This window comes from Pseudomonas sp. HP_01 (assembly GCF_055284355.1).
The window spans coordinates 1-51,833 of the sequence record NZ_JBTOPV010000030.1; the positions used below are offsets into that span (position 1 = coordinate 1).

46 protein-coding genes and 2 pseudogenes are annotated in these 51,833 nt (G+C 59.5%); 30 read left to right on the top strand and 18 right to left on the bottom strand.

Annotation, left to right across the window (positions count from 1 at the left end; genetic code table 11):
- Window positions 1-218 precede the first annotated feature (218 nt).
- Together ACYAR8_RS16550 and ACYAR8_RS16555 are read right to left on the bottom strand one after the other, a co-directional pair.
- The gene (locus ACYAR8_RS16550) at window positions 219-1,439 is read right to left on the bottom strand and encodes a CaiB/BaiF CoA transferase family protein (RefSeq protein ID WP_074892481.1); all 1,221 of its coding nucleotides are present in this window, start codon (window positions 1,437-1,439) and stop codon (window positions 219-221) included.
- Between the two features lie 10 nt (window positions 1,440-1,449).
- On the bottom strand, window positions 1,450-2,631 hold the full coding sequence (locus tag ACYAR8_RS16555; RefSeq protein ID WP_108121312.1) for an acyl-CoA dehydrogenase: 1,182 nt from the start codon (window positions 2,629-2,631) through the stop codon (window positions 1,450-1,452).
- A gap of 172 nt (window positions 2,632-2,803) precedes the next feature.
- Here ACYAR8_RS16555 and ACYAR8_RS16560 point away from each other — a divergent pair, with 172 nt between their 5' ends.
- From ACYAR8_RS16560 to ACYAR8_RS16605, 10 genes are all read left to right on the top strand, one after another.
- Window positions 2,804-3,700, top strand: a complete 897-nt coding sequence (locus ACYAR8_RS16560) for a LysR family transcriptional regulator (RefSeq protein ID WP_463580457.1) — start codon at window positions 2,804-2,806, stop codon at window positions 3,698-3,700.
- 424 nt (window positions 3,701-4,124) lie between these two features.
- Window positions 4,125-5,246, top strand: coding sequence for a Re/Si-specific NAD(P)(+) transhydrogenase subunit alpha (locus ACYAR8_RS16565; protein WP_463580458.1), 1,122 nt, complete (start codon window positions 4,125-4,127; stop codon window positions 5,244-5,246).
- Between the two features lie 11 nt (window positions 5,247-5,257).
- Window positions 5,258-5,578, top strand: coding sequence for an NAD(P) transhydrogenase subunit alpha part 2 (locus ACYAR8_RS16570; protein WP_074892477.1), 321 nt, complete (start codon window positions 5,258-5,260; stop codon window positions 5,576-5,578).
- Window positions 5,578-7,023 (top strand): NAD(P)(+) transhydrogenase (Re/Si-specific) subunit beta, encoded by a 1,446-nt coding sequence (locus tag ACYAR8_RS16575; protein ID WP_108121309.1) that lies wholly within the window; start codon window positions 5,578-5,580, stop codon window positions 7,021-7,023. Before ACYAR8_RS16570 ends, ACYAR8_RS16575 begins: the two co-directional genes overlap by 1 nt.
- 186 nt (window positions 7,024-7,209) lie before the next feature.
- Window positions 7,210-8,703 carry an acetyl-CoA hydrolase/transferase family protein gene (locus ACYAR8_RS16580; protein WP_463580459.1) on the top strand — a complete coding sequence of 498 codons (1,494 nt, stop codon included), beginning with the start codon at window positions 7,210-7,212 and terminating at the stop codon, window positions 8,701-8,703.
- Between the two features lie 319 nt (window positions 8,704-9,022).
- Entirely contained in the window at window positions 9,023-9,238 is a 216-nt protein-coding gene (locus ACYAR8_RS16585; protein WP_074892474.1) for a DUF1127 domain-containing protein, read from the top strand.
- A 360-nt stretch (window positions 9,239-9,598) separates the two neighbouring features.
- The gene (locus ACYAR8_RS16590; RefSeq protein ID WP_463580460.1) at window positions 9,599-9,916 is read left to right on the top strand and encodes a DUF2388 domain-containing protein; all 318 of its coding nucleotides are present in this window, start codon (window positions 9,599-9,601) and stop codon (window positions 9,914-9,916) included.
- A gap of 116 nt (window positions 9,917-10,032) precedes the next feature.
- Window positions 10,033-10,338 carry a DUF2388 domain-containing protein gene (locus tag ACYAR8_RS16595; protein WP_108121307.1) on the top strand — a complete coding sequence of 102 codons (306 nt, stop codon included), beginning with the start codon at window positions 10,033-10,035 and terminating at the stop codon, window positions 10,336-10,338.
- A gap of 37 nt (window positions 10,339-10,375) precedes the next feature.
- Window positions 10,376-10,696, top strand: coding sequence for a DUF2388 domain-containing protein (locus ACYAR8_RS16600; protein WP_037017155.1), 321 nt, complete (start codon window positions 10,376-10,378; stop codon window positions 10,694-10,696).
- On the top strand, window positions 10,693-12,654 hold the full coding sequence (locus ACYAR8_RS16605) for a DUF7844 domain-containing protein (protein ID WP_463580461.1): 1,962 nt from the start codon (window positions 10,693-10,695) through the stop codon (window positions 12,652-12,654). Before ACYAR8_RS16600 ends, ACYAR8_RS16605 begins: the two co-directional genes overlap by 4 nt.
- A 30-nt stretch (window positions 12,655-12,684) precedes the next feature.
- Here the strand turns inward: ACYAR8_RS16605 and ACYAR8_RS16610 are convergent, their stop codons facing one another.
- On the bottom strand, window positions 12,685-13,086 hold the full coding sequence (locus ACYAR8_RS16610) for a GFA family protein (protein ID WP_108121305.1): 402 nt from the start codon (window positions 13,084-13,086) through the stop codon (window positions 12,685-12,687).
- Window positions 13,087-13,408: 322 nt separating this feature from the next.
- Here ACYAR8_RS16610 and ACYAR8_RS16615 point away from each other — a divergent pair, with 322 nt between their 5' ends.
- From ACYAR8_RS16615 to ACYAR8_RS16655, 9 genes are all read left to right on the top strand, one after another.
- Window positions 13,409-14,716: a CitMHS family transporter gene (locus ACYAR8_RS16615; RefSeq protein WP_065987898.1), complete on the top strand. Its 1,308-nt coding sequence runs from the start codon at window positions 13,409-13,411 to the stop codon at window positions 14,714-14,716.
- A 66-nt stretch (window positions 14,717-14,782) separates the two neighbouring features.
- Window positions 14,783-15,550, top strand: a complete 768-nt coding sequence (locus tag ACYAR8_RS16620; protein ID WP_108121304.1) for a TerC family protein — start codon at window positions 14,783-14,785, stop codon at window positions 15,548-15,550.
- Window positions 15,551-15,812: 262 nt separating this feature from the next.
- Complete coding sequence (locus ACYAR8_RS16625; protein ID WP_108121303.1) at window positions 15,813-17,456, top strand: Na/Pi cotransporter family protein; 1,644 nt, start codon at window positions 15,813-15,815, stop codon at window positions 17,454-17,456.
- 67 nt (window positions 17,457-17,523) lie between these two features.
- Window positions 17,524-18,906: a M16 family metallopeptidase gene (locus ACYAR8_RS16630; protein ID WP_074892467.1), complete on the top strand. Its 1,383-nt coding sequence runs from the start codon at window positions 17,524-17,526 to the stop codon at window positions 18,904-18,906.
- A gap of 99 nt (window positions 18,907-19,005) precedes the next feature.
- On the top strand, window positions 19,006-20,181 hold the full coding sequence (locus tag ACYAR8_RS16635) for a DUF5924 family protein (RefSeq protein WP_463580462.1): 1,176 nt from the start codon (window positions 19,006-19,008) through the stop codon (window positions 20,179-20,181).
- Window positions 20,182-20,191: 10 nt separating this feature from the next.
- Window positions 20,192-21,361: an MlaE family ABC transporter permease gene (locus ACYAR8_RS16640; RefSeq protein ID WP_108121300.1), complete on the top strand. Its 1,170-nt coding sequence runs from the start codon at window positions 20,192-20,194 to the stop codon at window positions 21,359-21,361.
- Complete coding sequence (locus ACYAR8_RS16645; RefSeq protein ID WP_463580463.1) at window positions 21,358-22,164, top strand: ABC transporter ATP-binding protein; 807 nt, start codon at window positions 21,358-21,360, stop codon at window positions 22,162-22,164. Before ACYAR8_RS16640 ends, ACYAR8_RS16645 begins: the two co-directional genes overlap by 4 nt.
- Window positions 22,164-23,102 carry an MlaD family protein gene (locus ACYAR8_RS16650; RefSeq protein WP_108121299.1) on the top strand — a complete coding sequence of 313 codons (939 nt, stop codon included), beginning with the start codon at window positions 22,164-22,166 and terminating at the stop codon, window positions 23,100-23,102. The genes ACYAR8_RS16645 and ACYAR8_RS16650 overlap by 1 nt, the downstream gene beginning before the upstream one ends.
- A complete protein-coding gene (locus tag ACYAR8_RS16655) occupies window positions 23,099-23,737 on the top strand; it encodes an ABC-type transport auxiliary lipoprotein family protein (RefSeq protein WP_463580464.1) in 639 nt (212 codons plus the stop codon). Before ACYAR8_RS16650 ends, ACYAR8_RS16655 begins: the two co-directional genes overlap by 4 nt.
- Here ACYAR8_RS16655 and ACYAR8_RS16660 read toward each other — a convergent pair.
- The 6 genes from ACYAR8_RS16660 to ACYAR8_RS16685 all read right to left on the bottom strand — a co-directional run bounded on the left by ACYAR8_RS16660 (window position 23,710) and on the right by ACYAR8_RS16685 (window position 29,208).
- On the bottom strand, window positions 23,710-24,948 hold the full coding sequence (locus tag ACYAR8_RS16660; RefSeq protein ID WP_074892461.1) for a nucleoside recognition domain-containing protein: 1,239 nt from the start codon (window positions 24,946-24,948) through the stop codon (window positions 23,710-23,712). The two genes, ACYAR8_RS16655 and ACYAR8_RS16660, sit on opposite strands and share 28 nt — an antisense overlap.
- A gap of 97 nt (window positions 24,949-25,045) precedes the next feature.
- A complete protein-coding gene (gene gltP / locus ACYAR8_RS16665; protein WP_463580465.1) occupies window positions 25,046-26,377 on the bottom strand; it encodes a glutamate/aspartate:proton symporter GltP in 1,332 nt (443 codons plus the stop codon).
- Window positions 26,378-27,074: 697 nt separating this feature from the next.
- Window positions 27,075-27,542 carry an inhibitor of vertebrate lysozyme family protein gene (locus ACYAR8_RS16670; protein ID WP_463580466.1) on the bottom strand — a complete coding sequence of 156 codons (468 nt, stop codon included), beginning with the start codon at window positions 27,540-27,542 and terminating at the stop codon, window positions 27,075-27,077.
- A gap of 2 nt (window positions 27,543-27,544) precedes the next feature.
- The gene (locus ACYAR8_RS16675) at window positions 27,545-27,709 is read right to left on the bottom strand and encodes a DUF1328 domain-containing protein (protein WP_002555679.1); all 165 of its coding nucleotides are present in this window, start codon (window positions 27,707-27,709) and stop codon (window positions 27,545-27,547) included.
- Window positions 27,710-27,797: 88 nt separating this feature from the next.
- Window positions 27,798-28,082, bottom strand: a complete 285-nt coding sequence (locus ACYAR8_RS16680; protein ID WP_074892458.1) for a hypothetical protein — start codon at window positions 28,080-28,082, stop codon at window positions 27,798-27,800.
- 271 nt (window positions 28,083-28,353) lie between these two features.
- A complete protein-coding gene (locus ACYAR8_RS16685) occupies window positions 28,354-29,208 on the bottom strand; it encodes a BON domain-containing protein (RefSeq protein WP_074892457.1) in 855 nt (284 codons plus the stop codon).
- A gap of 257 nt (window positions 29,209-29,465) precedes the next feature.
- Here ACYAR8_RS16685 and algB point away from each other — a divergent pair, with 257 nt between their 5' ends.
- The 3 genes and pseudogenes from algB to ACYAR8_RS16700 all read left to right on the top strand — a co-directional run.
- Window positions 29,466-30,812: a sigma-54-dependent response regulator transcription factor AlgB gene (algB, locus tag ACYAR8_RS16690; protein ID WP_037017110.1), complete on the top strand. Its 1,347-nt coding sequence runs from the start codon at window positions 29,466-29,468 to the stop codon at window positions 30,810-30,812.
- A 115-nt stretch (window positions 30,813-30,927) separates the two neighbouring features.
- Window positions 30,928-31,242, top strand: a pseudogene (locus ACYAR8_RS16695) (KinB sensor domain-containing domain); the annotation flags it as partial.
- Window positions 31,231-32,610 (top strand): annotated as a pseudogene (locus tag ACYAR8_RS16700) (sensor histidine kinase); the annotation flags it as partial. The pseudogenes ACYAR8_RS16695 and ACYAR8_RS16700, both read left to right, overlap by 12 nt.
- Window positions 32,611-32,625: 15 nt before the next feature.
- Here ACYAR8_RS16700 and ACYAR8_RS16705 read toward each other — a convergent pair.
- The 6 genes from ACYAR8_RS16705 to ACYAR8_RS16730 form a co-directional block, all read right to left on the bottom strand.
- Window positions 32,626-34,245 (bottom strand): EAL domain-containing protein, encoded by a 1,620-nt coding sequence (locus ACYAR8_RS16705; protein WP_074892455.1) that lies wholly within the window; start codon window positions 34,243-34,245, stop codon window positions 32,626-32,628.
- A 92-nt stretch (window positions 34,246-34,337) separates the two neighbouring features.
- Complete coding sequence (locus ACYAR8_RS16710; protein WP_074892454.1) at window positions 34,338-35,114, bottom strand: N-acetylmuramoyl-L-alanine amidase; 777 nt, start codon at window positions 35,112-35,114, stop codon at window positions 34,338-34,340.
- Between the two features lie 98 nt (window positions 35,115-35,212).
- Entirely contained in the window at window positions 35,213-37,333 is a 2,121-nt protein-coding gene (locus ACYAR8_RS16715) for a GGDEF domain-containing protein (RefSeq protein WP_463580467.1), read from the bottom strand.
- Window positions 37,330-38,211, bottom strand: coding sequence for an endonuclease/exonuclease/phosphatase family protein (locus tag ACYAR8_RS16720; protein ID WP_463580468.1), 882 nt, complete (start codon window positions 38,209-38,211; stop codon window positions 37,330-37,332). The genes ACYAR8_RS16715 and ACYAR8_RS16720 overlap by 4 nt, the downstream gene beginning before the upstream one ends.
- 9 nt (window positions 38,212-38,220) lie before the next feature.
- Window positions 38,221-38,862, bottom strand: a complete 642-nt coding sequence (locus ACYAR8_RS16725) for a thiol:disulfide interchange protein DsbA/DsbL (protein WP_108121293.1) — start codon at window positions 38,860-38,862, stop codon at window positions 38,221-38,223.
- A gap of 192 nt (window positions 38,863-39,054) precedes the next feature.
- Window positions 39,055-39,672: a cytochrome c4 gene (locus ACYAR8_RS16730; RefSeq protein WP_108121292.1), complete on the bottom strand. Its 618-nt coding sequence runs from the start codon at window positions 39,670-39,672 to the stop codon at window positions 39,055-39,057.
- A 234-nt stretch (window positions 39,673-39,906) separates the two neighbouring features.
- On the opposite strand from ACYAR8_RS16730, the gene yihA reads away from it, so the two are divergent.
- Window positions 39,907-40,542, top strand: a complete 636-nt coding sequence (gene yihA / locus ACYAR8_RS16735; protein ID WP_065987940.1) for a ribosome biogenesis GTP-binding protein YihA/YsxC — start codon at window positions 39,907-39,909, stop codon at window positions 40,540-40,542.
- 238 nt (window positions 40,543-40,780) lie between these two features.
- Here the strand turns inward: yihA and polA are convergent, their stop codons facing one another.
- Window positions 40,781-43,546: a DNA polymerase I gene (gene polA / locus ACYAR8_RS16740; RefSeq protein WP_463580469.1), complete on the bottom strand. Its 2,766-nt coding sequence runs from the start codon at window positions 43,544-43,546 to the stop codon at window positions 40,781-40,783.
- 74 nt (window positions 43,547-43,620) lie between these two features.
- On the opposite strand from polA, the gene ACYAR8_RS16745 reads away from it, so the two are divergent.
- Window positions 43,621-43,911, top strand: coding sequence for a DUF2782 domain-containing protein (locus tag ACYAR8_RS16745; RefSeq protein WP_074892448.1), 291 nt, complete (start codon window positions 43,621-43,623; stop codon window positions 43,909-43,911).
- Between the two features lie 34 nt (window positions 43,912-43,945).
- Window positions 43,946-44,896, top strand: coding sequence for a homoserine kinase (locus tag ACYAR8_RS16750; protein WP_108121290.1), 951 nt, complete (start codon window positions 43,946-43,948; stop codon window positions 44,894-44,896).
- Here ACYAR8_RS16750 and ACYAR8_RS16755 read toward each other — a convergent pair whose 3' ends face one another.
- Both ACYAR8_RS16755 and ACYAR8_RS16760 read right to left on the bottom strand, forming a co-directional pair.
- Window positions 44,897-45,037: a hypothetical protein gene (locus tag ACYAR8_RS16755; RefSeq protein ID WP_463580470.1), complete on the bottom strand. Its 141-nt coding sequence runs from the start codon at window positions 45,035-45,037 to the stop codon at window positions 44,897-44,899.
- A 29-nt stretch (window positions 45,038-45,066) separates the two neighbouring features.
- On the bottom strand, window positions 45,067-45,996 hold the full coding sequence (locus ACYAR8_RS16760; protein ID WP_074892446.1) for a zinc ABC transporter substrate-binding protein ZnuA: 930 nt from the start codon (window positions 45,994-45,996) through the stop codon (window positions 45,067-45,069).
- A 57-nt stretch (window positions 45,997-46,053) separates the two neighbouring features.
- Here ACYAR8_RS16760 and ACYAR8_RS16765 point away from each other — a divergent pair, with 57 nt between their 5' ends.
- From ACYAR8_RS16765 to ACYAR8_RS16785, 5 genes are all read left to right on the top strand, one after another.
- Window positions 46,054-46,536, top strand: coding sequence for a Fur family transcriptional regulator (locus ACYAR8_RS16765; RefSeq protein ID WP_074892445.1), 483 nt, complete (start codon window positions 46,054-46,056; stop codon window positions 46,534-46,536).
- Complete coding sequence (gene znuC / locus ACYAR8_RS16770; RefSeq protein ID WP_463580471.1) at window positions 46,536-47,336, top strand: zinc ABC transporter ATP-binding protein ZnuC; 801 nt, start codon at window positions 46,536-46,538, stop codon at window positions 47,334-47,336. Before ACYAR8_RS16765 ends, znuC begins: the two co-directional genes overlap by 1 nt.
- Entirely contained in the window at window positions 47,329-48,111 is a 783-nt protein-coding gene (gene znuB, locus ACYAR8_RS16775) for a zinc ABC transporter permease subunit ZnuB (protein ID WP_074892443.1), read from the top strand. The genes znuC and znuB overlap by 8 nt, the downstream gene beginning before the upstream one ends.
- Before the next feature lie 157 nt (window positions 48,112-48,268).
- Window positions 48,269-48,982, top strand: coding sequence for a PA5502 family lipoprotein (locus tag ACYAR8_RS16780; protein ID WP_463580472.1), 714 nt, complete (start codon window positions 48,269-48,271; stop codon window positions 48,980-48,982).
- Between the two features lie 388 nt (window positions 48,983-49,370).
- On the top strand, window positions 49,371-51,833 hold a 2,463-nt coding region (locus ACYAR8_RS16785), incomplete at its 3' end, for a DUF6531 domain-containing protein (RefSeq protein ID WP_463580473.1).

A 51,833-nucleotide genomic window follows, 5' to 3' on the forward strand; every position in this document is an offset into this window, starting at 1 on the left:
CGAAGCATTCCTCGCTGCTTACTTCGTCCAACTCTTTGATTATCAAGGAGTTTTCCGTTTCGTCTGCGCCGGAAGTGGGGCGAATTATAGACAGATCCAGAGGGGCGTCAACACCTAATTTGAACTTTTAGCGAAAAAGCTAAAACTCCAATGAAATCCTATACTTCCCTTCTGTTTATATAGAGACCATGCGATCACACCCGCGAGAGAATAAGCCTCTAAAGAACACCCGCTTCACGCAGCGTCATTACGTCAGCGTCTGATAAGCCCAATACGCCGGTGAGAACCTCCAACGTATGCTCTCCCAACAACGGCGGCGCACGCCGATATTCAACAGGCGTCGCTGATAAACGGATAGGGCTGGCGACTTGAGGAACCGTTCCGCCCAACGCATGCGGCAAGTCCACCTGCAAGCCGCGGAACTGCACCTGCGGATCTGCGAACACCTGGGCGACATCGTTAATAGGCCCACACGGAACGCCCGCAACCTCCAATGCCGTGACCCACTCGGCAGTTGTCTTGAAGACGGTGGCCTGCCGAATCAGCGGGATCAACTCGGCACGATGCGCCACGCGCTGCTTGTTAGTCGCAAACCGCGGATCGCTGGCCCACTGCGGTTGCCCGGCCACTTCCGCAAATTTCCGGAATTGGTTGTCGTTGCCTACCGTGAGAATGAAATCGCCATCGGCAGTAGGGAAATCCTGGTAGGGCACGATATTCGGGTGAGCATTACCCAATCTCCTTGGCGAGACGCCTGTCGTCAGGTAATTCATTGCCTGATTCGCCAAGCAGGCGACCTGTACATCCAGCAAGGCCATATCGATATGCTGTCCGGGCCCTCCCTGGTCCCGGTGCGCCAGAGCAGCGAGAATCGCAGAAGTCGAATACAGCCCTGTCAGAATATCCGTCAGGGCCACGCCTACCTTGACCGGGCCGGCACCATCTTCCCCCTCGGGACGACCGGTAAGACTCATGAGTCCACCGAGCCCCTGAATCATAAAGTCGTAACCTGCTCGCTTGGCGTATGGCCCCGTCTGACCGAACCCGGTGATCGAGCAATAGATGAGCCTTGGGTTTTCCAACTGCAGCGATTCGTAGTCCAGGCCGTAGGCCTTCAGCCCGCCAACCTTAAAGTTCTCGATGACGATATCGGACCGAGCCGCCAGCTCGCGAACCAACCTCTGCCCTTCAGGCTGAGTGAAATCTATGGTGACTGACTGCTTGTTGCGGTTGGCCGAAAGGTAGTACGCAGCTTCGGACGTATTTTCTCCGCGCGGATCCTTCAGAAAGGGGGGGCCCCATGCGCGTGTGTCGTCGCCATTGCCGGGGCGCTCGATCTTAATCACCTCCGCACCCAGGTCAGCCAGAATTTGCCCCGCCCAAGGCCCGGCAAGAACCCGAGACAAGTCCAGCACACGCAGATGAGATAACGCGCCCATGGCAGGCTCCTTAGTAGAAGGCCTGAATGCCGGTCTGCGCGCGACCCAGGATGAGCGCATGGACGTCATGAGTACCTTCATAGGTATTCACCACTTCCAGGTTGACCAGATGCCTGGCGATACCGAACTCATCAGAAATACCGTTACCGCCCAGCATGTCACGCGCCATACGCGCGATGTCCAGGGACTTGCCGCAGGAGTTGCGTTTCATGATGGAGGTGATTTCGACCGCAGCAGTACCCTCGTCTTTCATTCGGCCAAGACGCAGGCAGCCTTGGAGCGCCAACGTGATCTCGGTCTGCATATCAGCGAGCTTTTTCTGGATCAACTGATTGGCTGCGAGCGGACGGCCGAACTGTTGACGGTCCAGCGTGTATTGACGCGCGGTGTGCCAGCAAAACTCGGCGGCCCCCAAGGCGCCCCAGGAGATGCCATAGCGTGCGGAGTTCAGGCACGTGAAAGGCCCTTTTAGACCTCGGACGTCCGGGAAGATGTTCTCTTCCGGCACAAACACGTTGTCCATCACGATCTCGCCTGTGATCGAGGCGCGAAGGCCGACCTTGCCGTGAATCGCCGGAGCAGTCAGGCCTTGCCAGCCTTTTTCCAGCACAAAGCCACGGATGTCCCCAGCGTCATCCTTGGCCCAGACAACGAACACGTCAGCGATCGGGCTGTTAGTGATCCACATTTTGCTGCCGGTGAGACGATAGCCGCCTTCGACGCTCCGCGCACGGGTGATCATCGCGCCCGGATCCGAACCATGATTGGGTTCGGTCAGGCCGAAGCAACCAATCCATTCTCCGGACGCGAGCTTTGGCAGGTACTTCTGTTTTTGCGCTTCGGTGCCGAATTCGTTGATAGGCACCATGACCAGGGAGGACTGCACGCTCATCATCGAGCGATAACCGGAATCGACGCGCTCGACTTCGCGAGCGATCAAGCCGTAACACACATAGTTCAGACCGCTACCGCCGTACTGCTCCGGGATCGTGGCACCGAGTAGACCTATCTCACCCATCTCGCGAAAGATCGCCGGGTCTGTCTTTTCATGCCGGAAGGCTTCAAGCACGCGCGGCGCCAGCTTGTCGTTGGCGAACTGCTCGGCGCTGTCGCGGACCATGCGCTCTTCTTCGGTGAGTTGCTGGTCCAGCAACAGGGGGTCGATCCAACTGAAACTTGCCTTGCCGCTCATGATTCTCTCCTCACCAAATGCGCTTCCGGACCTGCCGGTAAAGTAATGAAGCGAGCCTAGGCGTGAAGCCTTAACGGAGCAAACGACGATTTCGCATCATCTTGTGCTAATTTCTCACTCCGAAATCCGCTAGGCAGCACTCGGCCCACCCTTCTAAGTGAGGCAAAGGTACATGCGTCGTAAAATCCCAAGCACCGCTGCGCTGATAAGCTTCGAGGCAGCCGCGCGACACGAGAGCTTCACCAAGGCGGCCGAGGAGCTTTCCCTGACCCAGAGCGCGATCTGCCGTCAGATCGCGAGCCTGGAAGAGTTCTTGAATGTCAGCCTATTCCGACGCTCGCGACGGGGTTTGAAGCTTACTGAAGCGGGCCTTTCCTACAGCCGGCGCATCGCCACCCAACTCGATGCCGTTGAGCGCGACACGCTGTCAGTGATGGGTCATCAGGGCGTCAATGTGATCGAACTTGCGGTGGTGCCTACATTCGGCACGCAATGGCTACTTCCGCGCCTTAAAGATTTTCAGAAGAAACACCCTGACGTCACTATTAACCTGACCAACCGCACGCGCCCCTTTCTGTTCGCGGATACCGAATTCGACGCAGCGATCTACTTTGGCGATGCTGATTGGTCCGGTACCGAATCCCACAAACTAATGGGCGAAAACCCGATGCCTGTCTGCAGCCCCGCATTGCTCGGGGAACGGCATAGCATCAGCGCTCAAGACCTGGCCGAGATGCCGCTGCTTCAACAGACCACTCGGCCCTACGCCTGGCGGCAGTGGTTCAACTCGCTGGACATGGGCGTGGCACGCGACATGACGGGGCCGCGTTACGAGCTATTCTCCATGCTTGCGCAGGCCGCCATGCACGACATGGGTGTGGCGCTGATCCCGCCATTTCTTATTCAGCGTGAATTGGCCGAAAAACGACTGGTGATTGCCAATCCGCACCAGCTTTCAAGCGCTAAGGCGTATTACTTGATGATTCCGGAGCGTAAAACGGAATCGGCCTCCCTGAAAGCGTTTCGCGACTGGCTTATCCAGCAGGCCGGGACCTATTCGTTGCCTTGAGAGCCCTTCACAACCCCCATACTTTTCTGTAGTCCGCTTACTTTAAAACCTACAGATATCTTGATTTGTCGCATTTATGACACACCCAACTTATTTGGTCTAAACACCCAATAGTCATACAAATAGCGCCCTACAGCCTGATTTCGGCTGGTACTCGTACCTCATCGATTGAGAAGCGCCCAGCGCCTTAAATTCATTAAATGCCATACAGATCAATACGTTGTGCTAATTAGTGCGTCAATCGGTCACAGGATGACTTGTAGTACATTTTTCGTTCAGTTACAGAAACCCTTGAAGGCCTCTGGCATCCCCTGCAAAATGCCGCGCCCGGCTGCTTTAACGGGCGTAGTGATCGCAATTCCAGCCCTCGGGCCGTAGCGCGCTGGCCTCATTAAAGACAATAAGATCACGCAGGAGATTTGACGTGCACATTGGAGTCCCCCTCGAAACCCAGCTTGGTGAAACCCGGGTCGCCGCCACTCCCGAGACCATCAAAAAACTCATCGCCCAAGGCCACACAGTGACTGTTCAGAACGGCGCGGGCCTTGCAGCGAGCGTGACCGACAGTGCTTATGAGGCAGCAGGCGCCTTGGTGGGCAGCGCCGCCGATGCATTCGGTGCCGAACTCATTCTCAAGGTCTCCGCTCCCAGCGACGCTGAGCTCCCGCTGATCAAAAGCGGCGCAGTGGTTGTCGGGATGCTCAACCCTTTCAATAACGACATGATCACCAGGCTGGCCGAGCGCGGGATCACCGCCTTTGCCCTCGAAGCGGCGCCACGCACCTCGCGCGCGCAAAGCCTTGACGTACTGTCTTCCCAAGCCAACATTGCCGGCTATAAGTCTGTCCTGTTGGCGGCGCATCACTACCCACGCTTCATGCCCATGCTGATGACAGCGGCCGGTACGGTGAAAGCAGCGCGCGTGCTGATTCTCGGCGCGGGCGTTGCGGGGCTGCAGGCCATCGCCACTGCCAAACGTCTGGGTGCGGTCATTGAGGCTTCCGACGTACGTCCGGCCGTCAAGGAGCAGATCGAATCGCTGGGGGCCAAGTTCGTTGACGTGCCATACGAGACCGACGAGGAGCGCGAGGCTGCCGTGGGCGTCGGCGGTTACGCCCGCCCGATGCCGGCCAGCTGGATGCAGCGTCAGGCAGTGGCCGTGCATGAGCGCGCCAGGCAGGCGGACATCGTCATTACAACGGCGCTGATCCCCGGTCGCAAAGCGCCAGTGCTGTTGAGCGCTGAAACAGTTGCACAGATGAAGCCCGGTTCGGTGGTAATCGATCTGGCTGCAGCGCAGGGCGGCAACTGTCCGCTGACGGTGGCAGACCAAGTGGTGGTCGAGCACGGGGTGACCATCGTCGGCCACACGAACCTGCCTGCCATGGTCGCGGCGGATGCATCTGCTCTTTATGCGCGCAATCTGCTGGACTTCATGAAGCTGCTCTTCAACCAGGAAGGACAGTTCCAGATCAACCTCGAAGACGACATCGTTGCCGCGTGCCTTATGTGCCGCGATGGCCAAGTCATCCGCAAGAACGGCTGAGGATAAAAATAATGGAAGAGTTCATCTCACCCGGTATCTACAACCTGATCATTTTCGTGCTGGCCATTTATGTCGGCTACCACGTGGTCTGGAACGTGACGCCTGCGCTGCACACCCCGTTGATGGCGGTCACCAACGCTATCTCGGCCATCGTCATCGTCGGCGCCATGCTGGCCGCAGCGCTGACAGTAACGCCACTGGGCAAAACCATGGGCACGCTGGCGGTCGCGCTGGCCGCCGTTAACGTTTTCGGCGGTTTTCTGGTCACCCGGCGCATGCTGGAGATGTTCAAAAAGAAAGCGCCCAAGGTTAAAGACGAGGTAGCCAAGTAATGAGCATGAACCTCGTCACATTGCTGTACCTCGTTTCAGCAATCTGTTTCATCCAGGCGCTAAAGGGCTTGTCTCACCCGACCACATCGCGTCGAGGCAACCTGTTCGGCATGCTCGGCATGGGTCTGGCTGTTCTGACTACGATCGGACTGGTCTTCAAACTGGCCGCGCTGTCTACAGACGGTGCCAGCGCAGGCATTGGTTATATCCTGATCGGTTTGCTGGTCGGCGGCACTGCCGGCTCGATCATGGCCAAGCGCGTCGAAATGACCAAGATGCCGGAACTGGTCGCCTTCATGCACAGCATGATTGGTCTGGCAGCCGTATTCATCGCCATCGCTGCCGTCGTCGAACCACAGTCGCTCGGCATCGTTCACCACTTGGGTGATCCGATTCCAGCGGGCAACCGTCTGGAGTTGTTCCTTGGCGCGGCGATCGGGGCGATCACGTTCTCAGGTTCGGTCATCGCGTTCGGCAAATTGTCCGGCAAATACAAATTCCGCCTGTTCCAGGGCGCACCGGTGCAGTTTGCCGGTCAGCACAAGCTCAATCTGACTCTGGGTCTGGCGACACTGCTGTTCGGTATCACGTTCATGCTGACGGGCAGCCTGTTCGCGTTCAGCGTCATGCTGATCCTGGCGTTCGTGATTGGCGTGCTGCTGATTATTCCGATTGGCGGCGCAGACATGCCGGTCGTGGTGTCGATGCTCAACAGTTATTCGGGCTGGGCGGCGGCGGGTATTGGCTTCTCGCTGAACAACTCGATGCTGATCATCGCCGGCTCCCTGGTCGGCTCTTCCGGCGCGATTCTGTCGTACATCATGTGCAAAGCGATGAACCGCTCGTTCTTCAACGTGATTGGTGGCGGCTTCGGTGGCGCAACGGATGCCGGTACTGCGAGCGGCACCCAAGAAGCCCGCCCGGTCAAATCGGGATCGGCTGACGACGCGACTTTCCTGCTGACCAACGCTGATACCGTGATCATAGTGCCCGGCTACGGGCTGGCGGTCGCTCGAGCGCAACACGCGCTTAAAGAGCTGACCGAAAAGCTGACCCACGCAGGCGTCACGGTGAAGTACGCGATCCACCCGGTGGCCGGTCGGATGCCGGGGCATATGAACGTGCTGCTGGCGGAGGCCGAGGTGCCTTACGATCAGGTGTTCGAGATGGAGGACATCAACTCCGAATTCGGTCAGGCGGACGTCGTCCTGGTGTTAGGCGCCAACGATGTGGTCAATCCGGCGGCCAAGAACGATCCCAAGTCGCCAATTGCCGGCATGCCAATTCTTGAGGCGTACAAGGCCAAGACCATCATCGTCAACAAGCGCTCCATGGCCAGCGGCTATGCAGGCCTGGATAACGAACTGTTCTATCTGGACAAAACCATGATGGTCTTTGGTGACGCCAAAAAGGTCATTGAAGACATGGTCAAAGCGATCGAATAACGGTTGCAACCCGCGATAAAACAACCCTCGGCGCAGGTGATGGCCGAGGGTTTTTTACACCCCGGGTAAAAGTGTTTCTCGCGCAGAGGCGCTAATTAGAGCCTTTATTGCGACCTTGGTAGCGGGACGAACAAACCTCAAATCTCTAGACTTCGCTCACGCATCTTTGTCATGAGATTAAACACCATGCACCGTGAACGAATCCGTCTGCCCTCACTGATGAGCAAGATAATGAGTGCGTCCGACGCCGCTTCCTTGATCAAGGACGGCATGACCGTCGGCATGAGCGGCTTCACCCGCGCCGGGGAAGCCAAAGCCGTGCCCCAGGCGCTGGCCGATCGAGCCAAGACCACACCGTTGAAGATCAGCCTGATGACCGGCGCCAGCCTGGGAAATGATCTGGACAAGCAACTGACGGAAGCTGGCGTGCTCTCCCGCCGCATGCCGTTTCAGGTCGACAGCACCCTGCGCAAGGCCATCAACGACGGCACTGTGATGTTCATCGATCAACACTTGTCGGACACCGTCGAGCAGTTGCGCAATCGCCAGATCAAGGCAGTGGATATCGCCGTGATTGAATGTGTGGCAATCACCGAAGAAGGGCACCTGGTGCTCAGCACGTCAGTCGGCAACTCGGCGAGCTTCGCCATTCTTGCGGAACACGTGATCATCGAGATCAACCTCGCCCAGCCCTTGGAGCTCGAGGGGTTGCATGACATCTATATACCCACTTACCGGCCAACGCGCCTGCCGATCCCGGTGCTCAAGACCGATACCCGAATTGGTAGCCAGGCCGTGAAGATCGATCCGGCCAAGATCGTCGGCATCGTGATCAGCAATCAACCCGACTCGCCGTCGACTGTATTGCCGGCAGACACAGACACTCAGGCCATCGCAGGCCACCTTGTCGAGTTCTTCAAGAATGAAGTGCGACTGAACCGACTCACCAACCAGCTCATGCCGCTGCAGGCGGGGGTAGGCACGATCGCCAATGCCGTCATGACGGGGCTGATCGATTCACCTTTTCACGGCATGACCATGTATTCGGAAGTGCTACAGGACTCGACGTTCGATCTGTTCGAGGCGGGGAAGCTGGATTTTGCTTCGGGCTGTTCCATGACGCTGTCCGAGCGTAAGCATGCCGCGGTCTATGACAACCTTGAGCAGTACAGATCCAGACTGTTATTGCGGCCTCAGGAGATCTCTAACCATCCGGAGGTCGTACGCCGGCTGGGCATCATCGGCATTAACACTGCCCTGGAATTCGACCTGTACGGGAACGTCAATTCCACCCACGTGGGTGGCACGCGGATGATGAACGGGATCGGGGGATCGGGGGATTTCGCGCGTAACGCCCATCTCGCCATTTTCGTGACCAAGTCGATTGCCAAAGCCGGGGCGATCTCGAGTGTTGTGCCCATGGTCAGCCATGTAGATCACACCGAACACGACGTCGACATCCTGGTGACAGAGATCGGATTGGCAGACCTGCGAGGTCTGGCACCCCGCGAACGCGCCCGGGTCATCATCGACAACTGCGTGCACCCGGCGTATCGCGAGGCGCTGAATGACTACTTCCGCCGGGCCTGCGCAATTGGCGGTCACACCCCACATGTTCTGCGGGATGCACTGAGTTGGCACCTCAACCTGGAAGAAACGGGTCGCATGTTGGCGATCTGAAAGCACAGTTTGTCAGTGGCGGCGACCTTTCGTCGTCACAGTTCGAGCGGTGAACGCAAATCCTGCAAAAACTGTACTGCTGTATGGGTGATTTTTCCTGGGCAGCACCGGAAATCCACCCTCTAAGCATCCAAAAAGCACACTTCTGGTGCAGACCCGTACAGTTGCCCCGCTTCCGAACAAAACAGTGGTGTTTAACAGTTAACTGGAGCAGCACAATACAAATGAACTGTGTCTAGAGAGAGAAGGGCAATGAGAGGAATATTGTCACCAATCAAGTCACTCTCTAATCCCGCCACAAGCGGAAGGAAGAAGCATCATGGAACGCACCGTCAGTTCCGAACTGTTCTACGAAGAAACCGCAAAAACCGCACAAGCCTCGTTGCCGCTGCGCATGTTCGCCAATCTGATGCTCTGGCAGCGTCGTCTGTCCAGCCGCCATCAACTGGCTCGTCTGGATGCACGCTTGCTGGCTGACGCCGGTATCAGCGAATCCCAGCGTTACGAAGAGCTGAGCAAGCCGTTCTGGCGCTAATTTAGCGTCTGCTGGTCCAGGCTACGCGCCTCTCACCAGCAACCCGAATTGTTCAAACAAAACCCGTCAGCAGGTCACTGCTGACGGGTTTTGTCGTTTCAGCCGGAAACAAAGCCTGGTAAGCGCTGACCAGTACAGTTTAATAAATCTGTTTAAACACCTATACAGAGCAATAACTCCGGGGCATTTGTAGCAAGTGTGCATCGCAATGTTGCGACCTGCACAAGGCCGGGATGGCTCGCGCGACCGCTTATAAGCTAATCTTCGGCTACCGTGACCACGCACTCGCGAGACAGCTATCGCTGAGCTTCCGATTTAAGCGTCAGTGGTTTTCGAATCCCGTTACTTTGGAGTGCCTATATGTCTCGTGTTCGTCTGTTGAGTGCCGCTTTGCTGATCGTTGCTGCCACCGGAGCCCAGGCTTCCAGTTTCGTCGTTACAACTGACACCATCGTCCGTGCGCTAGATGCTTCTTCCAATGCCACGTCTAAAATCTCCTCCTCCTTCCATGACGACAAGATCGTTCTGGCCGCCCGCGACGACGCAGCAAGCTTCGTTGCCAGCGAAGGCGAGATCCGTGGTGTGAAGCTTCAGGGCGCCCTGCAACACATTCGCGAGGTTGCACCTGGCCTGCAAGCGTCGGACGCGCAACTCGCACAAGCGATTCTTGCCATCTGATTCAGTATCGCGACAGGTTTATCCAGGGCGCGCCTGGGCCTTTGCTCTGGCTCTGGCCCGGGTGTTGCGCTAGCCTTGCGACTCGTATCGCTAAACCTGAACAGCCCTGAATAGCCATGCAATCGTTGTCTCGCCTAGTGCTTGCCGTCACCGCCACCTTGAGTGTTTCCACTCAGGTTCTGGCGTTCGATGTGACCACACAAAGCCTGGTCAAAACCGGATACGCCACCAGCCAGGTGACGACAGGGCCTTTCGATAGCAAGTTGATAATTGCCGCCCAGGATGATGCTGCAGTGTTTGTCGCCAGTGACGGCCAACTGCGAGGAGCACGGCTGGAGTCGGCGATTGAGTACCTGCGTCAATCCCGTCCAAAACTTCATGCAAGCGACCTTGAACTGGCGCAGGCAATCCTCGTCCAATAGTCACTTTTTTGTAACTTCCGTATTTTGGAGACGTTCCATGCGTACCCCGTTGATCGCTGCCGCCCTCGGCCTGCTCTTGCTGACTGACATGGCACAGGCACAAACCCTGAAGGCCACCAGTAACATCGTCGTTCGCGCCCTCGGCCGCAGCATCGATTTCACCTCAGACACCACTTCATCCGTGCGCAACTGGAAACTCGTGCTTGAAGCCCGTGACGATGCCGCCAGTTATGTTGCCAGTAACGGCGATATCCATGGCGCACTGCTCGACGCAGCTTTCATCACATTGCGCGATCGCCTGCCTGAAGCCCGCAACGCCAGTGACCAGGACCTCGCCGAGGCCATCCTCGCACTGTGAAACGCCTCGCTGTCTGGCTGCTGACGTCGGCGCTCTCGCTGATTTGCACGAACGCCTTCGCCGACCTCAGCCTGTCGCTGCATACCGACGGGCTCAGTCCTGCTCAACAAAAGGCCAGCCAGACATTGCTCGACGAAGCCATGGCGCACCTGCCGCCATTGTTTGTCAGCAAGCTTGATAGAAAGGTCGAAGTGCATTGGACCGACGACATGCCGTCCAATGCCTACGGTCGTGCAGACGGTCCGTACCGTCTGGACCTGAATGAGCACCTGCTCGCAGGCCTGACCGATGGCAGCGCCGCAACGACCCGAACCAATCGTCCTCACGGCACCGTGCGCGAGGAAATGCTCGCCACGGTTCTGCATGAGCTGACCCATATCTATGATCACGCGCAGCTCTGGTCCCCTGAAGACCGGAGGCTGATTGTCGCTTGTGCCCGACAGGGCAAGAGCGTGGGCAAAGTAGGCCTGCGTGACAGCTGCCGGGGGCAAACCGACCGACGCTTCACGTTGAGTGATGATCCGCGCCTTCTGGATCTGGCCGGCTGGCCGCAATACGTCGGCCGCCGCGGTGACAGGGAAGAGCGCAACGGCCAGGTCGCGCGCAGTCCGGACATCTACGAAATCAGCAGCCCGCTGGAATTCGTTGCGGTGAACATGGAGTACTTCCTCCTCGATCCCGCTTACGCCTGCCGCCGTCCAGCGCTGTACGACTATTACAAGGCCCGGTTCAACTGGGCGCCAGCGAGGAAGGATCAGTGCCCGACGTCCTATCCTTATCTCAACGCAGGTAACGACTTTGCCCGGGAGCCGCTGGGCAAGCTCGACCCCGAGCGGGTTTACGAAGTCGATTACCTGCTGGCCGAGGCCAACCAGAATCTGGCGAGCCGTTGGGGCCATAGCATGCTGCGGCTGGTGATCTGCAAGCCCGGTCGCCCGCGTGGCCCCGACTGCCGGCTGGACCTGGATCAGCACCTGGTGCTGTCGTACCGCGCCTTTGTCAACGACCTGCAGCTGTCCAGCTGGAGCGGCTTGACCGGCAAATATCCGTCGCGCCTGTTTGTCCTGCCGCTGGGTCAGGTCATCGATGAGTACACCAAGACCGAACTGCGCGGCCTGGCCTCGGTCCCGCTGAAACTGTCCCGTGAGGAGATCAACGGCCTGGTTCAACACGCCGCCGAGATGCACTGGGCATACGACGGGGATTACTGGTTCCTGTCCAATAACTGCGCGGTGGAAAACCTGAAACTACTGCGCAGCGGCACTGACGATCCGCGGCTTGTCGGGCTGGACAGCATCATGCCCAACGGGCTGCTGGAAGTGCTGAAGGGCAGGGGACTGGCAGACACCAGCGTATTGGACGATCCGAAGAAAGCGCTGCGCATGGGCTACCGCTTCGACTCGTACCGAGACCGTTACCAGGCGATGTTCGATGTGCTGCGCAAGACCACCCGTGTCAAGCAAACCACGGTGGAAGACTGGCTGGCACTGACGCCCCAGGAGCGACGCCCTTATTTCGCTCAGGCGGATCTACGCACCAGCGCGGCGATGCTGCTGCTGGAACAGGCCGGGCTGCGTCGTCAGTTATTGCTGGCGCAGGATGAGGTCAAGCAGCGCTACCTCAGTGCCGTGGAGCAAAAGGATAACGGCGTCTCCAGGGCGACAGGCACGCTGCAGGACATTCTGGCCAACAGCGGATTCCTGAGTCGTCCCGCAGAATTGCTCGGCAGCGGCGGCTACGGTCTGCCGCAGGAAGGCGAGTGGAAGCGCCTGGAAGACGAGAGCAGTCAGCGGCAGAAACAACTGCAGCGGCTCAGCGGCGACCTGGACAAAGAGGTGAGGGCGCTGCTCGATCCCGACCGTGCCGCCGAGATCGCTGCGACCGAAGACAACCTCAAGCAGGTCGGCGAGCACCTTCGGGCGTTGCACAAGGCAGCGGGAGGGCTGGAGCTGCCTTGATCATTGCGCGGCTAAACGCTCCGCGATAGTTCAGGCAGTTTCCCCAGGCTCGCTTGGCAGATGCTCGTCGAGGTGCAGCCAGGGCAGGCGGCTGTCGGTCCAGATGTGTCGATCGGCAGGCGTCAGCTCCGGATGATCGAGGGTGGCGATGGTCACATCCATGGTCTCCGGGCTATTGCGGCTGAACAGCGCGACCTGCGCTCCACAGTTATTGCAGAAATACCTTACGCACGTCGCACCCGAATCATAAGTGGTGGGGCTGCCCGCCAGCCATTTGAAAGCATCGACCGGCACGCTGGTCCAGGTCATCACAATGCCGCCTGACGTGCGCCGACAAATCGAACAGTGGCAGTGGGCAACGTCATCAACGGGGCCATCGAGCTGGTAACGCAGATTGCCGCAATGGCATCCGCCATTATGCAATTGACTCATGAGGACTCTCCCGATTGTGTATGGGTCTGACCGCATCCTGAGGTGGATAACTCAAATTCCCGCTCGTCAACTTGAGAAGTGCAACGAAAGCTGGCTGAAAGCTTCCCCGTTTAGCATCACCTTACCGCCGGCGAAAGACCGGTCGGCCAGGACGAACGCGCTTGACGTTCTCCGGCCCGTCTACAACAACAATTAGGTGATTCCCGATGCTTGCATGTGCCCTGCAGTACCCCCTCCGTAATCCCCGACTCCACGCGCCGCTCGTCTTGAGCTGATCGATTCGTCTCGTCTGTTCCCCGCCGCGTAACGCTGGAGTATTGCTATGTTGACCTTCCTCGGCTTCGCCATGGTCGTCGCCTTCATGTACCTGATCATGAGCAAGCGCCTCTCAGCGCTCATTGCCTTGATCATCGTTCCTATCGTGTTTGCCCTGTTCGGTGGCTTCGCCTCGGAAATCGGCCCAATGATGCTTGCGGGCATCACCAAGCTTGCGCCAACGGGCGTGATGCTGATGTTCGCCATTCTTTATTTCGCACTGATGATCGACTCCGGGCTGTTCGACCCGGCCGTGCGCAAGATCCTCAAGCTGGTAAAAGGCGACCCGGTCAAAGTGTCGGTCGGTACGGCAGTACTGGCGCTGGTTGTCTCCCTGGACGGTGACGGCGCCACGACGTATATGATCTGTGTGGCCGCCATGCTGCCGCTGTACAGCCGTCTGGGCATGAGCCCGCGTATCATGGCCGGCTTGATCATTCTGGCCGGCGGCGTGATGAACATGACGCCATGGGGCGGCCCGACCGCGCGTGCGGCGAGCGCCCTGCATGTCGATCCATCCGACATCTTCGTGCCCATGATTCCGGCAATGCTGGCGGGCGTCGTGGCAATTCTGGTGATCGCCTACTTCTACGGCAAACGTGAACGTGCGCGCCTGGGTGAACTGCACCTGCCGGGTGACGAAGTCGATCACAGCGACATCAGCGTTTCGCAGTTTCCTGAAGCCCGTCGTCCCAAACTGATCTGGTTCAACGCCGCCCTGACGCTGGTGCTGATGGTGGCGCTGATCATGGGCCTGCTGCCGCTGCCGGTGCTGTTCATGATCGCATTCAGTATCGCGATGATCGTCAACTACCCGTGCCTGCAAGCGCAGAAAGACCGTGTCGCGGCCCACGCCGGCAGCGTGCTGGCGGTGGTCGGACTGATTTTTGCTGCGGGGATCTTTACCGGTATCCTGTCCGGCACCGGAATGGTCGACGCGATGTCGAAGAGCCTGCTGGCCGTGATCCCGGACGCGATGGGCCCTTACCTGGCCGTGATCACGGCGGTTGTCAGCATGCCGTTCACCTTCTTCATGTCCAACGATGCGTTCTACTACGGCGTGCTGCCGGTATTGGCCGAAGCCGCTTCGCATTACGGCATCAGCCCGGTGGAAATGGCACGTGCCTCGATCGTCGGCCAGCCCGTCCACCTGTTGAGTCCGTTGGTGCCTTCGACGTATCTGCTGGTGGCACTGGCGGGCATCGAGTTCGGTGATCACCAGCGCTTTACGCTTAAATGGGCCGTGCTGGTGTGCGTGTGCATTCTGATCGCTGCACTGCTGATGGGGATTTTCCCGTTCTTCAGCAGTCTATAACGCAACTCAACGCTCCCTCTGGCGCCGCCGCGCCAGCGGGAATACGAACGCTTAAAGGAATACGTAATGGAATGGCTGACCAACCCTGAGATCTGGGTTGCTTTCTTCACGCTGACTGCCCTGGAAATCGTGCTGGGCATCGACAACATCATCATGATCTCGATCCTGGTCAGCCGCATGCCCAAGGCGATGCAGCCGCGCACCCGAATCTTCGGTCTGGCGCTGGCGATGGTGACGCGGATTCTGCTGCTGCTGTCGATCACCTGGGTCATGCGCCTGACCGACGACCTGTTCGTGGTCTGGGGCCAGGGCATTTCCGGACGCGATCTGATCCTGTTCTTCGGTGGTCTGTTTCTGTTGTGGAAGAGCTCTCAAGAGATTTACCACGGCATGGAAGGCGAGGAAGAGACGCTGGACGAGCCGAAAGGCAAGGGCGGCATGTTTCTGTACACCATCCTTCAGATTGCAATCATCGACATCGTATTCTCGCTGGATTCGGTCATCACCGCCGTCGGCATGGTTTCCCACGTACCGGTGATGGTCGCGGCGATCATCGTGGCTGTGCTGATCATGATGCTGTGCGCGGGCGTCATCAGCGACTTCATCGAGAAGCACCCTTCGCTGAAGATGCTGGCGTTGTCGTTCCTGATCGTCGTCGGTACCGTGCTGATTGCCGAGTCGTTCGATGTGCATGTGCCGAAGGGCTACGTTTACTTCGCCATGGCGTTCTCGCTGGCGGTCGAAGCGATCAACATCAAGATGCGCACGTCGATGGCTAAAAAGCGTGCAATGCAGGACCCGGTGAAACTTCGGAAGGACGTGCCCGGTCAATAACGTCCGCCGTACAGACTTCAAAACAACGGGGCTGTAAATGCCCCGTTTTTTTATTGGCAGAGCACAAAGCTGCAGCTTCAAACACCTGATTTATGACAGATTTGTTTCAAGAAATAATCCGCTGTGCCATGCTGGCATTAAGGCCGCAGGCCGACTAAAGCTTTAGTTGAGCGCGCTGTTCGATGCACCTCAAGCGCCTACGCTCGCTACACGCTGGATCTTTTAACTTTGCCCGATGGGCAACCTACAGGGGGCTCTCCGTATGCTGACCCTGCTCGATTTGCTTTCCGCCGTCGCGCTGTTGATCTGGGGCACACACATCGTTCGGACCGGCATTCTGCGTGTCTACGGCTCGCAGCTGCGCCGGGTCATTGGCCAGAACATGTCCAAACGCCCGCTAGCCTTTGTCGCGGGGATACTGGTCACCGCAGTGGTGCAAAGCAGTAACGCCACGGCGATGCTGGTGACGTCCTTCGTCGGCCAGGGCTTGATGGGTCTGACGCCAGCGCTTGCCATCATGCTCGGTGCCGACGTCGGTACTGCGGTGATGTCGCGAATCCTGACGTTCGACCTGTCGTGGCTGTCGCCGCTGCTGATCTTTCTGGGCGTTGTCTTCTTTCTGTCGCGCAAACAAACCCGTGTCGGCCAATTGGGTCGTGTCGGTATCGGTCTGGGCTTGATCATTCTCGCCTTGCAGCTGATCGTCACTGCTGCCGCGCCGATCACTCAGGCGGCCGGGGTGAAGGTGTTGTTCGCGTCACTGACGGGCGATCTGCTGCTCGACGCATTGGTCGGCGCCATGTTCGCGCTGATCTCCTATTCAAGCCTCGCGGCCGTGCTGCTGACGGCGACCCTCGCGGGCGCGGAAATCATCAGCCTGCCGGTGGCGATCGGTCTGGTGATCGGCGCCAACATCGGCAGCGGCCTGTTGGCGTTCCTCAGCACCAGCATGCAAAACGTGGCCGGTCGACAAGTGGCGCTGGGCAGCCTGCTCTACAAACTGATCGGCCTGTTGCTGATCACTCCGGTGCTGACGCCGCTGGTGGCTTGGATGGACACGCTGAATGTCAGCCCCTCGAGCCTGGTCATCAGCTTTCACGTTATTTACAACTCCCTGCGCTGCCTGATCATGCTGCCGACGGTGGGGCCAATGGGGCGCCTGTGCGCGTCAATTCTGCCGCAGCAGGCGGAGATCAACGGCCAGACCAAGCCTCGCCATCTGGACCTGACCGCACTCGCCACGCCGAGCCTGGCGCTGGCCAATGCCGTGCGCGAAACCCTGCGCATGGGCGATCTGATCGACAGCATGCTCAATGCCATGCAAGAGGTGCTGCGAGGCAACCAGACGGCGGTCACTCAGGAAGTGCGCCGACTCAATGATGATGTCGAGGTGCTCTACAACGCCATCAAGTTGTACCTGGCGCAGATGCCACGCGATGACCTCAGCGATCAGGACAATCGCCGCTGGGCGGAGATTATCGAGTTGGCGATCAACCTGGAGCTGGCCAGCGGGCTGATCGAGCGCATGCTGCGCAAGGTCCAGCAGCAGAAGACGTCGCAGCGGCGGTCGTTTTCCGATGTCGGCCTGGAAGAACTCTCCGGGCTGCATGAGCAACTGATGGCGAATCTGCGTCTTGGCCTGTCGGTTTTCCTGAGCGGCGACCCGGAAAGTGCGCGCCAGTTGTTGCGCGAGAAGCGTCGTTTTCGGGCACAGGAGCGGCGCCTGGCCCATGCCCATGTCAGCAGGCTGCAACGTAAGATCGTGCAAAGTATCGAGACCAGTTCCTTGCACCTCGAGTTGATCTCCGACATGAAACGCTTGAACTCGCTGTTCTGCAGCAGCGCCTACGCGGTCCTTGAAACCACCGACACAGGCGCCTTGTCCAGCGAGGGCAATGCGGAATAATCGTGGTGAACGCAGGGGCCGCTGCGAAGTCTGTTACACATACCGGCCCGCAAGGAAGCCCGTTTTTATGCGTTGCCTGCTGTTCTTTTGCTTGGTTCTGACATCCCTTTCTTCCGTGGCCCTTGACCGGTTTCAGGTCGAGGGCTACGTGCTGCCCAACGGTTTGCAATTGCTGCTCAAGCCTGCGGACAAAGGTCACGTGTCTATTCGTCTCGTTGTCGGTATTGGCTTCGATGATTTCAAATGCGAAGACAAAGAGCTGCCGCACCTGCTTGAGCATTTGCTTTTCAGCGGGATCGACAATAGCGGTGAGGGCGGCCTTGAGCAGCAGATGCAGGCGTTGGGCGGCGAGTGGAACGCGTTCACCAGCAACACCGACACCACCTTCGTCATTGAGGCGCCAGCGCAGAATCAACGCAAGGTGCTCGACCTGCTGCTCAATCTACTGACCCATACGCAAATCAATCAGGCGAATCTGGACACCGCCAAGCGCATCGTCGCCCGTGAAGACGGTGGCCATTATTCGCATTTGCAACGCTGGCTGGACAAACGCGACCTGGGCCACGGCGCCAGCAGCCAGCTTGCCGTGGAGCTCGGCCTTAAATGCCCGGAGCGGCCCGAGGTCGATCACCTCACGCTGGAGCAGATCGAGAATATCCACGACAACTGGTACGCCTCCAATAACATGACGCTGATCATCGTGGGCGACCTCGACAAGTTGCTGCCGGCCTACCTGGAGCGCACCTTCGGCCAGTTGAATGCAGTGGATCCGACGGAACATCCGCCCCTTCGTTCGATGACGGAGAAGGCCGATCCCGAGCGCACGCTGATCCGCGGCGCATTGGGTGATGGCGCGAAGCTGCATCTGCTGTTCCCCGAGCCGGATATGGGCGAGCAGCACGATGAGACCTGGGATCTGGTGAAGGCTTATCTGGACTGGGCGCTGTACAGCGAACTGCGTCTGGACAAGGGTTACTCCTACGGACCATGGGCCGATCGCGAAGCGTTTGGGGACACGGGTTTTCTCAGCCTCAACGCTGATCTGAACCGCGAAGACGTCGATTCGGCCACTGCCGCGGTGCGCTCAATGCTCCAGCGGTTGCGCAAGGAGGGCATGGACCCGGCCACCTTTGCGCGGCTGCAACAGGCGTCCGTTGCCAAGCAGGCGTGGGCGGTTCAAGGCAATAGCGCGCTGGCCGACTATTACTGGGGTGCGCTGAATGATTACGACGATGGCCGCTTCCAGGATCCGGCCAAGCGAATCCGTGGCGTGAGCCTGGACTTGGCCAATCAGGCGATGCGTCAACTGCTGGCGCAACCCGGGTATCTTCGCGTCGAGGAGCCACTGCTCAGCTACGATGAGCTGTACGCCGTCGGATGCCTGCTGACGGCGCTGTTGGCGTTGCTGATTATCTGGCGATGGCGGATTTACAAGAAGCGGCCGTTGTAAGCGAGGCGTTAGGCGTTCGAAGATTTCGTCGCGGTGGGCGCAGTCCGATTTTTGTTTTTTTTATACACCCAGACCCATATCTAAGAGCGACGCGCCACGATGCCTGACATTAACGCAATCATTAAGAACCCGCTGGTACAGCGCGCCCTTGAGTTCATCAAGCGCTATCCCGGACTGATTGCGTTCTTCGGTTTCTGCTCAGGCATCGGCAGCTTCATTCTGGTGGATCGCCAAGCCAAGCTGGCGACCTGGATTGCGGTCGTCCTGCTGGTGAGCTGGATCTGGCTGATGGTGGAAAACAGTGCCGTCGCCCTGTTCGCGAAGATGTTTAAACGCGAGATCCCGCAGCCTCTGTTGCGCTACGGCACACAGATGATCCATCAGGAAAGCCTGTTTTTCGTATTGCCGTTCTTCTTCGTCACCACCACGTGGTACAGCGGCCAGCTGGCGTTCACCGGGTTGCTCGGCGCAGCAGGTCTGATTTCGATCATCGACCCTCTGTACTACAAATGGCTGGCGCCGCGCCGCTGGCTGTTCATGGCCCTGCACACCCTGACGCTGTTCGCTGCACTGCTCACGGCGCTGCCAATCATCGTTCACCTGACCACGGCCCAGAGCTACAAGCTGGCGCTGGGCATTGCGATGCTGCTGTCGTTTCCGAGCCTGGCATCGGGCTATCCGATCAACAGCTGGAAGCGCGGCCTCGGCGTGGTGGCCATGACGCTGGCAATCGGCGGCGCGGGCTGGATGGCGCGATTCTGGGTACCGCCGGCGACCCTCTGGCTGACCGAGGCGGCGATCAGCACGCGCTTCGACAATCAAAATCGCACACCCGGCGAGAGCATTCAGGAAATCGGCGTTAACCAGCTGCGCAGCGCCGGGCTCTACGCCTATACATCGATCAACGCCCCGCGCGGTCTGAATGAGCGGATTTATCACGTGTGGCGCCACAACGGCGAGGAAGTAGAGCGGATTGCTCTAGACATCAAAGGTGGTCGTGAAGAAGGCTATCGGGCCTGGACGCACAAGCAGAACTTTCCGCCGGACGTGCTCGGCAAATGGCAAGTGAGGGTGCTCACCGAGGACGGGCAGATGATTGGTGTGCTGCGCTTCGACGTCACCGAGCGCGATCAGCCTGCCGTCACTCGCAACAAGATCAAACCGGCGGGCCTGAAGCCTGGCACCGACGCTGCGGAGCCGGATGATTCAGGGGCGAAAAAACCTGCAGACGGCGCACCCGCCGAGAACGCTTCTGACCCGGCCAAAAACAACTAAGCTCGTCGCTATGACCTCACTGACCACGCAGGCTTCTTCCGCGCCCAAGATTCCAGGGCGCGTTTTGTTGGACACTTCGAGCAATCCCGTGCAGCTGCGGATTGCCGGAGACTGGACGCTCGCCCATTATCGCGAACTCAAGCGCCAGACCGATGCACTGAGCGCCGGACTCAGTCCAACCACCCTCGTCGACATGGACGAACTCGGCGCCCTCGACACCGCTGGCGCGTCGTTGCTGGTAGAGCTGCTGGGCGTGCAGCGCCTGCGGTTGCTGGCCGTTCAAGCGCCTAACCTGCCGGAGTCCAGCCGCGCGCTGATGCAAACCATCCAGAGCGCACTGGCTGACTACTGCCAGCCCGTCCGAGAACCGGAAGCGGCCGTGGGCATGCTGCTGCTGGCGCGCATTGGCGCGGCGGTGGACGTGATCTGGAAGGACACGCTGCAACTGCTGGGCTTTATCGGGCTCATCCTGCAGACCTTCGCTTCTACGCTGTTTCGCCCTCGGCGCTGGCGTACCACTTCCGTCATCGCCCACATCGAGCAAATCGGCCTGGACGCCGCTCCCATTGTGGCGCTTCTGACCTTCATGGTCGGCGCCGTGGTGGCCTTTCTCGGCGCCACAGTGCTAAAGGCTTTTGGCGCAACTATTTTCACCGTCGACTTGATCGGCTTTTCGTTCCTGCGGGAATTCGCTGTGCTGCTGACCGCCATCCTGCTGGCCGGTCGCACGGCCAGCGCCTTCACCGCGCAGATCGGCTCGATGAAAGCCAACGAGGAACTGGATGCGCTGCAAACATTGGGGCTGAGTCCTACAGAGCTGCTGGTATTGCCCCGCGTGATCGCGTTGCTTATCTCACTGCCCATGCTGACGTTTCTCGCGATGATCTGCGGCATTGTCGGTGGCGGCGTAGTCTGTGCTTTGTCGCTGGGCATCTCGCCCGCGATGTTCCTGTCGCTGATGCAGGCCGACATCGGCGTGCAGCACTTTCTCGTCGGCATCGCCAAAGCGCCGATCTTTGCGTTCTTCATCGCAGCCATCGGTTGCCTTGAGGGGTTTAAGGTCGAGGGCAGTGCCGAATCTGTCGGGGCCCACACGACGTCCAGCGTCGTGCAGTCCATTTTTGTGGTCATCGTGCTGGACGCCCTGGTTGCGATGTTCTGCATGGAGATCGGCTGGTGACCCGTCGTTGCGTACAACCCGTCGAAACGGTGATCGAGGTCCGCGGCCTGAGCAATCGCTTCGGCCCGCAAGTGGTGCATGAGAACCTCGATCTGGACCTTTATCGCGGGGAGATCCTTGGCGTGGTGGGCGGCTCCGGTGCCGGCAAGTCGGTTTTGCTGCGCAGCATTGTCGGACTGCAAAGGCCCGCCGCAGGAAGTGTCCGCGTCCTGGGTCAGGATTTGCTGAATCTGTCCGACAAGTCGCGCTCTCAAGTGGAACGACGCTTCGGGGTACTGTTTCAGAAAGGCGCGCTGTTCTCCTCGCTGACTATCTCGGAGAACGTCGCGCTGCCGATGATTGAACATGCCGGGCTGAGCCGCGAGGAAGCCGAGCATCTGGCCGGTATCAAAATGGCGTTGGCCGGACTGCCGCTGTCAGCGGCGCACAAGTACCCCGCGTCGCTCTCGGGCGGCATGATCAAGCGCGCGGCGCTGGCGCGAGCACTGGCGCTGGACCCGGACATCCTGTTTCTGGACGAACCTACGGCGGGGCTTGATCCGATAGGCGCCGGCGCGTTCGACCAGTTGATCCTGACCCTGCGCGACGCATTGGGGTTGAGCGTGTTCATGGTCACCCACGACCTCGACACGCTTTATACAATCACAGACCGCGTCGCCGTGCTGGCGCAAAAGCGCGTGCTGGTCGCAGACAGCATCGACAAGGTGTCCGCGACCAAGGACGCCTGGATTCACGAATACTTTCATGGCCCCCGCGGCCGCTCGGCCTATTCGGCGGCCACCCACCCACACGAGGTCTCATGATGGAAACCCGCGCCCATCACGTTCTGATCGGCCTGTTCACGGTGATCGTGGTCGCCGCCGCGCTGCTGTTCGGTCTGTGGCTGGCAAAATCCAGCGTCGACTCGGCTTTCAAGGATTATCAGGTTGTCTTCAACGAGGCAGTGACCGGCTTGTCTCGCGGCAGTCCCGTTCAATACAGCGGGATCAAGGTCGGTGACGTCGTGCAGTTACGTCTTGATCCGCAGGACCCGCGCCGGGTGCTGGCGCAGATCCGCGTTGCCGGCGAAACCCCGATCAAGCGCGACACCTTCGCAAAACTGGCACTGGCCGGCATCACCGGTACATCGCTCATCCAGCTCAGCGGCGGCACACCGCAAAGCGAGGAGCTGAAGGGCGAGGGCGGCAACCTGCCAGTGATCATCGCCTCACCGTCGCCCATTTCGCGGCTGCTGAACGACAGCGACGACTTGCTCAGCGGCACCAATACGCTGCTGCACAACGCCAACGCGATGTTTTCCTCGAACAACGTGCAGACGCTGTCGCGCACGCTGCAACACCTGGAGCAGACCACCGGAGCGATCTCCGATCAACGCGACGACATTCGTCAGGCCCTGAAGCAGATGACGCTGCTGAGCAAGCAGGCCGGCGCGACGCTGGAGCAAACCTCAACGCTGATGCGCAACGCCAACCAACTGCTGACCAGCGACGGCAGACAAACCATCGCCAGCGCACAACAGGCGATGAAGTCTCTCGAACAAAGCAGCCAGACCATCAACACGCTGCTCAAGAGCAACCAGAATTCGGTGAACGAGGGGCTGCAAGGGCTGGGCGAACTGGGCCCGGCAATTCGCGAGCTGCGTGAAACCCTCAGCTCATTGAAAACCATCTCGCGCAGCCTGAATGCCAACCCGAGCGGCTACCTGCTGGGCAGCGAAAAGAATAAGGAGTTCGAGCCATGAGGCTTGTCGGTCAGTCCATTACTCGACTGTTGTTGGCGGCAACCCTGTTGTCCCTCGGCGCCTGTTCGATTCTCCCCGAACAGGCGCCCTCGGATGTCTACCGTTTGCCAACGGCATTGCCCGCCAGCAAAGGGACGTCGCCCGTGTTGTGGTCGTTGCGGGTGGTAAGGCCCAAGTCCAGCGAGACACTGGACAGCCCGCGCATCGCCGTTATCCCCGAGGGCAATGTCATCAGCAGCTACAAGGGCGCGCGCTGGAGTGATCCGGCGCCGGTGCTGTTGCGCAACCGTTTGACCGATGCTTTCTATCGCGATGGGCGAGTGCAGTCGATCAGCACTGACGACAGCAATCTGCAGGCTGATTATGAATTGGGCGGGGAGATGCAGGCATTTCAGAGCGAGTATCGTGGGACCAGCATTGAAGTGGTGATTCGCCTTGATGCGCGGCTGGCCGACGATCGCCAGCGGATTGTGGCGAGCCGGCGTTTTGAAGTGCATCAGCCAGTGGTCGACAAGCAGGTGTCGGCGGTGGTCTCGGCGTTCGGCCAGGCCAGCGATACGCTGGCCGCCCGAGTGTTGCAGTGGACCGTTGAACAGGGCGAGAGGCGTTACACCGCCGAGCCGAAGAACCAATAGCAGACGGCAATCGCAGCGACGACACCGGCGAACTCCGCCAGCAGCGCGCAGCCCACGGCGTGTCGCGCGCGCTGGATGCCCACGGCACCGAAATACACCGCCAGCACGTAGAACGTGGTTTCGGTGCTGCCTTGAATGGTCGCCGCGACGAGGGCCGGGAAGCTGTCGACACCTTGGGTTTTCATGGTCTCGATCAGCATCGCCCGCGCCGCGCTGCCGGAGAACGGTTTGACCAGTGCGGTCGGCAGCGCATCAACGAAGCGGGTGTCCATGCCCAACCACTGTATCCCGTGGCGAATGCCTTCAAGTATCAGATCCAGTGCGCCGGATGCGCGCAGCACGCCGACGGCGCAGAGCATCGCGACCAGATAGGGCAGCAGGTTCTTGGCGACGTCGAAGCCTTCTTTCGCGCCCTCGACAAAGGTTTCATACACCTTGACCTTGCGCAGCGCGCCAATCACCAGGAACAGCATGATGATGCCGAACAGCGTCACGTTGCCCAGTACCGACGACAGGCTCGACAGCGCAGCGGCGGACAGCCCGGCCAGTACGGCCATGAAGCCGCCCAGCAGCAACGCGCCGGGGATCAGGTAGGCGAGCACCACCGGGTCCCACAACTTGAGGCGCTGCATGAACGCCACCGACAGCAGACCGACCAGCGTCGAGGCGCTGGTGGCGAGCAGGATCGGCAGGAACACCATGGTGGGGTCGGCGGCACCTTGCTGGGCGCGATACATGAAGATGGTCACTGGTAGCAGCGTCAGCGAGGAAGCGTTGAGCACCAGAAAGAGGATCTGCGCATTGCTGGCGATGGTCTTGCTGGGATTGAGCTCTTGCAGCGAGCGCATGGCCTTGAGGCCGATGGGCGTGGCGGCGTTGTCCAGACCCAGCGCGTTGGCGGCGAAGTTGAGGGTGATCAGGCCCAGCGCCGGGTGGCCGCGCGGCACTTCGGGCATCAGGCGATGAAACAGCGGCGCCAGGACCTTGCCCAGCCAGTCGACGATACCCGCCTTTTCGGCGATGTTGAGAAAGCCCAGCCACAGGGTCAGGGTGCCGAACAACAGCACCATGACTTCCACCGACAACTTGGCCATGGCGAAGATGCTCTCGACCATGGCGGCAAAAACGCCGGCATTGCCCCCGACAAGCCATTGCGCCAGCGCAGATATCGCCGCGACCACGAAAAACCCAAGCCATAGGCCGTTCAGCATACAAATCCCCTCGCAAGATGCGGCGATGATAACGGCGGGGGCAGAAACAACAAACCCCGGCCGGAGCCAGGGTTTGATGATTCACGCCAGACAGTGATTATTCGACCGTCGACTGACCCGCCGGTAGAGGGTCCTTGCCACGCCAGTGGGGCAGGGAGTTCCAGTAGCGCTCGCCCTTGGCATCGTCGTACATGCCTTCCCAACGCGAGATCACCAATACGGCGAGTGCGTTGCCGATCACGTTCAGCGCCGTGCGCGCCATGTCCATGATGCGGTCGACGCCGGCAATGAACGCCAGGCCTTCCAGCGGAATGCCCACGCTACCCAACGTCGCCAACAGCACGACAAACGACACGCCCGGCACACCGGCGATGCCCTTGGACGTCACCATCAGGGTCAGGACGAGCATCAGTTGCTGACCGATCGACAGATCAATGCCGTACAGCTGCGCGATGAACAGCGCCGCGATGCTTTGATAGAGCGTCGAACCGTCGAGGTTGAACGAGTAACCGGTCGGTACCACGAAGCTGCTGATGGCCTTCGGCGCGCCGTACGCTTCCATCTTCTCGATCACGCGCGGCAGCACGGTCTCGGAACTGGCGGTGGAATAGGCCAGCACCAATTCATCTTTGAAGATGCGCATCAGCTTGAGCACCGAGAAGCCGAACAGGCGCGCAATCAGGCCCAGCACCACGAAGGCAAAGAAGGCGATAGCGACGTACACCAGAATCACCAGCTTGGCCAATGGCAGCAGCGAGGCGAAGCCGAAGTTGGCGACGGTTACGGCGATCAGTGCGAATACGCCAATTGGCGCGTAGTTCATGATCATGTGGGTGACCTTGAACATGGTCTCCGAAACGCCCTGGAAAACCTTCACCAGAGGATCACGCACTTCCGCATACAGGCTCGACAGGCCCAGACCGAAGAACACCGAGAAGAAGATGATCGGCAGCATGTCGCCACGGGCAACGGCCGCGAAGATATTGGACGGGATGAGGTTAAGGATCGTCGCAACAAAGGCATGGTCATGCTGGACTTCAGCGGTGGTTTTCTCGTACTGCGAGATGTCCACCGTGCCCAGCGTACTCATGTCGATACCAGTGCCGGGGTGGAAGACGTTGGCCAGCAGCAAACCTACAACAATCGCAATTGTGGTGACGATTTCAAAATAGAGGATGGTTTTCAGACCGATACGGCCGAGCTTCTTGGCGTCGCCAACGCCTGCGATTCCGACGACCAGAGAAGAAATCACAATCGGGATAACGATCATTTTGATCAGGCGAATGAAAATGTCGCCCGCTGGCTGCAGGATATTGCTGATCCACCACGCTTTTTCGGTGCCGAAATGGTTCAGGACGGCGCCGATGGCGATCCCCAAAACCAGGCCGATGAGGATCTGCCAGGCGAGGCTCAGTTTTGCCTTCTTCATGTCATTACCTTGTTGTCATTGCCGGGACATCCCCCAACCACACGTTCATCATTGCGCTTGCCAGCAAGCGCGACGCCGCGGTCGCCGTCAGGACTGTCTCGTAAGTGGCCGCAGGCGAGCATCCGAGCTCTGAGCAGGCGAAAAAGGCGCAACTATTCCCACGGTGAACGCCATCGTCTAATGCCGTAAACGACTACCCTATGCCGAATCGGCATGATGTAAATCAATCACTTACAGGGGATGCGCTAAAAGAGTGCGGTTTTGCTGCACACGAGAATGCTGAGAACTGGCTAATACGTCGTCTGTAGAGGATTTACACGAAGCGACATGGGAATAGGACAGACTGGCCACGGATGGCCAACACGCCATTTAAGCGGGGGTTTTTTGGCGATATACGGTCGTAGGAAAAGGGGAAGAGGCTATGTAGGACGCATGAGGGCCTTTAGACCCTAAGGGAATTGAGACTGTTTGCGCCTCGCAAGTCCACTGTCGAATAACGGCGGAACCGAATTGGACAAAGGACTTGCGTTGCGGCTTGCCTGACCCGGCCCACGCGTGAGAGTACTCCTTGTACACCTAGGACGCTTCAATCACTCCCTTGATCGTAACGCCCCGGCCCCTTGGTCATACGCGCACCGTCTTCGGGCTGCGCGTCTATCAGGAAGGTCTGTCAGGGACAGGTCTCCCATCATTCGAATCAGTACCAGTTTGGATCTTTCTTGAGCTGTTCTTTCAGAAGGCCTTGCATGCCTTCATCTGGCTTGCCCAAAAACCGGTAGTCCGCATGACGCGTCGGCGATTTGTCTGCGGGAAGTCCCGCTGGCACTTCGACCAACATGGCGTACGCATGGGACTTGTCCAGGCTGAACGCGACAATGAGGCGCTTATTGCGGCAAGTGTCCTGGGTCTCGCAGAGCGGCCCGACCAGATACTTGTCGCCGTCTTCGGTCACGGCATTCATCTGCTCAGAGGATCCGGAGAGATTGATCACCCAATCGGGCAGTCGGTCTTCCTTCTTCACTATGCTCGACCACGTTTCACGGTACTCGGGATCCGAGCTCAAAAGCTCGTTCGCCCGAGACTGACCGTCGTTGGCCGCCATGGCTGTAACGCTGGCGCTCCCAAGGAGCGCCAATGTCAATGCATGGAAATGCTTGAAGCCCATACTCAGCCTCGGCCGCGACGGCCAAAGAAGAACGACACCACGAACATAACCAGGAAGACCACGAACAGGATCTTGGCAATGCCGGTAGCAGTACCTGCGATACCACCAAAACCAAGGACGGCTGCAACGATAGCGATGATCAGAAATGTGATTGCCCAACTCAACATGGTGAATCTCCTTACTGTTTATTGATTTTTTGCTACGTCGAGGCGTCGGAATGACCCTCGGGGTAGATCGCGTCTTCGACCCGAAGGATCAGAAAACCCAGCTTTGCTGACGCGGCGCTTCATCATTAGTAGCCGCCGCATCATCAACTTGCATGCTCAGGGCAACGTCCGAGGCCTTCAACGCACTTGCCTTGGCAAACGGTGCAGTCTGAGCGTGGGAGTAGTGAACCTGAGTCATTTCATGATTCTGATTCCAGTGATTGAACTGCTGTACAACAATGAGCGTAATCATCAGCGCCAGACTGGCAAACAGGCCTTGCTGCATATGCAGAGGGGAGATACGCAGTTTGTTGGCGAGATGTTGAGCGTTCATTCAGCTGACTCCTGGCAATCTTGTCGGCCGTCTGTTCGGGCCTTTGTTATCAGGAATATTGCACGCTGTGTGCCAGCTTGTTGTGAACCATTTAATCCTTATAAATCAATAGGTTATGAATCATGTTCAGAAGGGTCGTACACGCATGCTGCACGATTGAACATTTGCCATCGTGCGGAATGCACGAAACGCCTGACACCACCCAGGCGGCCGAATTCATTCCGGATGCCGAATCTCTTCTGACACCCGTCACCCGACCGCCACTATCGGTCTACCCCGCGCTACGAGCCGTGACGCGCAAGGTGTCGGCATCGACGCCTTTGACCCCACGAATATTTCGCGCGATCTCGACCGCCAGTTCTTTCTCGGCGTAGTTGGCCACCACACCGTCCAGCGCTACTACACCGTTTTTGGTCTCCACCTTGATGTTCAAGCCGTCGAGGGTGCGGCTATATATAAGGCTGGATTTCACCTTGCTGGTGATCCATGCGTCGCTGAATTCCTCGCGAACGGCGTTGGCCTGAAGTTCGCTCTGCTCTTTGATGGCCTGTGTATCCCGCGCGCTGACGCTGATGAGGTTGTTCACCTCCGTCACGCCGTCCGTGTTGGTGGCCAGGCTTCCGGCCAGTTGCTTGGCATCCGCGTCTTTCGCCTGCCCCTTGAGGGTGACAACCCCCTGAGCGGCGCTGACGTCGATGTTCAATGCCTCAGTCACGCTGTTCCACAGCAACTTGGATTTGATGGTTGCTGTCAGCGTTGCGTCGTCGAAGCGCTGGGCCATGGTGGCTTTGGTGCCCGGATCGGCAGCGACCTGCGGGTCGATCTCAAGCTGGTTGTCGACCTTGTTGATCCCCTGAATGTCGCCCGCTATCTGCGACGCCAGATCCTTGTCTACCTGGTTCTCGACCTTGCCTTTAAGGATTGCAGTGCCTTGTTCTACGTCCACGCTGATCTTGAACGGGCTCAAATGCCGGTTAAGGGCAAAGGCGGTCCAGATCGAACCCTCCTGGCGCGCTTCGGCCAACTGGGTCGGCAGATCGGCGGCTGCGGCGTGGGCGATGACGGGAGTCAGTCCGAGCACGCTGGCGGTGGTGATGGCCAGGGCGATCTTCTTCAACGTGGGCATGGGAATCTCCAGACAATTGCAAAAAGGTACCTCTGGACAGACTGGTCTTTCGCCCAGATGTTCGGCGCGGCCTGATTTTCCCTGCATGGGGATTCGGGCCGATGGTTAATGGAGGTGGCCTGTCGTGGATCAGCGCATCATGGCTTTTTTCAGAACATCGCTACCATGCAGCGTAAAGAATCAATCAGAATGAACCATGCAACTTGCCCGATGTTTCCGGGACTAACACAGACTATTCATTAAGGAGCGTAGGAAAAATGGAAGCAGCCGCTGAGAATCAGGGCCGTATTCTGCTCGTGGATGATGAATCCGCCATCCTTCGCACCTTCCGTTATTGCCTGGAAGACGAGGGCTACAGCGTAGCCACCGCCAACAGCGCGGCGCAGGCAGAGGCGCTGTTGCAGCGCCAGGTATTCGACGTGTGCTTCCTCGACCTGCGTCTGGGTGAGGACAACGGGCTCGATGTGCTGGCGCAAATGCGCGTGCAGGCACCTTGGATGCGCGTGGTGATTGTTACCGCCCACTCGGCCGTTGACACCGCCGTGGACGCAATCCAGGCCGGCGCTGCCGATTATCTGGTCAAGCCCTGCAGCCCGGATCAGCTGCGCCTCGCTACCGCCAAGCAGCTCGAAGTCCGCCAGTTGTCCGCGCGACTCGAAGCCCTTGAAGGCGAAGTTCGCAAACCGAAGGACGGCCTGGATTCCCACAGCCCGTCGATGATGGCGATCCTCGAAACTGCCCGCCAGGTCGCCAACACCGACGCCAACATTCTTATCCTCGGCGAATCCGGTACGGGTAAAGGTGAATTGGCGCGGGCGATTCACGGCTGGAGCAAGCGAGCGAAAAAGGCCTGCGTGACCATCAACTGCCCATCGCTGACTGCCGAGTTGATGGAAAGCGAACTGTTCGGCCATAGCCGCGGTGCCTTCACCGGTGCCAGCGAAAGCACACTCGGCCGGGTGAATCAGGCAGACGGCGGTACATTGTTTCTCGATGAAATCGGCGACTTCCCGCTCACGCTGCAGCCAAAACTGCTGCGCTTCATTCAGGACAAGGAATACGAACGTGTCGGTGACCCGGTCACCCGTCGCGCCGACGTGCGCATTCTCGCGGCGACTAACCTGAACCTCGAAGACATGGTCCGCGAAGGACGTTTTCGCGAAGACCTGCTGTATCGTCTGAACGTGATCACCCTGAATCTGCCCCCTTTGCGCGAGCGAAGCGAAGACATCCTGACGCTGGCGGACCGCTTCCTGGCGCGCTTCGTCAAGGAATACAGCCGCCCGGCGCGGGGCTTCAGCGAGCAGGCGCGCAGTGCGCTGCTCAACTACCGCTGGCCCGGAAACATCCGTGAACTGCGTAACGTGATCGAGCGGGCGAGCATTATCTGCCCGCAGGAAAAAGTCGAAATCACACACCTCGGCATGGCCGAGCAGCCGGTCAACAATGCCCCTCGCGTGGGCGCAGCGTTGAGTCTGGACGAGCTGGAGAAGGCCCACATCGGCGCGGTACTGGCCACCAGCGATACGCTGGATCAGGCCGCACGCACGCTGGGCATCGACGCCTCGACGCTTTACCGAAAACGTAAGCAGTACAACCTGTGACAGGGCGCCGATGATGTTTGCGATGAAGTTGCGCACCCGACTCTTTCTGAGTATTTCAGCTCTCATCACCGTTGCCCTGCTGGGATTGGTGCTGGGGCTCGTCAGTGTCATGCAGATGGCCAAATCTCAGGAATCATCGATTCGGCACAACTTCATCACCCTCGATATCGGCCTGAAGCTGCGACAGAACCTTGGCGATCAACTGGTCATGATGCTCAAGGACAGTCCCGATCAGGCGGCGATCAAGCGCAATCAGGAACAGTTCCAGAATCTGCTCGATCAGGGCATTGATCATGATCAGCAAACCGGCGTTCCCAGCGGGTTCGAAACGGCCCGGGTGAATTACGCACGTTTCGTCAAAACGATCGAGCAATCCAGCGAGCATGGTGGCGCGATCCGCGACAATGAGGCCGTGACCGAGGCATTCAACACATTGCGCGATGGCCTGCTCGACGCTCACCGCCAGGCGCTGGTGAACATCAGTGAGGCTGAAAGCGCCTCACGATCGCGGGCGCTGTGGGTCTCGGCGCTGCTGGGACTGGTGGGGCTGGCGGTGCTGGTTATCGGCTTCGTCACCGCCCACGGCATTGCTCGACGTTTCGGCGGCCCCATCGAGCAGTTGGCCAAGGCCGCGGACAGGATTGCCCAAGGGGATTTCGACGTCACGTTGCCCACGTCCTCTTCGGACGAAATGAATCTGCTTACCCACCGTTTCGGCATGATGGCCGACGCATTGCGTCAGCATCAGAAAACCAACGTCGATGAGTTGCTCGCTGGCCAGCAGCGTTTGCAGGCGGTGCTGGACAGCATCGACGACGGCTTGCTGATGATTGATCGCCAAGGGCGGCTTGAACACTTGAACCCGGTCGCGCAACGACAGTTGGGCTGGGAAGAAAGTCGCCTGGGACAGGGGCTCGGTGAAGCGTTGCAGCGCCCGGAACTGGACGAGCAGCTGTATCTGGTGTTGCGCGGAGGCACGCTGGAACGTGCGCCCGATGACCTCTCAATCGAGATCGACGGCGAAGTCCGCCTGCTCACCTACAGCCTCACGCCGGTCAGCCATACCAAGGGGCACATCGTTGGCGCCGTGATGGTACTGCACGACGTCACTGAGCAGCGGGCATTCGAACGCGTACGCAGCGAGTTCGTGCTGCGCGCTTCCCACGAGCTGCGAACGCCCGTCACCGGCATGCACATGGCCTTCGGTCTGCTTCAGGAGCGCGTGCATTTCCCGCCGGACTCGCGGGAAAAGGACCTGCTCGACACCGTTAACGAAGAAATGCAGCGCCTGATGCAGTTAATCAACGACCTGCTCAACTTCTCCCGCTATCAGAACGGATTGCAAAAGCTGACGCTCGAGCCCTGTGACATCAACGAATTGCTCGAAGCGGCGCGTCAGCGCTTTGCCGACACCGCCCACGATCAGGACGTCATGGTGCTGCTGGAAACCCAGGAGCCACTGCCACGGGTACAGGCGGACAAAGCGCAACTGGACCGAGTGCTCGACAACCTGCTCGATAATGCCCTGCGCCATACCCCGAGATCAGGACTGATCCGCTTGCAGGCAAGACGTCATGGCGAGCGCTTGATCATCAGCGTGGAAGACAACGGCGAGGGTATTGCTTACGGTCAGCAGGCCCGGATCTTCGAGCCGTTCGTTCAGGTTGGACGAAAGAAAGGCGGCGCGGGTCTGGGGCTGGCTTTGTGCAAGGAAATCGTTCAGTTGCACGGCGGGCGCATGGGCGTCTACTCCCGACCGGGGCAGGGCACGCAGTTCTATATGGCGCTGCCGCTGTAGAAGGGGCCTGCTGCGCTACGCCACATCATCCGCACGACGCCCGGCGCTGCGGCGGCCGCCGGTCACCAGCTCAGTAAACTTGGTCGCGCTCAGCGGCCGGGCGAACAGCCAGCCCTGACCATAAATCACTCCTTCGCTTTTCAGCAGCATTGCCTGCGACTCAAACTCTATCCCTTCAGCGATCACCCGCAATTGCAGCGCATGGGCCATGCGGATGATGTGCGGCGCCACGCCACTGCTGGCCGCATCATGACCGAGGGCGTCAATAAAGGCCTTGTCGATCTTCAGGCAATCCACCGGCAATGTCTGCAGGTACGCCAGGCTGCAATAGCCGGTGCCGAAATCGTCGATTAGCACCTGATGGCCCCGATCGCGCAGCGCCTGGAGATGGTTGCGCGCGACCACCACATCCACCAGGCCGCGTTCAGTGACTTCAAACGCAATCTGTCGAGGCGCCACCCGGTGCAACGCCAGCAGCTTCGCCGTCACCCGGCCGATGCGTGGCGCCATAACGTCGCACGCCGCCAGATTGACCGACACGTACAGGTGCGGATTGGCGCGTAACAGCTGGCCCAGCTGTTCAAGCAGCTGTTGAAGCACGAAGTCGGTGATCTGACGGATCTGCCCGGTGTTTTCCGCGAGCGGAATAAAAAGGTCAGGGCTGGTCAGCGTGCCGTCCGGTCGTCGCCATCGCACCAAGGCTTCAGCGCCCACGCACAGCCGGGTATTGAGGTCGAAAATGGGCTGATACAAAACCTTCAGCTCGCCTCGCCGGAGCGCTCCGTGCAGTTCGCCGCCCAGCGACTGACGCTGACGCACCAGTTGCAGGACGAGAATGCCGATGAACAACGAAATCAACAGGCTGGCCGGGACCAGCAGCCACCATGCACCGGTGATCTTCTGCTGCAAGGCACTGCGCGGCGTGATGAGGACCAGTTGATATTCCGGACTCTGGGTCGGCATTCGGTAGACGAGTTTGTCCTGGGTGGTCATCAGCGTTTCGGTGGAGGTCGGCGACCAGTCCGGCGTGGGCGGCCACATCTGAGCCGGGCCCAGGACAGGGACTGCCTTGGAGCCACGATCAAGCACCACCACCAGACTTCCGCCCGCAGGCAGGTCGACCACATCCGTCAGGTGACCGCGGGAGGTGGAAACACGGAACTCCCCCCGCCCCAGCATCAATGAAGCGAGGTTGTCGTCAGGCTGGGTGGAGGTGTTTAGCCAGTAATCATACGTGGGGCCGCGAATGTCCGGCGGCCTGGGCTTGCCAATCAGGCTCTGACGCGTCCAGCTGGAACAGGACTGGCTTTCAGTGACGTACGCGGCCTCGTAGATAAATCGATAGCGCGAGTTCACCTGACGCAACTGCTCGATCATCCCGGGGCTGCAACTGCGCAACGGCTGCGCTTCAAGCTGATCGAGCCCGGCCCTCAACTGGCCGAACAACTGCTCCAGCCGCACCAGAAAGCGCTCGCCCTGTGCATTCATTTGCGCACGTTCGTCCTGTCGGGCCTGATGCATCGCCAGACCAAAGCTGCCCGCCAGCAAGACGGCCGCGCTTAGCAGCGCGGCCAGTAGTGCCAGAAGCCAGGGACGGTAAAGGAAAGAGCGCAGTCGCGGCGTCGCCGTGAACATTGACAGTCATCCAGATGGTGGGATTTCCATAACCACTGATGTATAGCAACACGCTCAGAAATAGCCCGGAAAAAACCGACAATTAGGGGAATTTAGTGCCTGATGTTAAGTACTTGCAGCATAGCTGCACTTTGTAGGTCTGGCTCACCGTCAAATTTTTGTGGTCGGTAGTGCATCTGGAACGCAGCCAGCGTGTGACGTGTTGCGATGTCCAGCTCTCCGGTCTGCGGCGTCGGGTAGCCCAGCAGCGCCAACTGCTGCTGGAACCACACAATATTTGGCACGACGCCCATCATCTGGGTCTGACGCTGTGCAACCTGCTGCTCATCCGGCCAGATTCCCAGCCCTTCCTGGGCCAGCCGCTTCCACGGAAACAAAGGCCCCGGATCAAGCTTGCGCAAAGGTGCGATGTCGCTGTGGCCAATCACGTGGCGCGGTTCGATGTGATTGCGTTTGACGATGTCTTTGAGCAGCACGATCAGCGCCTGTATCTGCGCCTCGCTGTACGGATACCACAGCCGGCCCGTTGGCGTGTCGCGGTAGCCCGGATTGACGATCTCGATGCCAATACTGCTTGAGTTGAGCCACGTGCGCCCGTCCCATTCACTTTCACCGGCATGCCACGCGCGCTGGGATTCGTCTACCAGCTTGTAGGTGGTGGCCGGGCCGTCGCCGATCAGGTAGTGCGCGCTGACCTCACCGTGGGTCAACAATGCCAACGACCGATCAAGGGAAGCAGAGGTGTAATGAACCACCACAAACTGCACGCGGCTGTCGAAATTGACGGAAGGGTGGCTGGTGTCGATCTTCGGGCCGCTGCTGCAAGCGGTCAGCAGCAACAGCAGAAATAGAGCGGAAATAGACTTCATGGCGGCACGACGTGTAGGCAAATAATGCAACAGTGTAACGTAACGTCGGCGGTGCATTCAAAAATGCATCATCCCCGCGCACCGGCCACACCAACCGTTCAACCCTGCGCGATCCGGTTCCGCCCCTCATGCTTGGCGCGATACAGCGCCTGGTCCGCGCGCTTAAGCACGACGTCGCTGCGCTCACCCGGCGCGAACAGCGTGATGCCCATGGAAACCGTGACCGTCACCCGTTCGCCCTTGAAGTGAAACGGGCACTGTTCGATGCCCTCACGCAGACGCTCCAACAGCGCCAACCCCTCATCCATGGGCGTGGTCGGCAGCAGGATCACGAACTCTTCCCCGCCAAAACGCGCAATGAAATCCGACGCCCGCAACCGCTTTCGGAGCTGGCCGGCGATGATCTTCAGAACCTTGTCACCTGCCAAATGGCCGTAACCGTCGTTGATGCGCTTGAAATGATCCAGATCGAGAATGCCCAGCAGCAGGCTTGAGGGCTTCCTCTGCAACTGGTCGATCTCATGCTCCAGCCGCTCATTCCATGCCGCGCGGTTTGGCAGGCCTGTCAGCGTATCGATCAGCGCCTTTTGCCGTTGTTCTTCCAGATGAACCCGGAAGCCCAACGCCTCCTGCTCCATCGTCGCCACCCGACTGGAGAGGGCTTGCAAGCGGGCGGCGACTTCCTGCTCGCGCTGATCGCGCTGCTGCTGATGATGATCCATGGTACCAATCAGCCCCTCGAGACGGCTCTCCAGCACGTGCTTCAAGCTGTCGAGGTCGGCCGCCTGCTGCACGCTGGTTTGCAGGTCATCGACGTGCTCACGGAGTTGATGGTCCAGTTGCCGCGACGCAGATTGCTGGTCGGCATGGTTTTCGCTGGCTGCCTGCAAGCCGCTCTGGAAGGACTCGAGGCGCTCGTTGAGCTGTTTGAGATAGGCTTCGAATTCATGCTGGCCGCTGTCCGTGATGGCCAGCATCAGCACAGCAAGATCGTCGAGGATCGGCAGCAGCTCATACCAGTTCAGCCCATGTTCAAGCCGGGCGCGCATGGCCTCGGCTTGCGGGCGATGGTATTCGGGTAGCGTCAGTTCATCGAGCAGACCCAGCAAAGTGTCTTCGATGTGGGCGGCGACGGAGCTGTAACTTGGCTCGGGCGAAGAGGGCAGAGCGTAGGGGCCGTCTTCTTCGGCGGCGGTCTCGTCAGGCTCGTCGTCTTCAGCGAGGATATCGATGTCGTCGGTAATAGCGACGGTTTCGTCGGTCTCTTCAGTGTCGGGAGAGGGCGCTTCAGCCGCAGGCTCTGCTGCTTCTTCGGCTGGAGCCTCATCGGCTAGGGGCTGCGTGACGTCAGTGGCGTCAGCGGCGCGGAGCGATGCTTCGGACTCTTGGTGTGTCTGGGCCGGGGCCGGGGCCGGCGCGGACTCGGACTCGGACTCGGACTCGGACTCGGACATTACCGGCTGGGCTGCAACTTCCGGGTGGGGCGTCGGGATGGCGCGCTCGGGCTCTTGGGCGACAGGCTGAGGAACCGGCGGGACGGTGCTGCGAAGTTCCGCCTCCAGCTCGGTGTTCTCTGGGGCAGCCTCCGGCACGGCGAATGAATGCTGCGGCGCATCATCAGAAGCCTGCACCCCGGCCGGTTCGTTAACTGGATGGGCCAACGGGGCTGACTCATCACCTTCGCTGCCAGCCTCACGGTGACTGCCGAACAACCGCTGTAGGAAACCCGGGCGCGACGCTTCATCCGGGTGTTCGATCTGCGACAGCGCCTGCCCTTGAAGTCCGCTCAACTCACTCAACAGCAGCGGCAGCTCACGGGTCTGGGTAATGCGATCTTCGAGGCTCTTGGCGAATCGTTTGAGCGGCTTGCTGACGTCCTTCGGCAACGGCAACGCCTGCAACTGTGCGACCAATGACGTCAACGCCGTACCCATTTGCTCGACGCGCTGCTCGCGACGCTGTTCGGAGTCGAGCACTGCTTTTTCCAGGCGCGGAATCAAGGCAGCCAGGCCTGCGTCCATATCGTCCTTGCGAACGATCTCGCGCATTTCCTTCATGCACGCATCAACCGCCTTGTCAGCACCTTCGGCCGCCAGGCTGCTGCGCACGAGGCCTCGCCGCAGCAAGTCGAGGCGCGCATTCCAGCGCCGCTCCAGTTTGTCTTGCTGCTCGATGCTCTTGAGGTACTTTTCTTTCCAGCGCTGCGCGTCGTCGGTCATTCCACAGGTCCGCGAGGAGATGTGCTTGTTATCGGCAGCGAGTCACCGATTAATGAGGCCGGCAAGCGAATCTCCACCGCGACGGGCAGATGATCGGAAATGGGATGAGCGAGCACCTGCACTTTTTCAAGGGTCAGGGTCGGGCTCACGAGGATGTGGTCCAGGCATCGCTGGGGACGCCAGCTGGGGAAAGTCGCCTCGATCTGCGGTGCAAGCAAGCCAAGATCGCGCAATGGCGATGTTTGCAGCAGGTCATTGGCATGGGTATTCATGTCACCCATCAGCACCTGATGGCGATAGCCGCCAATCAGTTCGCGAATGTACGCGAGCTGCCGCGTACGGGTCCGCGCGCCCAGTGCCAGGTGCATGACCACCACGACCAGCGCATCGGGACCTTCGCCGAAACGAACGAGAATAGCGCCACGCCCGGCGGGGCCTGGCAGCGGATGGTCTTCGATTTCCCACGGACGCAAACGGCTGAGCACGCCATTGCTGTGCTGGGCGAGGCGTCCGAGGTTTCGATTGAGTTGCTGATGCCAGTACGGAAACGAACCGAGCTGGGCAAGGTGTTCAACCTGGTTGATATAGCCCGAGCGCATACTGCCGCCATCGGCTTCCTGCAAGGCGACCAGATCATAGTCGCGCAGCAGATCGCCGATCTTCTGCAGGTTCCCGGCTCGCCCGTTGTGGGGCAGCAGGTGCTGCCACCCCCGGGTCAGGTAGTGCCGGTAGCGTTCGGTGCTGTTGCCCACCTGGATGTTGAAACTGAGCAGGCGAAGCCGACCGTCGGCCGGCAACCCTGTGTCGTGAAGATGATGCTCGTTGACCTTCGGCGTGTGCCGGGCAACGACCCGTTCAGTAGTTCCCCAGCGCGCCATGGTCAGCCCTTACTTGGCGGTCAGCGTCGCACGTTCTTTGGCGATCAGCTGATCGGCCACTTGCAGCGCTTGCTCAGGACCACCGGCAGTGCCCAGGTCAAAACGGTACTTGCCGTTAACGATCATGGTCGGAACGCCAGTGATTTCGTACTTCTTGGCCAATTCCTTGTATTGGGCGATCTTGCCCTTCACAGCGAACGAGTTGAAGGTTTCGAGGAACTTGGTCTTGTCGACGCCTTGGGTGGCGACGAACTCAGCCATGTCGTTCGGGTCGGTTAGACGTTTGCCGCCTTTCTGAATGGCGTCGAACACGGCGGTGTGGACTTTCTTCTCAACGCCCATGGTGTCGAGGGTAATGAATAGCTGGCCGTGAGCGTCCCAAGGGCCGCCAAACATGGCCGGAACGCGGATGAAGTGGACGTCAGCGGGAAGTTTTTCGACCCATGGATTGATGACCGGCTCGAAGGCGTAGCAGTGCGGGCAGCCATACCAGAACATTTCGACGACTTCGATCTTGCCCGGCTCGGAAACAGGAACAGCGCTTTTCAGCTCGACGTATTGCTTGCCGGCTTCGATGGGCTCTGCTGCTTGAGCGGTCAGACCGAACAGGCTGGTAAAAATCAGAGCGGCGCTGAGAATCAGATTACGCATGCTTAACTCCTGGGCATGGAAGGTCACTTCGGTGGCCGCAGTTCGACCGACCGAGGTGATATGAGTTCGCAAGTGTAACGCCTGCGGCCACAAAAAAGGGCAGCCGTTCGCTACCCTTTTTGGCCCGTCCGGGCAGGTCTGCCGGCATTTTGTTTTACCAACCGTGTCCGTCAGGAATCGCTGTCCTGACGCTCATTGCAGCCCTTGAATGAATGCCGCGAGTGCTTCGATATCACTGTTGCTCAGCTTCGCGGCGATGGTGCGCATGACCTGCGTGTCGCCGTCGTTGGTGCGTTCACCTTCGCGGAAGGCGGTGAGCTGTTTCTTGATGTAATCGGCGTGCTGCCCGGCCAAGCGCGGAAAGCCTGCCGCAGCAAGGCCTGCGCCGCTGGGGGAATGACAGCCGGTGCAGGCCGGCATGCCCTGATCGAGCTTGCCGCCGCGAAACAACGCTTCGCCACCGATGACCAGAGTGAGATCAGCAGCGCCAACGCTGCCTTTCTGACCGGCGTAATAAGCAGCGATGTCGGCCAAATCCTGATCCGTGAGCGGATTAAGCTGTCCAGTCATTTCCAGCACGACCCGTTTGCCGTCTTTGATGTCGTGCAGTTGCTTGAGCAGATAGCGCTCGCCCTGGCCGGCGAGTTTCGGGAAGTTGGGCACCAGGCTGTTGCCGTCGGGTCCATGACAAGCGCCGCAGACAGCCGTTTTCCCTTGGCCAGCCGCCGGATCGCCCACTGAGGAGTCAGCGGCCTGCACGAAGCCATTCAGGCTCAGGATCAACAGCAGGCTCGACAGAAATACGTTCATGGACTGATCCGATGCGGCTGAAAGTGTCGTCTTCAGGAATGACTGTCTTGAGGGGAAGCGGCCTGTTTCTGTACGTCTGAGGCTACGCGCCAAACGGGTTCTCGCGTCGGCAACACCCTTGCGGGGGCAGGACAAGGCACACATGAAAATCTGCGGCATTATATACTCGCGCCCATTGAACGGAAAAAGACACCCCGTTGCCGCGCACGCCGCAACGCCCTCACCGGATATCCCATGCAACTCAAAAACCCTATTCTCGGCCTGTGCCAACAAGCCAAGTTCATGCTCAGCGCTGCCAAAGTCGACCAATGCCCGGACGACGAAGGCTTTGAAGTCGCGTTCGCCGGCCGCTCCAACGCCGGTAAATCCAGCGCGCTGAACACCCTGACCCACGCCAGCCTGGCGCGCACCTCGAAAACTCCGGGCCGTACCCAGCTGCTGAACTTCTTCAGCCTGGACGACGACCGCCGTCTGGTCGACTTGCCTGGCTATGGTTACGCGAAGGTGCCGATTCCGCTGAAGCTGCACTGGCAGCGCCACCTCGAAGCCTATCTGGGCGGCCGTGAAAGTCTGAAGGGATTGATCCTTATGATGGACATCCGCCACCCGATGACTGACTTCGATCTGCTGATGCTCGACTGGGCCATCGCCAGCGGGATGCCGATGCACATTCTGCTGACCAAAGCCGACAAGCTGACCTTCGGCGCGGCGAAAAACACGCTGCTCAAAGTCCAGTCGGAAATCCATCGCGGTTGGGGTGACGCCATCACCATCCAGTTGTTCTCGGCACCCAAGCGCATGGGCCTGGAAGAGGCTTACACCGTGCTGGCGGACTGGATGGAGCTGGAAGACAAGGCACCGGCTGCCTGAATCGCAGGCAAAAAAAACCCCGGACTTCATGTGGGGAGGGGAAGTTCGGGGTCCAAGTCCAGACCTCTCGGGAGGGGTCCGGATATCTGCCAACACTTAACACAACATAGGAGCATGAACGGCTACGTCAGCCATTCGCAAACTCAGACCGGAGTTTGTCCGCCGAAGTTCAAAACCGGCGGAAATTTAATGGGGGGCGCGGTTCCGATTCCACACAGAATCGGAACGCCAAAGCACTTTAGTGCGCCTCGTCCCAGTTATTCCCCACACCCACTTCGACCAGCAGCGGAACATCCAGCTCGGCAGCGCCGCTCATGTGTACGCGGATGTCCTTGCTGATCTGCTCGACCAAATCCTCACGCACTTCCAGCACCAGTTCATCGTGAACCTGGAGGATGACGCGAGCATCCAGACCTGACGCGTCCAGCCAGCCATTCACCGCCACCATCGCCCGCTTGATGATGTCAGCCGCCGTGCCTTGCATGGGTGCGTTGATCGCCATGCGCTCGGCGCCTTTGCGCAGCGCCTGATTCTTCGCGTTGATGTCCGGCAGGTACAGGCGACGACCGAAGATGGTCTCGACGTACCCTTGCTCCGCCGCTTGCGCACGGGTGCGCTCCATGTAATCCAGCACGCCGGGATAGCGCGCGAAATAGCGATCCACATACGCCTGGGACTGCTTGCGATCAACACCAATCTGCTTGGCAAGCCCAAACGCGCTCATGCCGTAGATCAGACCGAAGTTAATCGCTTTGGCGCTGCGGCGCATGTCGTTGGTCACGTCCGGCAGTTCGACACCGAACACCTCGCCCGCTGTCGCCCGATGCACGTCCAGGTCGTTACGGAAGGCGTGCAGCAAGCCTTCGTCTTTGGCCAGATGCGCCATGATCCGCAGCTCGATCTGCGAGTAGTCCGCCGCCAGCAACTTATAGCCTTGCGGCGCAACAAACGCCTGACGAATGCGACGCCCCTCAGCGGTCCGAATCGGGATGTTCTGCAGATTCGGGTCGCTGGAAGACAGACGCCCGGTCACCGCTACCGCCTGATGGTAGGAGGTGTGGATCCGCCCGGTGCGCGGGTTGATCTGCTCCGGCAGGCGATCGGTGTAAGTGCTCTTCAGTTTGCTCATCGAGCGGTACTGCATCAGCACCTTCGGCAGCGGATATTCCTGCTCGGCCAGTTCCGCGAGCACCGCTTCAGCCGTGGACGGCTGGCCGGTGGCGGTCTTGCTGATGATCGGCATGCCGAGCTTTTCGTAGAGAATCACCCCAAGCTGCTTGGGCGAGCCGAGATTGAATTCTTCGCCGGCGATGGCAAACGCTTCGCGCTCAAGCTCGGTCATTTTGTTGCCCAGCTCTACGCTCTGATTACCCAGCAGATTGGCATCGACCAGTGCACCTTGCCGCTCGATGCGCGCCAAGACAGGCATGAGCGGCATTTCGATTTCGTTCAGCACCGGCGCAAGGCTCGGCGTTTTCGCCAGTCTGTCCTGCAGCACCTCGTGCAGGCGTAGCGTCAGGTCCGCCTCTTCAGCTGCATAGGTGCCGGCCTGTTCCAGTGCGATCTGGTCGAAACTCAGCTGTTTTGCGCCCTTGCCCGCGATGTCCTGAAAATTGACCGGTGTGTGATCCAGATACTTGGCGACCAGGCTGTCACGGTCGTGGCGCGTCGCGGTGGAGTCGAGCACGTAGGATTCGAGCATCGTGTCGAACTTGACGCCCTGCACGTCGACGCCTTGGCTCTGGTCGCCATCGATGGCGCAGTTGGCCAGCAGGTTAATCGCGAACTTGGCGTGCTGGCCGACCTTGATTTTGCTCGCGTCCTCGAGGATAGGCTTGAGCGCTTTCAGCACAGCGTCGCGATCCAGTTGTTGCTGCACGCCCATATAAGAGTGGGTGAGCGGGATGTAACAGGCTTCGTGGGTCTTGATCGCGAACGACAGGCCCACAATCTGCGCGCGCTGGGCGTCGGTGCCATTGCTCTGCACCACGAAAGCGAACAACTGCGCGGCGTTGAGCTTCTTCAGCCAGTCGTCGAATTGGGTCTGCTCAAGAATGAGCTCGTACTTTGCCTCGATGATCGGCGCCGGCTCGGCAGCAGGGACGATTTCCGCCCCTTCCTGGCGGGCGTCACGCTGCAGATCGGTGATCCAGCTCTTGAATTCCAGTTCGGTGTAAAGCGCCATCAGCGCCTCACGATCAGGCTCGCCGCAGTGCAAGGCGTCGAGCTCGATGTCCAGCCGTACGTCGATCTTGATGGTTGCCAGCTCGTAGGACAGGAAGGCCATTTCCTTGTGTTCTTCGAGCTTGGCCGGCAGGGACTTGGCGCCCCGAAGCGGCAGCGTTGCCACTTTGTCGAGGTTCGCGTAGAGCTCTTTCAGGCCGCCGTTGATGCCCACCAAAAGACCCGCTGCGGTTTTCTCGCCAACGCCAGGGACGCCGGGGATGTTGTCGACTTTGTCGCCCATCAGCGCCAGGTAATCGATGATGTGTTCCGGGCCGACACCGAACTTCTCCTTCACGCCGGCGACATCCAGCACGCTGCCGGTCATGGTGTTGACCAGCGTGATGTGGCCGTCGACCAGCTGCGCCATGTCCTTGTCACCGGTGGAAATGACCACCGGACGATCGGCGGCAGCGCTGCTGCGCGCCAGTGTGCCGATCACGTCGTCGGCCTCTACGCCTTCGACGCACAACAGCGGATAACCAAGGCCTCGCACGCAGTTGTGCAGGAAGTCGATCTGCACGCGCATGTCGTCCGGCATGCTTGGGCGGTTGGCTTTGTATTCGCCGTACAACGCGTCGCGGAACGTTCCGCCCTTGGCATCGAAAACCACGGCAAACGGGCTTTCGGGATACTGCCTGCGCAGGCTTTTGAGCATGTTCAGCACGCCCTTGACCGCACCGGTGGGCAGGCCTTTGGAGGTCATGAGCGGCGGCAGCGCATGGAACGCGCGGTATAGATAAGAAGAACCGTCCACCAGGACGAGGGGCGCAAGACTCATGTGCAAGATCAACCTTTTCGGCGGGGTCGGCGCTAGAATGCGCGGACCGTTGACGACAAAGGGACAAGGTTATCATGCGCGCGCTGAATCGCCTGTTACTGCTCGGCGGGTTGCTTGCCTGTCCGTGGCTGGCGGTCGCGGCGGAAGATGACGCGCCGTCGGCAGAGCCTGATGTGACGATTCGTCAGGACAGCGATGGCTTCATCAAGGAGTATCGTGCGAACGGATTCGTGTACGCCGTGAAGATCACGCCCAAACACGGCAAGCCTTATTATCTGGTGCGCGCCGACGGCACAAGTGGTCAATTCATACGTTCGGATCAACCGGACATGCTGATACCCCAATGGGTACTATTCAGCTGGTAACGCCCTACATTCACTCTTTTGCTGGCAGTCTTCTATGTCCGTTTTTACTCCCCTGGCTCGGCCCGAGCTGGAAGCTTTTCTCGCCCCGTACGGGCTTGGCGCCCTGCGTGATTTTCAGGGCATTGCCGCTGGAAGTGAAAACACCAATTTCTTCATCAGCCTGGAGCAGGGTGAATTCGTGCTGACTCTGGTCGAGCGCGGTCCGGTTCAGGAAATGCCGTTCTTTATCGAGCTGCTGGATGTTCTACACGACGCCAATCTGCCCGTGCCCTACGCACTGCGCACCACTGACGGTCTGGCCCTGCGCGAGCTGAAAGGCAAACCGGCGCTGCTTCAACCGCGTCTGTCCGGCAAGCATCCGGCCCAGCCCAACACACAGCATTGCGTGCAGATTGGCGAGTTTATGGCGCACATGCACATGGCCACCCGCAGCCAGACCATCGAACGCAAAACCGACCGTGGTCTGGACTGGATGCTGGAGGAGGGCGGTAATTTCATCTCTCACCTGGACGACGCGCAGGGCGCGCTGCTGACCAAGGCTGTAGAGGAAATTCAGCGGCGCAAGGCGAGCATCATGGCGCTGCCGCGGGCCAATCTGCACGCCGACCTGTTCCGCGACAACACGCTGTTTGAAGGCACCCACCTGACGGGGGTGATCGACTTCTACAACGCCTGTTCCGGGCCGATGCTGTACGACGTGGCGATTGCCGTGAATGACTGGTGCTCGTTTGAGAACGGCACTATTGATGCCCCGCGAGCCCGGGCGTTTCTGGGTGCCTACGCCGCGCTTAGGCCGTTTACCGCCGCCGAAGCCGAGCTGTGGTCGACAATGCTGCGTGTCGGTTGCGTGCGCTTCTGGCTGTCACGCCTGATCGCCGCCGAAAGCTTCGCCGGGCAGGACGTGTTGATCCATGACCCGGACGAATTCCGTAAACGCCTGGAACAGCGTCAGGAGACGCATATTCCGTTGCCGTTTGCGTTGTAGTCATTCAACCAGCGGATATCCGCTGTAGGAGCGCGGCTTGTCCCGCGATCGGTTGCGTAGCAGCCGTGAACCGGTAATGCGGACGGTCAGTACAACCGCGTTGTCTGATTTGCTGCCGCTGCGCGGCAGATCGCGGGACAAGCCACGCTCCTACAGGTGTTACGACTGCCTCACAAACCCTCCAGACACCCCGCCAGATCATCCGCCAGCTTGCTCAGCAATTGCTCGTAACCTCGGGCTGTGGCGGGCGTGTAACCGCCCAATCCGTCAAGTTCTGCCAGTTTGACCGGCAAACCGGCACTGAGCGTGTCGGCCAGACGCGGGCGGAGGGGTGGCTCGCTGAACACGCAGGTCTTGCCGAACTCCGTCAGTCGTGCGCGCATGGCGGCGACGTGCTGGGCACCGGGCTGAACCTCGCTGCTGACGGCAAATACGCCCGCATGCTTGAGCCCGTAAGCCTCTTCGAAATAATCAAACGCCTCGTGGAACACGAAATACTGCTTGCCTGAAATGCCGGCGACCCGCTGTTTGATTTGAGCGTCCAGCGCGTCAAGGCGCGCGTCGAAGGCCTTCACATTGCTCTCATAGCGCGCCGCATTGGCCGGATCGGCCTGACTCAAGTCAGCGGCCATCTTTGCCGCAATCACCCGCGCATTGACTGACGACAGCCACAAATGCGCATCGACGCTGCCCGGCCGGTGATCGTGGTCATGCTCATCTTCGTCATCATCATGGTGCTCGGTGCTGGCGGTGAAATGGCGCAGGTGCATGCCCGGCAACGATTCGACCGGGACTGACGCCTTGCTGCGCCCGGACAGCACGCGAGGCAAGAATGTCTCCATGTTCGGGCCGATCCAGTACAGCAGATCGGCTTCCTGCACGCGCCGTACGTCGGACGGTCGCAGCGCGTAGTTATGAGGGGATGCGCCCGGCGGAAGCAGGACTTCCGGCACCGCGATTCCGTCCTGTACAGCCGCGGCGATCAGCTGGAGCGGCTTGATGCTGGTCAAGACGCGGACGCTGGCTTCGGCGGCAGTGATGGTTGAAAAACCGGTAATAAATACGACAAAAAGTAAAAAAAGTCGGGACACGATAACCACTCATGGGGGCAGGAACGGGTAACATAATAACGTCTCTCTCAAAGGCCGTCGCCGCTCATGTCTAAAACACCCCTGGCCAGTCGCCCCCACGATCACTCTCACTGCGTGCACAGTGCGCTCACTGAAGCCGACACGTTGTGCGCGGGCAAAGGCCTGCGGCTGACGGCCCTGCGTCGTCGCGTGCTGGAGCTGGTCTGGCAGAGCCACAAGCCCCTGGGCGCCTACGACATCCTCGCCGTGCTCAGCGAAGAAGATGGCCGCCGCGCCGCACCGCCTACGGTGTACCGCGCGCTGGACTTCCTGCTGGAAAACGGCCTGGTGCACCGCATCGCGTCATTGAACGCCTTCGCCGGTTGCAACCACCCGACCCATGCGCATCAGGGTCAATTTCTGATCTGCCGCGAGTGCCACGCTGCCATCGAGTTGCAGCACGGCAGTATCAGCTCGGCCATCGTCGACGCGGCCAATGAGGTCGGCTTTGACGTCGAAGCCCAAACCGTCGAAGTCGTCGGCGTGTGTGCCGGGTGCAAGGCCGCCTGATGAGCGATGCACTGATTCGCCTGAAGGACGTCAGCGTGACCCGCGCCGGCCAGAGCGTGCTGGAACATATTCAGCTGAGCGTCAGCCCGGGCGAAATCGTCACCCTGATCGGCCCCAACGGCGCGGGCAAGACCACTCTGGTGCGCGCCGTTCTCGGGCTGCTCAAGGCTGACTCGGGCGAAATCTGGCGCAAGCCGAAACTGCGTGTCGGCTACATGCCGCAAAAACTGCACATCGACGCCACGCTGCCGCTGTCGGTCCTGCGTTTCCTGCGTCTGGTCCCCGGCGTTGATCGGGAGACCGCGCGGGCGGCGCTGATCGAGGTCGGCGCCGAGAAGGTCATCGACAGCCCGCTGCAAGGGATTTCCGGTGGCGAGATGCAGCGCGTGTTGCTGGCGCGAGCGCTGTTGCGCAAGCCGGAGCTGCTGGTGCTCGACGAGCCGGTGCAGGGCGTTGACGTGGCCGGGCAGGCCGAGCTGTACGCGCTGATCACTCAGCTGCGCGACCGGCATCAATGCGGCGTGCTGATGGTTTCCCATGACCTGCATCTGGTCATGAGCACCACCGACCAGGTGGTCTGCCTCAATCGTCACGTGTGCTGCTCCGGTCACCCCGAGCAGGTCAGTAACGATCCCGCTTTCGTGGAGCTGTTCGGCCTGAACGCGCCGAGCCTGGCGATCTATCACCATCATCACGATCACGCCCACGACCTGCATGGCGAAGTCTGCCAACCCGCCCCGGCTCACGACCACGTCCATACCCACACTCACGACCACGGGGACAGCTGCAAGCATGGCTGATTTTCTTCTTTACGCCTTGCTCGCAGGCCTCGCGTTAGCGGTAGTGGCAGGCCCTCTGGGGTCTTTCGTGGTCTGGCGGCGCATGGCTTATTTCGGCGACACGCTGTCCCATGCCGCGTTGCTCGGCGTGGCCCTGGGCTTTCTGCTGGACATCAGCCCGACGATCGCCGTAACCGTGGGCTGCCTGCTGCTGGCGGTTTTGCTGGTGACCCTGCAGCAGCGCCAACCGCTGGCCTCCGACACGTTGCTGGGTATTCTTGCGCCAAGCACCTTGTCCCTCGGGCTGGTGGTGTTGAGCTTCATGCGCGATGTGCGTATCGACCTGATGGGCTATCTGTTCGGCGACCTGCTGGCCATCAGCCCGAACGATCTGGCCTGGATTCTCGCAGGCAGCGCGTTGGTGCTGGTGTTGATCTGTGCGCTGTGGCGGCCGCTGCTGGCGATCACCGTGCATGAAGAGCTGGCGACGGTCGAAGGGCTGCCGGTGGCGACCCTGCGTATGACGTTGATGCTGCTGATTGCCGTGGTCATCGCAGTGGCCATGAAGATCGTCGGGGTGTTGTTGATTACCTCGCTGCTGATCATCCCCGCCGCTGCGGCACAACGTCACGCCCGTTCGCCAGAGCAAATGGCCCTGGGTGCAAGCGTCATTGGCGTCATTGCGGTGTGCGCGGGACTGGCGCTGTCCTGGTTCAAGGACACCCCGGCAGGCCCGTCTATCGTGGTCTCGGCGGCAACCTTGTTTCTACTCAGTTTCCTTTTGCCCAAGCGGTAGAACCTTGGGTGGCGGGTAGAGTCATACTCGGCAATAATCGAATGGCGGCAATGTGCAATGACTCCTTGCGCGCCCACCGATAGTGATCAGTTATTTTCGGTGCAAGTCAGTTGTGTGTAGACTTGCTCGTTTTTTGCGCAAATAGAGAATCGCAGGAATGAAGCCGTTCGCATCCCGTTATCTGCTGCTTGCTGCATTTTCCGTCCTGTTGGGCGCTTGCCAGAGCAAGCCCGTCGAGCAGCTCGCACCTGTGTCTGCGCCCGATGCCTATCAGCAGCTGGAACAGAACATCGCCAGCAGTGAGCTGGCAACCGCCGAAGATCAATTGGCGGCGCTGCAAAGCAAATCCCCGGACGATCCCCGACTCGAGCAATACCAGCGCCAATTGGCTGAGGCGTATTTGAGCCGCAGTCAGATCGTGCTGCAAAAAGGCGACATGAATGCTGCCGCTACTGCGCTCAGCCGCGCTCGCGCCCTGATGCCTAAGGCCCCGGCGCTGACCAGTGGCGTGAACGGTGCTATCGCCCACGCCCGCAAAGCCGAGCTGGAAAAGGCTGAAGCCGATCTGCGCGCTGCCGAAGCCAAGCGCAAGGCGAAAGTGATCGACCCGAGCGCCGAGAGCACGACCATTGGGTTGAAGCTTGGGGACATGAAGCAGCTGCGCCGTCAGTTGAGTGACATCGCTGAAGACGTCACAGCGTTCAACTGCGACGTTATCGTGCAGGTGCCGCGCACAGACGACTACCCTTGGCTGGCGACATTGCTGACCAAGCGCGTGACGAAGATCAACCCCGATTTCGAGTTGCAGATGCAGCGTGAAATCGAGCGCACTGAGCCTGCGAAGATCGTGTTGAAACCCGCTCAGCCCTGATCGGTTTTTGATCAAAAGAAAAGGCGTTGCCCTCGCGGGCAACGCCTTTTTTTGCGCTTGCTTGCCTCCCTTCCCACGGGAAAGTCGCGGGATCGACTGCGCAAGAAGTTGCGCAGTCGATTGTGAGTTCCAGGGTGCTTTCTGCGCTGTGAGCCACGTCTTCTCTGGCCTGCAGACGAGTGCGCAAGAAGTTGCGCAGGGGTGCGCAACTTCTTGCGGACGTTTTATGAGGGTTAGGGTTTAGCGTTCGCTAAAACCTATCGTTTTATTTCTTAAGCTGTTGTTTTTGTTTGGTTAATTTGTAGCTGGCACAGCCCTTGATATCTCCGTAGCCCCCGAATTGGCATTCACGCCTTTTCGGATGGTTTTTTGAGCACGGAGAGCATCCTTGGCGACCCCCTTAAATCTGCCCGTTGGTGGAGAGAAACGCGAACCTCAAGTGGCGGTTGTTCCGCTTGATCTGATTCAGGTTGAAGACGTTGGTCTTGGTACGGCCAGTTTCGATGCCTGGCTGCAAGAGATCAGCGGCGGGGTGGTCACGCTTGAGCGGATCAAGACCGTGGCGGGTGGACTTCCCGTCGTAGGCAACATCATGGCGCTGGTCGATGCGCTGAATGACATTGTCCGGCTTGCGACCAGTGACAAGCGTGACCCTCTGGACTGGGTCAGTTTGGGCATCAATCTGATCGGCATGATCCCCATCCCGCCGGGCATGGCGGCAGCGCGGATGACCTTGCGACCGATGCTGTTTCTGGTGCGTCAGGAGATGCGTCAGGCCGGGAAGATGGTGTTGGGGGATGCGCTGATCGAGGTTCTGATCGGGCATCTGAATGCCACCATCGTTGGGACCCTTGATGACTTTGTGAGCCAGGCGCAGGGCAAGCTTCCCGGAATTCTCGAGGATGCGGGCAAGCTTGGGGAAGGCGTACTTTTTCAGATCGCTGATGGTCTGGAGAAGCTGGTCAAGCCGGACCTCAACGCCAAGGCTGATTTGCGTGAGGCGGAGCAGTTGGTTCATGCCGCAGGCGATCTTTGGGCCTACGACCCTCAGGCCGCGATTGGGAATATTTTTGCGGCGGCTGCGGAGGTTTGCGTTGCCGCGGGCAAGGGTGCGGTCAACGGCGCCGTCGAACACCTCGTGCCTGAAGCGGTTAAAGATGAGGTGGTCAGACAGGCCAAATTGTTGCGTGCCATGGGGCCGGAGCTTCGCACCCGGATTACTGGTCTGGCGGATCCCGCGGTTCAGAACTCCATCGGTTCGCTGCTGCTGACGCTGGGTGATGCCGTTGTCAGTTGGCGGTCACGCAATGGCCATGGACAGGCTTTCAACATCAAGCCCGGGGTGGTGAATCAGGCCAAGCGCAGGGCGGGTGAAGGCAAGCTCGAAGTTGTTCAGCACGAGAAACCTGCCAAGGGCCGGCCTAACGAAAAGAAGAATTGCGCCTGCGGGTCGACGGCGAGGAGCATCAGCTTTGCGACGGGCTCGGAGTCCGTCAGTCATACCGATTTCAGTTTGCCGGGGCCGTTTCCGATTGAGTGGACGCGGACTTATTGTTCGAGTCTGGATGCCTACGATCAGGACATCATCGGCGCACGCTGGATCACGCCGTTTACCACGCGGTTTGATCTCGTCGGCGATGGTTTGGTGTTTCATGACTCCGACGGCCGCAGCCATGATTTCCCTCTTCCCAAGTTAAAACTCTTTCACTTCAACGCCATTGAGAACCTGACGGTCGTTCGCCTCAGCAAAGATCGGTTATTGCTGATGCGTGGGCTTGAGCACCGAGAGACCTATGTTCGGCGGGGCAAGCGCTTTGTTCTGATCAACAAAATGCTGCCCAACGGCGCCGGGGTCATGCTGCATCACGAGCATCGGCATGATGGGCAGTTGGTGCTCTCCGAATTGGTGACTTACTCGGAGAAAGATCTAAACAAAGTGCATCTGCGACTTGGTACTTTGATTGATGATCAGGGACGGTTGACGGGGCTTTGGGAAGTTCGTGATGGCGAGGTTAAACGCCAACTGTGCGCGTATCAGTACGATGATTTTGGCGACCTGATTTTAGCCCAAGACGAAAACGGTTCGGCCTGGCGATACCAGTATCAAAACCATCTGATCACTCGCTACACCGACCGCACCAATCGTGGGTTGAATCTGCAGTGGCAAGGCACTGGAGCCGATGCCAAAGCCGTGCGCGAATGGGCCGATGACGGCAGTTTCGACACGCGACTGGCATGGGATGAAAACATTCGTCTCACCTACGTCACCGATGCGCTCGGTCACCAAACCCGGCATTACTACGACAGCCTCGGCTACACGTACCGCATTTGCCACGCCGACGGCCGTTCCGAATGGTTCTTCCGTGATGCGGCGAAAAACATCATTCGCCACGTACACACTGACGGCAGCACTGACCGTTATCGCTACGACAAGCTCAGCAATCTCACCAAGCACACTCGCGCTGATCACAGTGTGATGAATTACGCGTACGACGACAAAAGCCACCTGATCAAGATCAGTGATGGCGAGGGCGGTTTGTGGAAGCGTGACTACGACCTTCGCGGAAATCTGATCGAGGCGATCGACCCGCTAGAGAACGTTACCGAATACGCCTACAACGGCTTCGGTCTTCCTACAGCGATAAAGGACGCCAACGGCAATACAAAGGCGTTGGCCTACAACGAAGCCGGACAGCTCGTTAAGTACACCGACTGTTCTGGCAAGGTCAGTAGCTGGGAGTACGACGAACGCGGCCAGATGGTTCGCTTCACCGATCCGGCCGGGCACAGCACCACGTATGAATACAAAGCCGGTCAGCTTGTCCTGATCAAGCACCCGGACAAAACCGAA

Coding starts and splice junctions, on each gene's coding strand:
- ACYAR8_RS16550 (WP_074892481.1), bottom strand. CDS start 1,439: ATGGGCGCGTTATCTCATCTGCGTGTGCTGGACTTGTCTCGGGTTCTT.
- ACYAR8_RS16555 (WP_108121312.1), bottom strand. CDS start 2,631: ATGAGCGGCAAGGCAAGTTTCAGTTGGATCGACCCCCTGTTGCTGGAC.
- ACYAR8_RS16560 (WP_463580457.1), top strand. CDS start 2,804: ATGCGTCGTAAAATCCCAAGCACCGCTGCGCTGATAAGCTTCGAGGCA.
- ACYAR8_RS16570 (WP_074892477.1), top strand. CDS start 5,258: ATGGAAGAGTTCATCTCACCCGGTATCTACAACCTGATCATTTTCGTG.
- ACYAR8_RS16575 (WP_108121309.1), top strand. CDS start 5,578: ATGAGCATGAACCTCGTCACATTGCTGTACCTCGTTTCAGCAATCTGT.
- ACYAR8_RS16580 (WP_463580459.1), top strand. CDS start 7,210: ATGCACCGTGAACGAATCCGTCTGCCCTCACTGATGAGCAAGATAATG.
- ACYAR8_RS16585 (WP_074892474.1), top strand. CDS start 9,023: ATGGAACGCACCGTCAGTTCCGAACTGTTCTACGAAGAAACCGCAAAA.
- ACYAR8_RS16590 (WP_463580460.1), top strand. CDS start 9,599: ATGTCTCGTGTTCGTCTGTTGAGTGCCGCTTTGCTGATCGTTGCTGCC.
- ACYAR8_RS16595 (WP_108121307.1), top strand. CDS start 10,033: ATGCAATCGTTGTCTCGCCTAGTGCTTGCCGTCACCGCCACCTTGAGT.
- ACYAR8_RS16600 (WP_037017155.1), top strand. CDS start 10,376: ATGCGTACCCCGTTGATCGCTGCCGCCCTCGGCCTGCTCTTGCTGACT.
- ACYAR8_RS16610 (WP_108121305.1), bottom strand. CDS start 13,086: ATGAGTCAATTGCATAATGGCGGATGCCATTGCGGCAATCTGCGTTAC.
- ACYAR8_RS16615 (WP_065987898.1), top strand. CDS start 13,409: ATGTTGACCTTCCTCGGCTTCGCCATGGTCGTCGCCTTCATGTACCTG.
- ACYAR8_RS16620 (WP_108121304.1), top strand. CDS start 14,783: ATGGAATGGCTGACCAACCCTGAGATCTGGGTTGCTTTCTTCACGCTG.
- ACYAR8_RS16625 (WP_108121303.1), top strand. CDS start 15,813: ATGCTGACCCTGCTCGATTTGCTTTCCGCCGTCGCGCTGTTGATCTGG.
- ACYAR8_RS16630 (WP_074892467.1), top strand. CDS start 17,524: ATGCGTTGCCTGCTGTTCTTTTGCTTGGTTCTGACATCCCTTTCTTCC.
- ACYAR8_RS16635 (WP_463580462.1), top strand. CDS start 19,006: ATGCCTGACATTAACGCAATCATTAAGAACCCGCTGGTACAGCGCGCC.
- ACYAR8_RS16640 (WP_108121300.1), top strand. CDS start 20,192: ATGACCTCACTGACCACGCAGGCTTCTTCCGCGCCCAAGATTCCAGGG.
- ACYAR8_RS16650 (WP_108121299.1), top strand. CDS start 22,164: ATGGAAACCCGCGCCCATCACGTTCTGATCGGCCTGTTCACGGTGATC.
- ACYAR8_RS16655 (WP_463580464.1), top strand. CDS start 23,099: ATGAGGCTTGTCGGTCAGTCCATTACTCGACTGTTGTTGGCGGCAACC.
- ACYAR8_RS16660 (WP_074892461.1), bottom strand. CDS start 24,948: ATGCTGAACGGCCTATGGCTTGGGTTTTTCGTGGTCGCGGCGATATCT.
- gltP (WP_463580465.1), bottom strand. CDS start 26,377: ATGAAGAAGGCAAAACTGAGCCTCGCCTGGCAGATCCTCATCGGCCTG.
- ACYAR8_RS16670 (WP_463580466.1), bottom strand. CDS start 27,542: ATGGGCTTCAAGCATTTCCATGCATTGACATTGGCGCTCCTTGGGAGC.
- ACYAR8_RS16675 (WP_002555679.1), bottom strand. CDS start 27,709: ATGTTGAGTTGGGCAATCACATTTCTGATCATCGCTATCGTTGCAGCC.
- ACYAR8_RS16680 (WP_074892458.1), bottom strand. CDS start 28,082: ATGAACGCTCAACATCTCGCCAACAAACTGCGTATCTCCCCTCTGCAT.
- ACYAR8_RS16685 (WP_074892457.1), bottom strand. CDS start 29,208: ATGCCCACGTTGAAGAAGATCGCCCTGGCCATCACCACCGCCAGCGTG.
- algB (WP_037017110.1), top strand. CDS start 29,466: ATGGAAGCAGCCGCTGAGAATCAGGGCCGTATTCTGCTCGTGGATGAT.
- ACYAR8_RS16705 (WP_074892455.1), bottom strand. CDS start 34,245: ATGTTCACGGCGACGCCGCGACTGCGCTCTTTCCTTTACCGTCCCTGG.
- ACYAR8_RS16710 (WP_074892454.1), bottom strand. CDS start 35,114: ATGAAGTCTATTTCCGCTCTATTTCTGCTGTTGCTGCTGACCGCTTGC.
- ACYAR8_RS16715 (WP_463580467.1), bottom strand. CDS start 37,333: ATGACCGACGACGCGCAGCGCTGGAAAGAAAAGTACCTCAAGAGCATC.
- ACYAR8_RS16720 (WP_463580468.1), bottom strand. CDS start 38,211: ATGGCGCGCTGGGGAACTACTGAACGGGTCGTTGCCCGGCACACGCCG.
- ACYAR8_RS16725 (WP_108121293.1), bottom strand. CDS start 38,862: ATGCGTAATCTGATTCTCAGCGCCGCTCTGATTTTTACCAGCCTGTTC.
- ACYAR8_RS16730 (WP_108121292.1), bottom strand. CDS start 39,672: ATGAACGTATTTCTGTCGAGCCTGCTGTTGATCCTGAGCCTGAATGGC.
- yihA (WP_065987940.1), top strand. CDS start 39,907: ATGCAACTCAAAAACCCTATTCTCGGCCTGTGCCAACAAGCCAAGTTC.
- polA (WP_463580469.1), bottom strand. CDS start 43,546: ATGAGTCTTGCGCCCCTCGTCCTGGTGGACGGTTCTTCTTATCTATAC.
- ACYAR8_RS16745 (WP_074892448.1), top strand. CDS start 43,621: ATGCGCGCGCTGAATCGCCTGTTACTGCTCGGCGGGTTGCTTGCCTGT.
- ACYAR8_RS16750 (WP_108121290.1), top strand. CDS start 43,946: ATGTCCGTTTTTACTCCCCTGGCTCGGCCCGAGCTGGAAGCTTTTCTC.
- ACYAR8_RS16765 (WP_074892445.1), top strand. CDS start 46,054: ATGTCTAAAACACCCCTGGCCAGTCGCCCCCACGATCACTCTCACTGC.
- znuC (WP_463580471.1), top strand. CDS start 46,536: ATGAGCGATGCACTGATTCGCCTGAAGGACGTCAGCGTGACCCGCGCC.
- znuB (WP_074892443.1), top strand. CDS start 47,329: ATGGCTGATTTTCTTCTTTACGCCTTGCTCGCAGGCCTCGCGTTAGCG.
- ACYAR8_RS16780 (WP_463580472.1), top strand. CDS start 48,269: ATGAAGCCGTTCGCATCCCGTTATCTGCTGCTTGCTGCATTTTCCGTC.